This is a genomic window from uncultured Corynebacterium sp. (genome assembly GCF_946998835.1).
Classification (GTDB): Bacteria; Actinomycetota; Actinomycetes; order Mycobacteriales; family Mycobacteriaceae; genus Corynebacterium.
This window is the reverse complement of sequence record NZ_CAMQAZ010000012.1, coordinates 1-57,671: the sequence shown is the minus strand read 5'-3', so window position 1 is coordinate 57,671 and position 57,671 is coordinate 1. Positions and strand designations below refer to the sequence as shown.

The window sequence follows — 57,671 nt, the reverse complement described above, 5'->3', positions numbered from 1 at the left end:
CAATCACCGGCGTCGTCGGCTCGCGGTATTCCAAGGCCAAGGCACGCAGCTCTCGGATCTGCCACCTCCGTGACTTGGACGCTGGGTTGTAGACGGCAAACGCCATGTCCGCACCAGCTACGGCACGCACTCGCTTAACGACGACATCCCAGGGCTTCAACCTGTCGGAGAGGCTGAGCATCGCAAAGTCATGGCCAAGCGGAGCGCCCACACGACTTGCGACAGCCTGAGCAGCAGTCATGCCCGGGACGACTCGCACGGGAATGTCTCGCCACATATCGTCGTCAGCGACTTCCAACACTGCCGCCGCCATAGCGAAGACACCCGGATCGCCAGAACTGACCACAGCGACCCGGCCACCGCGCTTCGCGATATCCAGCGCCATGGTGGCTCGTTCTGCCTCTACACGGTTATCCGAGAGGTGGCGGCGCTGCCCGGCGCGCTCGGGGACTCGGTTGATGTAGGTGGAGTAGCCGACCAAGTCCGTGGCATGCGCCAGTTCCTCAGTGACTTCTGGGGTGGTCCAGCGCTCAGCACCCGGGCCCAGGCCGACAACGACAACTTCACCGACGGATGGAGAAGCCGGCTCGGTTGCCACGTCGGCAGCTGCACAGGTCACCGCGGAATCCCCAGACACACCAGATGCGCCAGAAACACTGCGCTCGGTGCCGTAGACAGCGGAAGGTACAACAGCTACTGCGAAGTAGGGGACCTTCTCCGGGTCGGCATCGGCCAGCGGGTAGCTGGTGTGCTCATCCATGGTGGCTCGCTCGACGACATAAGCACGCTCGAGCATGTCTGCGGCCTGCAGGGCTGCGCGGACCTTCTCAACGTTCTTGCCCAGCTTCATAATGACGACGCAGTCCGACGCGTCCAGAACCGCAGCGATGCGCTCGGAATCAGCGGTGGCGGGGACCACGCTGACGATTTCGGTGGCTTCACCGAGCGGCTGCCCAATCTCCGCTGCAGCCGCAGTAATACTGGCTACACCTGGGACGATTTCGGTAGGGAAGTCCTCGCTGAGGGCATGGTGCAGGTGCTGGTACGAGCTATAGAGCATCGGGTCACCGAGCGAGAGCACCGCAACGCTGCGTCCGGCGGCCAAATGCTCGTGCAGACGGGAGGTGGCCTCTGCATAGAAACCAGCCAGCTGCTCGCGGTAGTCAGCCGGGCGTCCGGTGGTCACCGGGTATTGCAGTTGTTCTTCCACGGCGGCGTCGTCACGCGCGTCAATCAGTTCAGCGGCGATTGCGCGAGCGGTGGAACGCCCGTGAGTTCCGGCGTGGTAGGCGATGACATCGGCGGTGCGGATAAGCTCGGCACCGCGGAGTGTAATGAGACCTGCGTCGCCGGGGCCGAGTCCGACACCGTAGAGATGACCAGGCTGAGCGCTGTAAGAGCCGGACATGGTTTAGAGAATCTCCTTTGCGGTGGCGATGGCATTGAGGGCAGCACAGGTGATGGCCGAGCCGCCACGACGGCCAGTGACGGTGATGTACTTCAGCTCCGGGTTTTCCGCACCCGAGTCGATGGTCGCCTGCTTGGATTCCGCGGCACCGACGAAACCGACCGGCATAGCCAAAATGGCAGCCGGCATGGGGAAGGAGCCCTCATTAATGCGGTTGAGCAGGTGGAAGAGAGCCGTGGGCGCGTTGCCAATGGCGACGACCGCGCCCTCCAGGCGTGGTTTCCACAACTCCACGGCAGCAGCAGTGCGAGTGGTGCCGAGCTGCTGGGCCAGCTCAGGGACGCGCTCATCACGCAGCAGGCAAATGACCTCGTTGTCAGTGGGCAGGCGCTTTCGGGTAATACCCGAGGCAATCATGTTCACATCGGTGAAGATGGGAGCGCCATCCTCGAGAGCCCGGCGGGCTGCACGTACAGCTCCCGGGGAAAAGACAATGTCCTTGGCCAGGTCGGTCTGACCTGCTGCGTGAATCATTCGGACGGCGACGGTTTCCTCATCTGTATCGAAGCGGGAAAGGTCGCTTTCCTCGCGGATGATGGCAAATGAGTTGCGATAAATATCCGCACCGTCGGTGTTGTACTCAAAGCGCTTCATAGGCTTAAAGCCTAGTCCACAGCAGTGACTTCGTATTCTCCGTCCCCGGTAGCGAGGTAGTCGAAGTAGCCACCCTTGGGTTTGCCACAGCGGCGCTCACAACCGGAGAAGTGCACGCGGCCCTCGGGCAGGCGGTCATCGGCAATTGCGTGCGCGGCATCGCCCCGGGTATCAGCCAGCGACTTCTCACAGCCGGGGCGACCAGTGCAGGCGCTGACGCGCAGCCAGGTGGAATTCCGGTCGAAGATTAGGCCATTCGGCGCCAGTACCTTGACGACCTGCTCGGCAACTTCCTCCTCCAAATCGTGGAGAATCAGCGAGTACCACGGCGTTATGTGCACGGGAACCTGCGTGTGCGAAATAGCGCGTGCCAGACGCGCCGGCAGGATGCCAAAGCGCAGGCCAGCAGCCAAACTAACCAAGCCGTCCGGCTGGTCAATCCAACCAATCTGTCGTGATAGACCTGCGGTGGCATCGAAATTCTCAGCCGGGGTCGGCTCCTGGCGGCGGATACGCTCGCCCAATTCCTCGACTACGGCATCGGCAACGCGCCGGGCCGCATCTGCTTCCGCGATACGCCAGGCCGAGCCACGGCTGTCGTTCCACACCTTCGCTGTGGTGATGAGGGTCTCCACGACGTCGTCACGCGAGATGACAAGCCCGGAGGTCACGCCGCCAATGATGAGTTCGAAGATGTCCTCGTCATGGGCAACAACGCCGAAGTCGGGGCGCTCACCGAGGACATCGCCACGGCCGTCGTCGAAAGCCATGAGCGTGCGACCGGGCAGTGTTGCAAGCGACGGCTCCGCGATAAGCGCCGCGTCGAACTCCTGCACAAGCTCGCGGACATCGGCCTTGCCACCGACGCGACCTGACAGCGGCGACTGGAGAATATTGCGCACGCGGTCGTGGCTGGTGGAGGGAACCAGCTTTTCCTCTTCTGCGGCATCGGCGAACGCACCGGTGTTGGTGATGCCACGAATCTGAACATTGCCACGCGAGGTGAAGTGAATATCGCCGTCGCCGAAGTTCTCGGCCAAATCAGCGAGTACGGCAAAGCCCGGCGCGGGGAGGAAGCCTCCGGGGAAGCGCAGGCGCCCGATTGCGCCATCAGCTGCGATATGAACCTTGCGGCTACCAGGGCAGCCGTCTTGACGAGTGCGAGCTCCTTGATCAGATGCAGTCATACTTCCAAGAATACGCAAATAAGAAATATGAAAATGAGCACCGAGCAAAGCTCCGCAAACAGGACAATCTATTCTGATTCAGCAGCTTTACAGTGAGGTTAAATCTGTATCCCCTCGCGGTTCCACATAGGGGCACTCCAGGAAAACTCTAGGCAAAAACACTTCTATAACTATTCAAGACATTATACTTTCCGATAGCAAATCTCTTGTGGGTTTTACAGACGCTTCCACTGGGGACAGTGATTTGGTTTTAAGGAGACTACATGACTCGGAACACCGCTGAAGCTCTCGCAATCAGCAACGTCGACGGCACCGGCCGCACCGCCATGCAAGCACACTCTGCTTTACGACGGAACCGTCGTGCAGCCCGAAGGGGAATCGGGGTAGCACTAGCAGGGCTCATGACCATCGGACTGGCTGCGCCCCTGCATGCACAGCCACTGGATGTAGCAGGACAGCCGGAGCTCGGCCCGTCGTCAAGCTGGGACCGAGAGTTGCCGGGTTATGGACGCGTACCAAACCCGAACGTCGATAGGCTGCTCGGTACCGATAACAACGGCACGCAACCGGGTGGTGCAGGACCGGTCAGGCAGCTCACCCCAGAGCAGGCCCGCGTCGCGGCGGCCTCTCCGCTGAATTCGCTGCCGCTGAATCCACCACGCAGCGCACAGGCCGGCACACTGGTCCGAAGTGAAGATGCCCGGATGATGGTGAACCACGAACTCTGGAATGTCGACGCCAAGCGCATTCACTACAACTCCACGGATTCTCTCGGCAATCCCAGTGTGGACACCGCTATCGTGGTGACTCCGAAGACGAAGTGGCAGGGCAGCGGTCCGCGTCCGGTCGTGGCAATTGCTCCGGGAACCCAGGGCGGGGCAGAAAAGTGCGACCCATCGATCTCCGAGCAGACCGGACTAAAGGTCGAGTTTGCCCCAGTCGATGTCATTGCGCCATACGAGACGATGCCGCTCGTGGCCAACCTGCTGCGGGGTGCAACTGTGGTGATGATTGACCACCATCGCAATGCACAGGGCAACCAGGACTATGTCGATAACATCGCCTCGGCACAGTCGCTGCTCGATGCCGTATCTGCTTCCCATGAGCTCGGCGTAGAGGAAAAGGCTCCAGTTGGCATCTATGGCTACTCCCAGGGAGGTTCTGCAGCCGCTGCTGCCGCTGAGCGCGTTGGCATCTACGCCCCAGAGCTCAACGTCGCTGCCACTGCCGCGGGTGGTCCTCCCTCAGACCTCGCCAATGTTCTCGACCAGATTGACGGCACCACACTAACTGCCGCCATCACGCTGGCAATCAACTCTGTTCTGGACAAGGATCCGGAACTGCGCCGTGTGATGGATGAAGAAATGAATGCTGAGGGCAAGAAGCTCCTGAATACAGTTGGTAGCTACTGCGCGGGTGGGCTGGCCCTCCACCACGGTTTCGAAACCACCGATCAGTACACGACTAGCGGAGAGTCTCTCAGCGAGCTGATTCAGCGCTACGAGCCGCTGCAAAAGGAGCTCGCTCGACAGCGCGTCGGCAACTTCGTACCGAATGCTCCGGTACTTCTGTACTCGGGTGAGCACGATGACATCATTCCTATTAACCAAGTTCGCAAACTGCGTGATGCTTGGCTGGAGCTCGGCTTTACTGACCTGGAATACGTCGAAAACCTCACGCCCCCGCTGATCCCGAAGACTGGCCTAAACCATGTCGTTCCTCTGCTCGCGGAGCTTGACCGGGCCACCAACTACCTCTGGGCGCATTTCCCAGAGCAGCCGGCACCGCAGCCGCTGGGACTCTAACGGGAGCGCTGCAGTAGAGTGATGGAGAAATCCACTGCCATGCTTTTGACGAGAAGCTCGGTGAAAATCCGCACGGTCGCGCCACTGTCACAGTCAGACCTCGTCATGGGCTAGAGGCAGGCTCCCGCCGACCGGGGACGCGTCGCTCCCCAGGAAGTGAATGACTACACCGTGATTCTGCTGTTGTCGACCTCGGATACCGACCTTCTGTCCGCCCGCGCGGCCGCTCAGGCCAACCCGGAGGTGTCCTACCGCTGGGCAAACCCGGCGCGTCTGCTCGACGATGATTTGCCCACGCTTGCCGACGGCGCCGACGCCGTCATCATCCGACTTCTCGGCGGCCGCCGCGCCTGGGAATCCGGCGTCGACTACTTTGTGAACTCCGGCATTCCCACTGTCCTCGTCTCAGGTGAGCAGGCACCGGATGCTGAACTCACTGAGTACTCGACGGTCCCGGCGAATGTCGCCACGCAAACACACATCTACTTGGCTGAAGGTGGCGCGAAGAACCTCGCACAGCTGCACAACTTCCTGTCGGACACACTGCTGCTGACCGGACTCGGCTTTGAGGAGCCCGCACGCATGCCGGCATGGGGTTTCCTGGAGCGCGACTCCAAGGTGTCCAAAGCAGATTCCCGCGGCACCGTCGGCATTATTTACTACCGCGCGCAACACCTAGCTGGAAATACGCACTACATTGAGGCGCTCGCTGATGCGGTCGAGGCTCGCGGCTACGTCGCCAAGCCTATCTTCGCCGCGTCCCTGCGCACCGCCAGCGATGAGCTACTGGCAGAGATGGCCTCCTGCGACGCGCTGATCACCACGGTTCTCGCCGCTGGCGGTAACCGCCCGGCACTCGCGCAGGCCGGTCAGGACGACGATGGCTGGGATGTCGCCGCACTCGCAGACCTCAACATCCCCATCATCCAGGGGTTGGCCCTGACCTCTTCCAAGGCAGCGTGGGAGGATAACGACGAGGGGCTGTCGCCCCTGGATGTCGCAACACAGGTCGCCGTCCCTGAATTCGACGGCCGCATCATCTCGGTCGCGTTCTCGTTTAAGGAAATTGACTCCGACGAGCTCATTTCCTACGTCCCAGACCTTGAGCGCTGCGACCGCCTCGCCGGCATCGCTACCCGCTACGCCGCCCTTCGCCACATCGACAACGCCGACAAGCGCGTCGCCGTCATGCTGTCTGCATACCCGACCAAGCACGCCCGCATCGGCAACGCCGTCGGTCTGGATACACCAGCATCGACCTTGAAGGTGCTGCACGCGCTTGCCGACGCCGGATACAACCTCGGCGACACCACCACAATCCCCGGATATGCCACCGCCGACGATGGCGCCGATGAACCAGATGCGTTCATGCACGCCATCATCGATGCCGGCGGCCAGGACCCGGACTGGCTGACCGAAGAGGTCATGGAGGCAGCCGAGCTTCGCCTACCCGCCGCGACCTACGAGAAATTCTTCGCTACCTTGCCGGAAGAACTTCGCGCCGATATGCAGGACAAGTGGGGTGCCGCGCCGGGCACCCTGTATGTTCACCCGGATACCCAGGACATCTACATTGCGGGCCTGACCTTTGGCAATGTCGTGGTCATGGTTCAGCCACCGCGCGGTTTCGGTGATAACCCGGTGGGTATTTACCACGACCCGGATCTGCCGCCGACACACCACTACCTGGCCTGCTACCGCTTCCTGTCGCTGCCTCAGGCCGAGGGCGGTTTCGGTGCCGACGCGGTGGTCCACATGGGCAAGCACGGCAACCTGGAGTGGCTGCCGGGTAAAACCGTCGGCCTTTCCGCCTCCTGTGGCCCGGATGCAGCTATCGGCGAGCTGCCGATGATTTACCCCTTCCTGGTCAACGACCCGGGCGAGGGCACACAGGCCAAGCGCCGCGCTCACGCCACACTCGTCGATCACCTCATTCCGCCGATGGCCCGCGCCGAGTCATACGGCGACATCACCCGCCTGGAACAGCTTCTCGACGAGCACCAGAACATCTCCGCCATGGACCCGGCCAAGCTGCCGGCTATCCGTCAAGAGATTTGGACGCTGCTGACCGCAGCGAAGATGGACCGCGACCTCGGCTGGGACGAGCGCCCGGACGAGGAAGTCTTCGATGACATGCTCATGCATGTCGACGGCTGGCTCTGTGAGATTAAGGACGTCGCCATCCGCGGTGGCCTCCACGTACTCAGCCAGGCGCCGGAAGACGAATCCCTGATTGGCACCGTGACCACCATGCTGCGCGCCCGACAGCTGTGGGGCGGCAAGCAGACCCTGCCGGGCCTGCGCGAGGCTCTCGGCCTGGCTGAGGATGGCACGGACGAGCGCCACGCTGTGGACTCCATCGACGCGCTGGCCACAGCGCTGGTGACTGCTGTGGTGAAGAATCCTGACCAGCCGGCGGCGCAGATTGCTGCCAGTGTCCTCGGCTCCGAAGAGTTCGCCGATATCGCGGCACCTAATGGTCTGGATCAAGTCGTCGAGCTGCTGCAGTTCACCCGCGACGAAATCCTGCCGCGCCTGGCCGCCACCAGCGAAGAGATCCCGCGTATTCTCTCGGCCCTCAATGGCGAATTCGTTCCGGCTGGCCCCTCCGGCTCGCCACTGCGCGGCCTGGTCAACGTGCTGCCGACTGCCCGCAACTTCTACTCGGTCGACCCCAAGGCTGTGCCGTCCCGCCTAGCTTGGGAAACCGGTGTCAACCTCGCCGATGGTCTGATTGAGCGCTACCGCGCCGACCACGGCGAGTACCCCAAGTCGGTTGGCCTGTCGGTATGGGGCACGTCCGCAATGCGTACCTCGGGCGATGACATCGCCGAGGTGCTCGCGCTGATTGGTGTGCATCCGGTGTGGGATGACGCATCCCGTCGCATTGTCGGCCTTGAGCCGATTCCGCTCGAGGAATTGGGCCGCCCGCGCATTGACGTGACCGTCCGCATTTCCGGCTTCTTCCGTGATGCGTTTCCGCATGTTATTGACCTTTTGGATGACGCGTTTCAGCTCGTCGTCAAGCTTGATGAATCCGACGACGATAACTACGTGCGGGCCCATGCGAAGGCTGACCAGCAGGAGCGTCCGCGCCGTATCTTCGGTTCCAAGCCGGGCACCTATGGAGCGGGTCTGCTGCAGCTGATCGATTCCGGTTCCTGGCGCGATGATGCGGACCTGGCGAAGGTTTACACGACCTGGGGTGGCTACGCCTATGGTCGTGGCGTCGATGGGGAAGAGGCTGCGGACGATATGAAGACGGCCTACCGCCGTATCCAGGTCGCTGCGAAGAATGCCGATACCCGAGAGCACGACATCGCCGACTCCGATGACTACTTCCAGTTCCACGGCGGCATGATTGCCACTGTTCGCGCGCTGACGGGTTCCGCTCCAGAGGCGTATGTAGGCGATTCGACGCGTCCCGACGCCGTACGCACCCGCACCCTGCACGAGGAAACTCGACGTGTCTTCCGTGCCCGCGTGGTCAACCCGCGCTGGATGCAGGCCATGCGTAATCACGGTTACAAAGGCGCCTTTGAAATGGCCGCGACCGTCGATTACCTCTTCGGTTACGACGCCACGGCACAGGTCATGGATGACTGGATGTACGAAACGCTTACCGACGAGTACGTTGCGAACCCGGAAAACCGTGAATTCTTCGAACAGTCTAATCCGTGGGCTCTGCACGACATTTCCGAGCGCCTGATGGAGGCCGCCGAGCGCGGAATGTGGGAGAACCCCGACCAGGAACGAATGGATCTGCTGCGCCAGACCTACCTGGATACTGAGGGCGACTTGGAGGAGCGCGCTGACCGGTAGAGAGTCAATATGGGCTGCGGGAATCGCTAGCCGTCTTCTAGACAGTCTCTAAGAACTGGCTCGAAAACGACATGAAAACCGGCCGACAGCGGTAACGACTTGCTCACCCTAGTGGCGGTTACACTGGAAACTATGAGCAAGTGGTTCACAATTATTTACCTCATCGCTGAGATTGCGGCCTTCATCGCACTCGGTGAATGGATTGGCTACGGCTGGACCATCCTGTTGGTTTTGGGCCTGTTCATTGTGGGGTTGGTCTTCGCCGCCATCGAGTTCAAGCGCATCTACCAGAAGTTGCTGCTGGATACTTCCCGTACTCTCACGGAGTACGGCCAGAAGCATCCGGAGGAGGCAATCAAGCGCTCGGCAAAGGGCGCGGGGCACTTTGTCGCGGACTCGGCAATTCTGTTGGTTGGTTCTTGGCTGATTGCTCTGCCGGGTGTCGTAACCACGATTATTGGTTTCCTGATGGTTCTGCCGCCGGTGCGCTGGCTGATTCGTAAGACCGGGTCGGTGGCGCTGCTCAACGGTCTCCGCAACTTCAGTGACCGCAGCATGATGGTGGTCTCTCAGTACGGCATGGCTCCAGGTGCTAAAGGCGCAGGAGCTGGTGCTGGCGGTTTTTCGGGTTTTCCTGGATTCTCCAGTGGTTTCCCGGGCTCCGATGGCAAGAGCTTCCCAGAAGACAAGATTGTGCCGCCGGCGCCGGACAATGCCTGGGATGATGACCAGGACGGCAGCGACAAGCGCTAACTCGAGCAGCAAGCGCTAACTCAAAAACTCGCGAACACAGAGAGTTCTCCTACCCAAGTGCACACTAACCGCCAAGCGCGCTCCAGCGAGCACGGGGACGTCGCTCAGAAAGACGCTCAGCAAGACGCTCCGAAAGATTCGTATCGCTGGCAGGCGCGCTTTCGCGCGCTTACGCCCCTAAAGCAGCGCCTGATTCTCTCCTTCATTGCAATCCTTGCTGGTGGATTGCAGTTTCTCAGCTATGCCCCCATGTGCTGGTGGTGGTCGGCCTGGCTCGGCCTCTCCCTGCTCATTGCGGCCTTCCTGTGCGCAGCCGATTGGAAGTCCAGCGTAGTGGTGGGCTTCTCCTGGGCAACAGCGACAGCGCTTTTCTCGCTGCCGTGGATTGGCTCCTTCGTCGGCATCGGCCCCTACGTGGCGCTCTCGATTGTGCTGGGCCTTCTCACCATTCCGGCGGCGGTTGCGATGTGGCTCATTGCGCAATCCAGTTTCCCCCTCGTGCTGAAGCTCCCTGGCATGGCCGCTGCGCTCGTGGCAGGGGAGGCGCTGCTCGCTCGCTGGCCTTTCGGCGGCTTTCCCTGGCTCCGCGTGGCCTGGGGGCAGGTCGACGGTCCGCTGGCTCCAGCGGTGACAATCGGCAGCACTGCATTGGTCACTTTCCTCGCCACCTGTGTCGGCGCAGGACTGGTCGCCCTTGCGCTGCGCACCTACGCGACCTCGGCTGCGCTTTTGGTCGGAGCGCTGTTCATTGGCTGGGCTCTTCCTGCCTGGACCCAACCGCTGCCTGAGCCCACGGCAGACAGCAACACCCGCGTCGCAGTTATCCAGGGCAACGTTCCGCGTCTCGGATTGGAGTTCAATGCCCAGCGTCGCGCAGTGCTGCAAAACCACGCCGATGCCACCAATGAACTGGCACGACGTGTCCACAAAGGTGAAGAACCGCAGCCGGACATCGTTATCTGGCCTGAGAACTCCTCCGATGTCAGCCCGTTTACGGATGGGGAAGCGGCACGCATTATTGAAAATGCCGCGATGAATATTGGCGCTCCCATCGTGGTCGGCACCTTTACCTACACCGATGGTGTGCAGAACACCATGGTGGTTTGGGACCCGAGGACCGGCCCCGGCGAGCAACACGAGAAAATCTACCTCCAACCCTTCGGCGAGACCATGCCTTTCCGCGAACTGCTGCGTCACTTCTCCGACATGGTCGATCACGCCGGCGACATGACTCCCGGCGATGGCAATGCCGTGGTCACAACTCCTGGCAACGATGGCTTAAAGCAGGTCAACCTCGGCCTGGCCACCTGCTACGAAGTGGTTTTCGATGGCGCATTCCGCAACGCGGTCAACAATGGCGCAACCATGCTGGCCACGCCCACGAATAACGCCACCTTCGGTTTCACCGACATGACCTACCAACAGCTGGCCATGAGCCGCATGCGGGCCATGGAATTCCAGCGCGCCACAGCCGTCGCCGCAACCAGCGGTGTGAGCGCAATTGTGGATGCACACGGAGACGTCGTAAAGCAGAGCAAAATCTTCGAGCAGAAAGTGCTCACCGAGACCTTGCCCCAGTATTCCCACCTGACTTTCGCCGCACGCTTCGGGACGTGGATTGAGGTTCTACTGACTGTATTCGGTATTCTTTGTGTGGTCGGTGCCGTCCTGCGCCGCCGCGGTGGAGATACCGGGGCAGACGCAGATGAAGTTGATGGCCGCGATACTGAGCAGAACATGCACTAAGGAGAATCACGAGTGACTGCCCTCAATGAGTCGACGCTGGTTGTCATTCCCACTTTCAACGAGCGGGAAAACCTGCCGGGTGTGATTGCACGCCTGCGCGCAGCGGAGCCGAGCGTCGATATTTTGGTTGTCGATGACTCCTCGCCAGACGGTACCGGTGAGCTCGCCGATGAAATCGCTGCCGCTGACAAGGCGGACAACAACGGCGAAGAGCACATCTACGTCCTGCACCGCGAGGGCAAGGGTGGTCTGTGGGCTGCCTACCGCGCTGGCTTCGCCTGGGGGCTCGAGCGCGACTACCAGGTTCTCTGCGAGATGGATGCTGACGGTTCCCACGCGCCAGAGCAGTTCCACCTGCTGCTGGAGAAGCTCGAGGACGGCGCTGATGTTGTCATCGGATCCCGCTACGTTCCGGGCGGCAAGACTGTTAACTGGCCGATGAGCCGTCAGATTCTCTCCCGCGGCGGAAACATCTACATCTCGCTGGCGCTCGGTGCGGGCATCTCCGATATCACCGCTGGCTACCGTGCTTATCGACGGGAAGTTCTCGAAACCCTCGATCTGGAGAACATTGGCAAGGCTGCGTACTTGTTCCAGACAGAGCTTGCCTATGAGGCAGTGCAGGCTGGCTTCCTGGTTGAAGAGGTTCCGATTACCTTTACCGAGCGCGAGTACGGCGAGTCCAAAATGGATGGCAGCTTTGTGAAGCAGTCTCTGCTGCAGGTCACCAAGTGGGGATTCAAGCACCGTTCGCAGCAGGTAAAGGACCTGGGCTCGGAGATTGGCCGCCTGGCTGGTCACGAGATTAAGCAGCGTTTCCGCAAGTAGGACAACCCCAAAAATTGCGGCCTGCCCGTATGAATACGGGCACTATGTTTGAACACGGGCTGCAAATGTGAAACTGTGTGAGTTTATAGCACTTTCAGGCCATTTTTCAGGCCATTTTTGTCATAAACACGGCCAGTAACTCGGATCGGTCCACAACCGCCAGCCATAAACGAAAAACGGGCCCGAATAAGGAGCAAAACCTTATCCGGACCCGAATTGCAGTGTTTGATTAACGGTTATACAGCCGTAGGGCTCAAATCTAACCAGCTCAAAACCCGCAAGCCTCAAACCTTAAGCGTTCTTCTCCGCTTCTTCGGCTTCCTTCTGAGCCTTCAGCAGGCGAGCGGCGTTACGACGACGCTTGCGCAGCAGGTCAATGCGCTCATCGAGCAGCACGTCGAGCTCCTCAATGGAGCGACGCTCACGGAGCATATCCCAGTGGGTCCTCGGCGGCTTGACCGGCTTAGCTTCAGTGCCTTCGCCCTCGACCAGTTCACCAATCTGGCCATTCTTACACAGCCATTCACCTGGAATTTCCGCGTCATCCGCGAACGGGACCTCGAAGATCTCGCCGGATTCGGTGCGGTAGCGGACCATCATTCGCGGCGCGAGGTCATGATCGCGATCGGTCTCATACGAAACGGCGCCCATGCGGCTGCCGCGAAGAACTCGATCTGCCATGTGGAACGTGCCCCCTTTGGTAGAAATACTAGACCACATATTATAACGCCTAATTCGTTATTCATGCCATAATTGACTTCTGTGTCAGATCAAAAGCCGAGCACAACTACCGCCAATTGCCAGTGGTGTGGCCGCGAAATGGAGGTCACCATCCGCGGTCGCCGTCGCAAATTCTGCACCCAAGCCTGCCGGCAGCGCGCCTACGAAAAGCGCGTTGGCGTGGCAAAGGGTGCCTCCAGGCCCATCGCAATTCGCATCAATTCCGATCTCACATCACAGCCCGCCGACGATGTCACGAGTAGGTCGGCGGCGGAGGACGTCGTAAAGCGAATAGGGGACGGGCTCTTTGAAGTGCGCTGTCTCGCCGAGGACTTGCGCACCGCGCTTGACGACGGCATGGAGACCGCTGTTCTACAGGAGATTACGCAGGAATTGATTATGAAAACGCGTGAAGTGGAACGGTTTATCCCATAGCGGATTTAAAGGATAGGATGAGCACTATGAATTCTGGTGTCCGTAAGTCAATTATTACTTTGATAGCTGTTGCAGTTGTTGCGCTCGCAATTGTTATTGTGGGCCCAGTTTTGTATCGCGTTTTCACACACGAAGGGGTGCGCACCGGGGATTTCGAGGCCAACGAGCTACCTGCGGCAACAACTGACGCAAACGGCACCTGGAAGATTATCGGCGGTGATAATTCGCAGAACACATCCGTTGGCTTTACCTTCAACGAGGTCCTGCCGGGCAGCAAGCGTACAACATCCGGTTCGACTCACGATGTCACCGGTGAGCTGAAGGTTGCTGACAACAAGCTTGAGGATGCATCCGTTGTTGTTGATATGGCAACACTGACTAGCGACATCGAGCGTCGCGACATCAACGTCCGCAACAACATTTTCAGTGTCGAGCAGTACCCAGAAGCTAAGTTTGAGCTCTCCGAACCGTTGAACGTTTCCAGTATTCCCGATAACGGCCAGTGGGCGAATATCGAGATTCCAGGGCGTCTAACCATTCGTGGTGTCACCAATGATGTGACAGTCCCGATGAAGGCAGCTCGCACCAAAAACCTGGTTTTGTTGTCAGGTAATCTGCCGATTAACCGCCTGGACTACAACGTGCGCCTGCCACAGTTTGTTGCCGCAGCGATTGATGAGAATGGCGAGCTCAATTTGCGCATTGTCGCGGAAAAGCAGGACGCGTAAGATTTCGGCTGGCAGACACGGGCACCCAAAGAGAATCGCAGCCGAGAATCTGCAGCGCAGTTAACTCATAAAGGCCCCTGGCCAGCGACAACACACCCTGTTTCGTCACTGTGACGTAATATAGCTATTTAGCCGCACACCACATAAGACCCCTAGAAACGATCCTGATGGACCACTTGGGAGATACGACGTTATGAACACCTACGAAGCAATGTTGCTCGCACGAAAGGTGCGAATGGCACTACTGATTATCTTCATTGCATTCGTGGCCTATAAGGGTGTGTGGTGGCTCGTGGCTGTCGGTGCATTGCTAATCGGCATGACATTGTGGCAGAACAAGCGACTGCGCGAAGAGATTGCTGTCCGCAATGCGGATGAGCTTACAGCCGGCGCAAAGACCAATGAGTCCGATGCCACGGACAAGCCAGACAGGTAAGTCGGCCACACACAACGCTACAATAATCAGGCGAACAATCAGACAAGCGCAACACTTGGACAGCCAACACTCGGACACAGTCACCAAGACAGGCAAGCGGCCAACCTGGGAATTCAGAAAACCCCCAGGGCTGACCACTCTTAATATTTGTCCGATAATATACATTATGACATTTTGACTTTAGGGTCCCGCCCTCCCCATTTCCGCGAGATTTAGTAAACTTTTCCGCTATGCCTGAACCCTCAGACACAGCCAGTAGCTCAGACGGTCCCAATACGTCCGAAGATAGATCTGATTCCTCGGACACCCCTGAGCCTCTCGCCAACGTCGACGGACTCTCTGTAGGCGCAGTAAGCACAATCACCGTAGCAACCGCAACAGTCTCAGCAACCGTGGCGCCAAGCTCCAGTCGGTCATGCGACTGATGCAGCGCGCGGGCTCACTTCGCGTTGGTGATATAAGAAAGAGCTCGTCGGCGAAGTCCGCCAGGCAACAGCCTAGCGAGTTTGCCGACGAGCCCCGTCGATTCAAGCTGGTAGCTGACTAGTTCTTCAGCGAATTAGCTGATTACTTCAGTGCAGCCAGTGCGGAGTCGTAGTCCGGCTCCGTAGTGATCTCATCTACCAACTGGTTGTAAATAACCTTGCCCTCTTCATCGGTGACGACTACGGCACGGGCCAGCAGGCCAGCGAGCGGCCCATCCTGCTGGACGACTCCGAAGGCCTCGCCGAAACCGTGGCGGAAGTCGGAGGCAACCTCAACGTTCTCCAGGCCCTCTGCGGCGCAGAAACGGCCAAGAGCGAACGGCAAATCACGCGAAACGTTTACAACGACAGTGTTCTCGAGGCCAGCAGCGTCCTCATTGAAGTGACGCACCGAAGCCGCGCAGACACCGGTGTCTACGGACGGGAAGATGTTGTAAACGACCTTCTTACCAGCGAAGGTCTCGTTGGTGACCTCGCCGAGGTCACCGCCGGTAAGGGTAAACTCCGGAGCCTTGTTACCCAGCTGGGGCAGGTCGCCGGAGAGCTGGACTGGATTGGACTGAAATGCAGTTTGTGTCATAGCGCCCTTTTTACCGCCTTTCGTCACGATCCTCCAGGTTCTCCCATGAAATCAGTAGAATCGTGACAGAAATGAAATTTCTAGCCGCAGTATCTTGAGTATCTTGTGGCCCTGGCCGCGCTATTCAGCGGCTGTTCACGTTTATTCTCCGAGGAAGGCAACAATGAGTTTGATTACCGCAATTGTGTCCATCGATGTCGAGTCCGACAAGATTCCGGAGGCCGCTGAAACCATCGTCGGAATCAACGGTGTGACTGAGGTCTACTCGGTTACCGGCGACTGGGACTTGGTCGTCGTAGTGCGCGTGAGCAACCATGATGATTTGGCGGAAATCATTCCAAACCTCATCAGCAAGGTCGACGGTGTCATCCGCACTCAGACTCAGCTGGCTTTCCGCACCTACTCGCAGCACGACCTGGAAAGTGCATTCTCCATCGGACTGGAGTAGACGCGGGCTGTCCACTTCGTGGCCTGTCTACCGCGCGGGCGAGAACTCGCATATTCTCCCCCGCGGCGTGGGACACGCAAGCTACTTAACAACCTCCGCCATCGCGCGGCCTGCCTGGCGGCCACTGAAGATACAGCCGCCCAGGAAGGTGCCCTCCAGCGCATTGTTTCCATGGACGCCACCGCCGCCGAAGCCAGAGGCCTCACCTGCCGCGTAGAGCCCCTCGAAGGGAGTTCCGTCCGGGTGCAAGCACTGGCCGTCCAGGGTGGTCTCGATACCACCGAGGGTCTTGCGGGTCAGCATGCGCAGACGAATAGCAATCAGCGGTCCATTCTTCGGATCCAGAATCGGTGATGGCGGCACGGAGCGGATGATTTTGTCGCCGAGGAAGTTTCGAGCCACATTGACGTAATTGACCTGGTAGTCCTTTGAGAACGGGTTACCGGTTTGCATGTCGCGCTGGCGAATCTGCTCCTCTAGCTTTGCCAGGTCAATCGTCGGCGCTGTGGCACCGGACGCTGCAGCACCAGGCTCCCCGCCCAGGCTCGCCTCCACAATCTCATTCATCCCCTCGACCAGCTTCGGCAAATTGTCTGCGACTACCCAGTCCTCGCCGTTATCCATGAATGCCTGGATAGGTGCGGCGACACCAGCAGTCACCTTGCCGATTAGCTTTTTGATCTCCTTGTCCGTCAGGTCCGGATTTTGTTCGGAGCCGGAGAAGATAAATTCCTTGGCCACGATGTTCTTATTCAGCACAAACCAGGAATAGGAATGCCCGGTAGAAAGAATATGCTTCATCGTGCCGACCGTATCCGCGCCCGGAATATACGGCGCAGGCAGGCGGTTTCCTTCCGCGTCGAACCACATGGCCGACGGTCCCGGAATAATACGGATACCGTGATTGGGCCACACCGGATCCCAGTTCTTCATGCCCTCGGTGTAATGCCACATACGATCGCGGTTGACCAGATTTGCACCGGCCTGCTCCGCAATCTCAATACCGCGGCCGTCAACATGCTCTGGTACACCGCAGACCATGTCCTTCGGCATTTCGCCCAGTCGCTCGGTCGGCCAGCACTTACGCACGGCTTCTAGGTTGCCGCCAACACCGCCCGTCGCAATGCACACGGCCGACCCGCGGATCTCAAAGTCCTCCCCCGTTTCGGCGCGTGACGACGCCACTCCCCGCTCCAAAGATTCACAGGGAACCAGAACCTTGCCACGCACACCGACGGCGCGGCCATCTTCGACAATCACCTCGTCAACGCGGTGGCGATGGCAGTATTCCACCAGCCCCTTCTTCGCTGCCGTAGCTACCGGCTCTGCGAAAACCCGGACAATCTCGGGGCCTGTGCCCCAGGTCAAGTGGAATCGGGGTACCGAGTTACCGTGGCCGTCGGCACGCCCTTCGCCGCGCTCCGCCCACCCGACGACAGGCAGGAACTTCACGCCGAGATTGCGAAGGTAGTTGCGCTTCTCCCCTGCTGCGAAGTTCAGGTACGCCTTGGCCCACTTGCGCCCCCAATTGTCTTCCTCGCGGTCGAACTGTGCGGAATTAAACCAGTCCGCCTCGGCGAGCTCACGATTGTCCTTGACTCCCAGTCGGCGCTGCTCTGGCGAATCGACAAGGAAGATTCCGCCGAGCGACCAGAAAGCCTGTCCGCCGAGGTTATTGGCATTTTCCTGATCGACGAGGATGACCTTTTTACCAGCCTGCGTGGCCTCATAGGTGGCGACCAAACCGGCGAGTCCGGCGCCGACGACAACGATGTCTGCAGTACGTGTGGTGCTCTGTGCGTTCATAGTTTCGTTTTTAGACCCTAACCACATACGCCGTGGTGGTTTTGCCTAAAAAAACGTCATAAATTTTTGCGAACCTTAATTAACTAGGGATATTTATTTAGAGAAATATCCCTAGTGGGGTCCTCCACCACCCCTAGGACCGACTACTAATGAGGCCTACGCGGCGCGTGCACGAGTTCGACCTGAACGAGCGTGACTTTTTCTGCACGCACAAGCGCTTCAAACAGCGACAGGTAGTAATTCCACAGCCTCCGGAACACTCGGTCGTAGCCAATGCCAGCGGCTTCACGCGCATGAGCTGCGAAGAGATCGCGTTGGAGCTGTAGTGTCGTCGCGAAATGCGTCGGAATGTACTCCTCTGCTGCAATGCGCAAGCCAGTTTCTCGGTCGACCATTTTGCGCAGCTCCTCCATGGTGAAAAGCTGTAACTGCGGCCATACGTAGGCGCGTACGAGGTCCAAGCTCCGCTCGGCAAGCGAATCGAACTTGTCCGTGGCTACAACCATTTGGACGACAATGGTGCCGCGATCGACGAGCAGACGCTCGGCACTCTTCAGCCACCGCAGCGCACCTGCACGGCCGAAGGTCTCCAAGCGCCCGACGTTGATGACCGCCTCGAAGTCGGATTCGAATTCGCGTGGCGACGGAATGTTGCGATCCATCTGGATTACGTCGACCGCACCTCGCAAACCGGACTTTTCTACCCGCTCTGTCACCGTCTCGGTATGGTCATCAGAGACCGTAATGACCTCTGCACCCGCTCCTCTTTCGGCAGCTCGAAGAGCAATTTCTCCGCCAGCCGAGGGCCATTCTGCAACGCGGTCGCCCGCCCGCACGCGAGCAAGGTCGAGCAGGTGCTCGATACTGCGCACCTGCGCATTCAAGAGATCGGCGCGCGTAACTGACTTCGGCGCATCAATATAGGTGACATCAACTGACCAATGAGAAGGTACTCCACCCTTTCCTGCGCCGCGGACATAGTTGGGAATCTGTTCACGCGACGACGTTCGCACCCCGGAAGCGAACAGGCCAGAACCACCCATCAACAGTTCGCCGGCATAGAGCTCCAGCAGTGAGGTCGGCAACTCGCCCGCCATATCCGGCCCATCGAGGCGCGGACGCGAACGCGCAACCTTCATAAGGCTCCGTGCTAGCGGCCCCAACGAGGCAATATCCAACTCCGCACAGAGCAAACGGCTGAGAAGCTCTGGCAAATCATCGCTGGACCACTCACCCGCGAGATAGGCCTCCCCCAATCCGAGCCATTCCGAATCAGCCAGTCGAGAATAAAAAACTGGATCAATGACGCTGAAAACGACTGGACGCAATGAACCAGAATCGTCGGAGGATTCACTGCCACTGCTGGAGCTGATGCCACCGACACCATCGATGGCCAAATCGGCATCACTCGTCGACCGAGTAATGAAAGACTCCCCGACAAACTCACCGGATTCAACCAGTTCAATGCCGTTATTCTGGCAGAGCCGCTCGAAAGAGCGCTCCATCACTTCAGCACGTTTCGTCAAGAAACGCCCCTCTGGAATACGCGCAACCCGAGGCCATCGCTCTGCGTCAATTGCCTGCCGGCTTGCCGAATTCACCCTGCCCGAGCCTCCTAACAATCGCGCCGCGTAAAGGTACGAATAACGAACTGAGTTTGTCCTCGCAGCCTACCGCGCACAGACCCAGAATAGGCGGTGGCGCACCGAGAGGATTACTATTGTGGCTTGCCGGCTAAAAGCCGAATCAAAACTTCGAGAACTTTAAAAGTCTGTGAGGAGAAATTACATGACCGAGACTCCGTACCGCCCGCATTCCGGACGTCCGCACGTGGTCGTCATCGGTTCGGGTTTCGGTGGCTTGTTCGCGGCGAAGAAGTTGCAGGACGCCGAGGTCGACGTCACTCTCATCGACCGCACTAACCACCACCTGTTCCAGCCGCTGCTCTACCAGGTAGCAACGGGCATCCTATCCTCGGGTGAAATTGCTCCGTCTACTCGCACCATCTTCGACGGTGTTCAGAACGTTCGTGTTGTCAAGGGCGATGTCACCGACATCGACGTCGAAAAGCAGATTGTGACTTCGGAACTGAGTCACCAGACTTCCAAGTGGGAATACGACCACCTCCTGGTCGCCGCTGGCGCTGGCCAGTCCTACTTCGGCAATGATCACTTTGCCGAGTTTGCTCCGGGCATGAAGAACATCGACGATGCACTCGAGATTCGCGCTCGTATCATTGGCGCATTCGAGCGCGCCGAGCTGACCGACGATCCGGCTGAGCGCGAGCGTCTGCTGACCTTCGTGGTCGTCGGTGCTGGCCCGACCGGTGTTGAGCTTGCTGGTCAGCTGGCCGAGCTGGCTAACCGCACCCTCGCATCGTCTTACCGCAGCTACAACCCGCACGCTGCACGTGTCGTGTTGCTCGACGGCGCACCGCAGGTTCTGCCGCCGTTCGGCAAGCGTCTGGGCCGTAAGGCTCAGAAGTCCTTGGAGAAGATGGGTGTCATCGTCAAGCTGGGCGCGATGGTGACCGACGTCAACGAAGAGGGCGTCACCTACAAGAATATGAAGGATGAAACCGAAGAGTTCATCCCGTCGTTCTGCAAGATTTGGTCCGCTGGTGTGTCCGCCTCCCCTCTGGGCAAGATGATTGCCGAGCAGACTGGTGCCGAGACTGACCGCGCTGGCCGTGTCATTGTCAACGAGGACATGACAGCTGGTGACTGCAAGAACGTCTACGTCGTGGGCGATATGTCCAACCGCGAGAACCTGCCGGGTGTTGCTCAGGTTGCTATTCAGGGCGGCGAGTATGTCGCTGACAACATTGCTGCCGAGGCAGACGGCCGCGATGTCGCGGAGCGCCAGCCATTCGAGTACTTCGACAAGGGCTCCATGGCCACCGTCTCCCGCTTCTCGGCAGTGGCGAAGATGGGCAAGGTTGAGGTCTCCGGCTTCATCGGCTGGGTCCTGTGGCTGGCTGTCCACCTGATGTTCCTGGTGGGCTTCCGCAACCGTCTCGTCTCCTGCGTCAGCTGGGGTCTGAATGTTCTGGACCGCAACCGTTGGCAGATGGTTTCCACCCGCCAGCAGATGTACGCACGCAACGCTATCGACCGTTTGGCCGAGCTCAATGAAGGCAAGGCTGAGCAGGATTTGCCGCTGGAGGTTCGTGACACCCGTCGCGAGCACCGCGCAAATAAGAACAAGTAGTTAACTTGCAGGTGGCTAGGTTAGAAAACAGCTAACCAAGGTTAACCGCCTGCGAGTTCCCTATCTGGCCCGTTACCGCCTTGAACGACTTGCTACAGCGACCTGCCCTAAAGAGACTTGTCGAGTACCGCAATTCGTAGGTTGGTGCGGGCCAGCAGTTTTTCATCTGCCTTGCGGGTGTGTTCAATGCGCCACAGTTGCATGGTGCGCCCCAAGTATTCTGGCTCGGCCGTGGTAACGATTACCTCGCCAGCGCGAGCTGAGCGGTAAAAATCGGTGTTGTTATTCACACCAACGACCGGCTTCTTCGCACCGCAGGCAACGAAACCGGCAAGTGAGCCAGCAGTCTCACCCAGCGAGCAGTAAATACCTCCGTTTGCCAGCCCCCACGGCTGCAGGTGGCTGGCTCCAACCTCCAGCTCCAGCTGAATTCGCTCCGGCCCAACATGGACAAACTTCGTGCCCAGCAAAGTATCCAGACCACCGATTGCCTTATCGTCTAACGTGCCATTAAAAACAGCTAGCTCTTCGCCGTTCAGCGCTTCCTGACTCGCCTTTGTCACCAGCGCCATGTACTTGCGCAGCCCCTTCATCTTGGCCGCTTCGGCGGCGGAAGCCTCGGAGGCTGTGGAGGCTGTGGAGGCTGTGGAGGCTGTGGAGCTAGAGTCCTGTGAACTGCCATTATTCGCAAAAGTCTCGTTAGTCATGTCACACATTGTGCCAGTTCGCACTATCGTTCGTGGCAGTTTTAGCATGAAAAGCAGCGGCAATTTCTGGCTCTCTGATACACCGAATCCGGACCAGGCTTTAATATGGTGGGCATGACCGATAACAATGAACTCGCACAAATTGGTGTCGTCGGGCTCGCCGTCATGGGCTCGAATATCGCACGCAACTTCGCTCACAAGGGCCACACCGTTGCCGTGTACAACCGCAGCCCGGAGAAAACTCGCGCTCTGATCGCCGATCACGGCGATGAAGGCGCATTCATCCCATCCGAGACCATTGAGGAGTTCGTCGCTTCGCTCGAGCGCCCGCGTCGTGCTCTGATTATGGTTCAGGCAGGTGCCGCAACTGACGCGGTCATCGATCAGCTTGCCGACGCGATGGAGCCCGGCGACATCATCATTGATGGTGGCAACTCCCTCTACACGGACACCATCCGTCGTGAAAAGGCTATCCGCGCCCGTGGCCTGCACTACGTCGGCACTGGCATTTCCGGTGGCGAGGAAGGCGCTCTGACCGGTCCGTCCATCATGCCGGGCGGCACGAAGGAGTCCTACGAGTCCCTCGGCCCGCTGCTGGAGTCCATCTCCGCTCACGTTGACGGCGTTCCGTGCTGTACTCACATTTCTTCCGATGGCGCTGGCCACTTTGTGAAGATGGTCCACAACGGCATCGAGTACGCGGATATGCAGGTTATCGGCGAGGCCTACCACCTCCTGCGCGAGGCCGCAGGCCTCACCCCTGCCGAGATTGCGGACATCTTCCGCGAGTGGAACGAGGGCGACCTGGACTCCTACTTGGTGGAGATTACCGCTGAGGTTCTCTCTCAGGTCGATGAGAAAACCGGCAAGCCGCTGGTGGATGTCATCGTAGATGCCGCTGGTCAGAAGGGCACCGGCCGTTGGACGGTGAAGGCCGCTTTGGACTTGGGTATTCCGGTCACGGGTATTGGCGAAGCCGTGTTCGCTCGCGCACTGTCGTCCTCTCTTGCTCAGCGTGAGGCTGCACGCGACCTGCCGTCGGGAAGCCTGGCCAAGGCCCCGGAGGATCGCGATGCATTTGTGGAGCGTGTGCGTAAGGCTCTCTACGCTTCCAAAATTATTGCGTACTCGCAGGGCTTTGATGAGATTAACGCTGGCGCCAAGGAATACGGCTGGGAGATTGACCGCGGTGCACTGGCAACCATCTGGCGCGGTGGCTGCATCATTCGTGCACAGTTCCTAAACCGCATCAAGGAAGCATACGATCGCAATCCGGAGCTTCCGGCTCTGGTGCTTGATGAGTACTTCCGGGACCAGGTCACTGAGTGCCTCGACGCATGGCGCGATGTTGTTGTCACCGCGGCGCAGATGGGTATTCCGGCTCCGGTGTTCTCGTCTTCGCTGGCGTACTACGACGGCTTGCGTGCGGAGCGTCTGCCGGCGGCCCTGGTTCAAGGGCAGCGTGACTTCTTTGGTGCGCACACCTACCAGCGCGTTGACCGCGAGGGAGCTTTCCACACCCTCTGGTCGGGCGACCGCTCCGAGATTGAGGCGTAAGCCTTAGAAACCTAGGGCCCAAATATTGTCGCTTCTCACTTTTGAAGTTAGAGAGTTCTGAAATGCCGTTTTCAAAGAAAGCACACCTTGATTTTGTGCCACGCGTTCTTTCCATCGCTGGCACGGATCCGACGGGTGGAGCTGGCATACACGCCGATTTGAAGTCCATCGCCGCCGCCGGCGGTTACGGCATGGGCGTGGTCACTGCATTGGTATCTCAGAACACCGTGGGCGTGCGCGCCGTCCACACCCCACCTGTTGACTTCCTCGTTGAGCAGCTGGCTGCAGTAACCGAGGACGTCACCATCGACGCGGTGAAGATTGGCATGTTGGGCTCACGCGCGCTCACACGGGCCGTCACTAACTGGGTTCAGGAGACCGAACCAGCCGTGGTCGTTCTCGATCCGGTTATGGTCGCCACCTCCGGTGACCGTCTGCTCGACGAAGATGCCATGGGCGCGATGCGCGACTTGGTCGCCGAGGCCACCGTCATCACGCCGAACGTTCCCGAACTGGCGCTGCTTGCCGACGTCCCGGAGGCCAGTGACCTCGATGAGCTCATCGAGCAAGCGTTGGATTTCGCGCAGAAGAACGATGTCATCGTGATTGCGAAGACCGGTCACTTGAGCGGCGATGAAGCGGGAAATGCCGTGGCCTTCCCCGATGGCCAGGTTTCTTTCAACTCTTCTCCCCGTATTCACACCGAAAACACCCACGGCACGGGCTGTTCGCTGTCCGCTGCTCTGGCTACACGGATCGGTGGCGGCTCTGCGGTTGATGACGCACTTCACTGGACTACTCGTTGGCTCAGTGAGTCCATCCGCTTTGCCGATGACCTCCATGTCGGCCAGGGCCACGGCCCCATTGATCATGGTCACCGCGCTCGTCGTTTGGAAAGGGTCGCGCTTCGTCGGATGCTGCCGGTCCGGCTGAATTCCAATGTTGCCCAGGGCAGCTTTGATGCCAACGAGATTGAACAGTCGATGGAGGAGGCGAAATCGTTCTTCGGCAACTCACCGGAGCTAGCTCCGGTTGGCCCCTTTACTTCCATGTTGTGGCGTGACCTCGAAGACATCATTGCCGAAATCGGCGACATGTTTAGTGTGCATTCGCTGCTCCGCGGTGATCTTTCTTCTGAAGACACCAGATTTTTTGTGGCTCAAGAAGCCTGGTACCTGCAGCAAATCTTCCCAGTTCTTTCGCATCTGGCCACTAAGGCATCGTGCCCGAAGGAGCAGGTTCTGTGGTCATCAGTCGCACAGGAAGCTCTTGTGCGCGCGTTGGAGTTGAGTAATAACACACTGGAAGAGGCCTCTTCGACACTCGAAGACATCGAGCCGACAACAATTACCCAACTTCTATTGGATATGCACACTTCCTGTAGTGCCTTCAATCCATATCGGATTGCCGTGACAAGTATCGTCGCCGAAATGTGGATCTCGGCCGAGTTGAATGCTCAGGGCAAATCCCTCGTCGACGAGGACTCCAAGATTGCGGATTGGGTTGGGATGTATTCTGACCCGGCTTTTGTCGACAGCGTTAAGCAGGCGCTCGAGGTTCTAGAGGAGAATATGTCGAAGGCTAGCGAGGCGGAACTGAAGACCATCCGCAACATCTTCCGTCGTGCCGCCGTTCTTAAGCGTGAGGCCTATGCCCAGCCTGGACGCGGTTGGTAATTTTCTTCGGCTGGTAATTTTCATGTTCCCCGGACGTGCCTATTACATGGCAATCCGAGGATAGCGGTATCCTAACAAACATGCCCCGTCCTGCTGAGTCCAGTGATTTCAGACAGTTGGGCACGCCGGAAGCGATTGTGAGTATTCTGCGTGCCCAGCACATAACTTCGCCTACCGCCGTACAGGTCGCGACATTGCCAGATGCTTTCGCTGGCAAGGATGTTCTCGCACAGGCGCCCACAGGCTCGGGAAAGACGCTCGCGTTCGGTATTCCGCTGGTCGCGTTGCTCAATGATGCTTCTCCGGCACTTCCTGGTTTTCCGCGTGCACTAATCATCTCGCCGACGCGTGAACTTGCAGACCAGATTGCCGACGTCCTCGCTGACATCGGTGCCGCCGCCGGGCTACGTGTCTTGAGCTTGGTCGGCGGAGACTCCGTGGCCAAGCAGCAGACGCTCCTTGCTGCCCCTGTCGATATCGCCGTGGTCACTCCGGGACGCGCACACGATTTGCGCCGCCGCGGCGTACTCAGCCTTGAGCACGTCCTCACTGTCGTCGTTGATGAAGCGGACATGCTTGCTGACATGGGCTTTCTGCCCGATGTTCTCGGCCTTGTCCGCGCATGCCCCAAGGCGGCACAGCGCATGGTTTTTTCGGCCACGATTAACGACGATGCCGCGAACCTGATTCGCGATCGCCGTACAAGTGACACCGAAATTGCGAAGCACAAGGTCACCGCATCTCGGTTGACCATGCGCAACATGCGCCATCTGCTGCTGCGAGTGGAGGACAACAACGAAGCCGACGAGGTTGTCGCCTGGATTGCATCCCGTAAGAATCAGTGCGTCATCTTCGCCAATTCAAAGGCTCGCGTTGTGCAGCTGGCCAAGTTTTTACAGTTCTACGACATCAACTTTGGTTTCCTCCACGGCGACCGTGGCCAGGCGACGCGCCGGGCGGTCCTCAAGGCGTTTACCGACGGGGAGATTAATGTCCTGATCACCACGGATGTGGCTGCTCGCGGTATCGATATTGATGCTCTTGATTTGGTTGTCCACGCAGATCCGCCGCGGGACTCGGCGACGTATATTCACCGCTCGGGGCGCACTGCTCGTGCGGGCGCTTCCGGCACGGTGGCGATGATTGTGCGCGACCGCCAGATTGATCAGGCCCGTGAATTGCTGGCTGGAGCCGGTGTGGAAGCCGAGGAGCTGCGTGCAGGTCCAGGGCTGCCGCGGTTTGTCAAGGAGCTGGGGGCACGACGTCCCCGCCGAGCCCGTCGGGATCAAAATCAGTCGGCAGGCACCGGCAGTGGTGCCGGTTACCGAGGACGCGGCGGTTCGTCGTCAAGCGGAAAGAATCGTGCTGGCGGTCGCGTGCACCGCCCCAAGCGAGGGAAAAAGAAGAAGAGATAATCAGTGGATATTGTTCTCAATATTGTCGCGGTTGTCGGCTTTATCGCGCTCACCGCTGGCACTGGCCTATTTGTGGCATTTGAATTCGCGCTGACTGGGTTGGAGCGTTCGACGATTGACAGCGATCTCGCGCGTTCTGCAGATGCTCCCGCCGAGGCTGTGCACAAGGCACATAATCGGCTGTCCTTCCACCTCTCTGGCGCACAGCTGGGTATTACGCTGACGACGCTGGCAACCGGTTTCCTCGCGGAGCCTGTGCTGGCTCAGTACTTCACGCCCATGCTGCATTGGATGGGGCTCAGCGAATCTGCGGCTGGCCCGACTGCACTGATCCTTGCGTTGGTCGTGGCCACGATGTTGTCCATGGTCTATGGCGAGTTGGTGCCGAAGAACGTCGCAATTACTGAACCGCTGGCTGTGGCACGTGTCACCGCTCGCCCGGTGATGGCGTTTAACTGGGTGTTCCACTACTTTATTCAGTCGCTAAATGCCTCGGCGAACTGGCTGGTCCGCAAACTCGGCATTGAGCCGGCGGATGAGCTGGCTTCGGCGCGTTCCCCACAGGAGCTAGAGGCACTGGTTCGCAATTCTGCGGAGCAGGGTGCATTGGATGAGTCAAAGGCTGCGGTGCTCGAGTCGTCGTTACGCTTTGGCGAAACCACGGCGGAGGACCTGATGACGCCGCGGTCAACAATTACATCTCTCGATGTCGATGACACAGCGCTGGACTTGCTGGCCGTGGCCATTGATTCGGGGCATTCCCGCTTCCCCATCACCGACGGCGACCTCGACGCCACAGTCGGAGTTGTCCACGTCAAGGACGCGTTCACTGTGCCTGCAGCGAAGCGTTCGACCACCACGATGCGGGAGATAGCGCGCCCAGTGCCGACGCTGCCACAGTCGCTGGACGGCGATGCCGTGCTGGAGGCTGTGCGTTCGGCAGGTTCGCAGATTGCGTTGGTCGCCGATGAGTACGGCGGTATCGCCGGCATTGTCACCATCGAGGATGTCGTGGAGGAGATTCTCGGCGAGGTCTGGGATGAGTACGACGACAAGGAGTCCGAGCAGGAGGTCAAGCGTGCAATTGAGGGCTGGAACTGCTCCGGTCTTGTGCGTACCGACGAGCTGCCGACCAAGGTCGGATACTTTGCCCCGGAGGGCAGCTTCGAAACCCTTGGTGGTCTGATTATGTTTGCACTAGGTCGCATCCCGGAGGTCGGCGATGTCGTCTTGCTGCCAGAGACCGAACGCGATTTCATGGACGAGTTCGAATCGGGCATCGCCGGCCGCTGGTACGCCCGCATTCTGGCGATGGATGACCGTCGCGTGGACCGTGCCATTTTGATTCCTGTGACCAACGAGCGAGCTAAGGAGATGTTCAACCTATGAGTGACTGGTTTGGAATCCTCCTGACCTTCTTCCTGTTGTTGGTCAACGCGTTCTTTGTCGGCGCTGAATTCTCGCTTATCGCCGCTCGCCGCGATCGCCTGGAGGCGCTGCTGGCTCAGGGCAAGAAACGCGCACGCACGGTTATTGATGCTTCCGAGCACCTGTCGATGATGCTCGCCGCGGCGCAGTTGGGTATTACCATTGCGTCGCTGCTGCTGGGTAAGGTCTCCGAACCGGCGCTAGCGCACCTGCTGGAAGCTCCCTTCCAGGCGATGGGAATTCCGGAGTCGCTGCTGCACCCGCTGAGCTTTGCCATCGCCCTGCTTTTGGTATCGGTGCTGCATATCATGCTCGGCGAGATGGTTCCGAAGAACATCGCCCTGGCTGGACCGGAGACAATGGCGATGCTGCTTATCCCGGTTCATATGGTCTTCTACAAGCTGACCAAGCCGCTGTTGCTGCTGTTTAACTGGTTGGCTCGCCATACGCTGAGACTATTCGGCATTGAACAGCGCGATGAGCTCGATACCACTGTCGACTCTACGGAGTTGGCATCGATGATTGCGGAGTCTCGTCAAGAGGGGCTCCTTGACAGCGAGGAACACGTTCGTCTTCGTCGCACGCTGGCATCAGCTACGCGCACCATCGAAGAGGTGCTCATTCCGCATGAGCAGATTCGCTGTGTGCCTACCGCACCTACTGTGGGCGACCTAGAGATGGCAGTCACCGAAACGGGATTCTCCCGGTTCCCGGTTGCTGCGGCCAACAATGAGCCCAACGAATACCGTGGCTATGTTCACGTCAAGGATGTCCTCGACCGGGTCATGGACCCAGCTTCCGGCCCGGAGACTGCGATTCCCGATGACGAGATTCGTCCGATGATTGAGATTCCCGTCGATGCCACGCTGGATGAGGGCCTGCGCATCATGCGCCGCTACAGCGCTCATATGGCAGTGGCTGTACGCGCTCGGATGCCGAAGGCTCACCTGCGCGCAAATGCGCCCGCAAGTATCACTCCGAAGACCAGCGTATTCTCCGGTGCCGAGCAGATTGGCATCGTGGCGCTGGAGGACCTCATTGAGGAGCAGGTCGGCGTCGTGCGCGACTGGACCCACGAGGTCTCCCCGCGTCGTAGCGGTGCTGCTAAGAGCGCGAAGACTGGCACCGGCAAGGCTGGAGCCGCGAAGACTGGCAGCGCGAAGGCGCCACAACAGCACCCGACAGTGCAGCCAACCTCGACCTCTCCCCGAACCCGACCGGGCAACTCTCAGGGACCTCAGCAGTGACCTCGGCCGGGACCTCCACAAGCGATTCGTTTTTCAATTGGCGCGAGGCAAAAGCGCAGCACATCGCCCGCGTTGACGCTCTGACCCGCGACCATCTGGCGCGTCGCAGTCGCGGCCAGCGCCACCCGGTCTGGGACTTCATCTTCGAGTACTACCCCGTCAAGCCCGGCCAACTCCGCCGCTGGTCGCCGGGGATTGGCGTGGACCTTCCAGGTGCCACAGCCAAGGACATCAGTCACCTGAAGTTCTTCACTCTCGATGCGGACGAGGCTCCCGACGGTTCCGCCACAGGTGAGCCCACCGATACCGACTCCGGGACGGCGCGCATGGATGTTGCGGCGTACGTCGATAAGCGAGGCACAACGGTGGCGTATATCGGCAACCTGTTGCGTGCGACGCGCGCGAATCCGGCGCACTTTGACTGCTTTGGCCTGCACGAATGGGCGATGGTGTACCATCAGCCCGAGCATCGTCATCCGGAGCCGTTGCGGCTTGGGCAGGCGGGCACGGACGAGGTCGTCGAGGCCCATACGGTGCGGTGTACGCACTTCGATGCCTTCCGATTCTTCACTCCCGACGCCGTACCGCTCAACGAGTTTGCACCCACACGTAAGACGCAGCCGCACTGTGAGCAGGTGGGTTGTCTGCACGCGAATATGGACTTGTATAAATGGGCGACCAAGCTCGGCGAGGCTGTCCCCGGCGACTTGTGGCTGGATACTTTCGAGCTCGCGTGCAGTGCCCGTGAGCTGGATATGCGCGCCGCTCCCTACGACCTGCGCGATTGGGGCTTTACTCCGATTCGCATCGAGACCCCTGAAGGCAAGGCCGAGTACGTCCGCCGTCAACGTGGGCTCAGCGCGCGCGCCGATGTTCTGCGTGGCCGCCTTCTCGAAGTGGTAGATGTGGCTCTATCCACACAGTAGAGTTGGCAGGAGATACATGCACGTTTGTGCTTTACGACGAGCTCCGCTGCTGCGTGGACAGTGCCGAGCACACTCGGCATAGAAAGGGCTAGAACGATATGGGACGACATGCCTCTGGTGAGAACAACTATCGGGTGGCTAAGGGGCCTTTTATCGCTGTCTTGGCCGTGATTGTTGTGGTGGCTGCTGTTATTGCCTGGGTAAACCTGCGCGACACCAACGATTCGGCTATCGATGCCGACCGCGCGCGGTGCACGAAGGGTGACCTGACGCTGGTGGTGACCTCCGACCCTGCGGCAGTGGGCTCCGCGCAGAAGCTGGTGCAGAACTATGGCGAGTCCAACCCCGTGGTGAGGGACTTCTGCGTGCGCCCGCAGATTACTGTCGCGGGCTCGCAGGAGGTTGTAAACGCTTTGTCTGCGGCCGATGGCGCTGAAGCTGGCGAGGGCCCTGGCGGCGCTGAAGAGCCTGCTGCGGAAGATCCAGCTGCGCCCGGGGCCGCTCCCGACCTGATGACTCCGGGTGTCTGGATTCCGGCCGACATCTCCTTCGTGGACCAGGCGAAGAACTCAGACAAGGTAAAGGTCAACGACCCCAAGGTATGGCTGCCCCCGATCACCAGCGGTGTGGCTTTTACAACTAACCGTGCTGACCAGCTGAGTAACGCTACTTGGGAAGAACTGGCCGGGTTGCATGTGGCGACCCCCGGTGGCTCCGATGCCGCACTGTCAGCTGTGGTCAACGGACGGCTGGGCGGAGGCCCGGATGTCGCTCACGAACGCGCTGACCTGGGCGAGGTCTACACCTCCAATACCCTGCTGACCATGCTCAGCCAGAATGTCGCCGAGTTCGACGGCGTGGCCGCGACCCAACCTATGCTGCAGATGGCTGGCGAGGGCCTGAAGCTGGTCTCCCCTGCGGATGCACCGCAGTTGCACGCACCGGTAGTCACCTTCGGCTCCGGCGGTCAGATTGATGAGAATACTGCTCGCGCGGCAGAGGACTTCCGTAAGTTTGCGGCTGAGCACGGTGCCAACGGTGAGGCCGCCGAGAGCAGCTTCAGCCCTGAAGTGGCTGAGAACTTTGGAGTGCTCTCGCAGATCCAGACGGACTCCTTTGCGCTGCCGCCAGCACTTGAGAACCCGGACGCGCAACAGCCCGCAACGGTGGTGGGCTCTGCTCTCCTGCTCGCCGACACCTCCGAGGGCATCGATGCCGGAGCGCTGTCCGCTGCTCTGACCGGCGCTATTGATGCGGCGCCTGGTGGCCGCTACGGCCTGTGGGCACTCGCACCGGAGGTGAACCGTCTCGTGGAGTTGCCTGCCTCCGATGATGAGGCCAACAATGGTGCGGACGCTGTGAAGGGTGCTCTGGCTGAGCTTCCGGTCGGTGGCGAGCCACAGTTCTGGCCGGCACTTATCGACGCCTACCAGGCCGCCCGCGACGCATACTCGTCCGACAAGCCCAACCGTCTTGTCGTGCTCGCCTCGGGCCGAGATGCTTCGGGCGCAGATGCCGCCGAGTCTGTTGAGAAGATCAAGGAACTGATTAGCCCGGACCGCCCGGTAACGATTGAGGTCATTGTGCTTCCCGACGGTGACAGCTCCAGCCCCGAGCTGCAGGAATTAGCCAATATTACCAATGGCTCCCTGCGTATCGCCGCTGATTACGGCGATGGTCTTTCCTCGCAGCTGGCTGCGGCAATCGGCACGGAGTAAGTCGAGGTTAGGTAGCGAAAAACCGCCTTCCATCTGGTTCCACCTCGGGAGAGAGAATCGGAACCTGCGCTGGAAGGCGGTTTTTCGCTACCTAACCGTTTTAATAGCTGTCAGGAGCTGTTAGGAGATGCGGCGGCGGCGACGCTCAGCCAGCTCGTCGATACCAGTGCCGGCGTTCTCCTGAGTGCCGTCAACGCGCTCGGAGGGGAAGGAAGCGATGGTACCAGTTAGCTCCTTCATGATGCCCGGGACAGCGATGCCGAACACACCCTGGCCACCGTTGAGCAGGTCGATGACTTCTTCGTTGGAGCGGCACTGGTAGACGGTACGGCCATCGGAAACCAGCGTGATCGTGGCCAAGTCGTCGACACCGAGGTCGCGTAGACGGTCGACAGCCAGGCGGATGTTCTGCAGGGAAATGCCAGTGTCCAGCAGGCCGCGGACAATCTTCAAAACGAGGATGTCGCGGAAGGAGTACAGGCGCTGGGTACCCGACCCCTTCGCGGTGCGAATGGAAGGCTCGACCAGCTTGGTACGTGCCCAGTAGTCCAGCTGACGGTAAGAGATGCCGGCTACCTGACATGCGATAGGTACGCGATAGCCAACCTGCTCATCCGGCCCCATGTCGAACAGGGATTCCTGGACCGCGCGTGGCTCATGCGAGTCCGACGCACGGAGCTCATTGTCGCCAAAGAGCGAACCGCTGTTGCTGTCGACCATATAAATTCTCCCGAGGTAGTTTCACTGCCGTTATTTATCTTTCGCCAAGGTTAATCGGGTGTCAATACAACATAAGACGACACGCCGAATCCCTAAACTTAAAGTTGAGGTTTAGAGTTTGGCCACATAGTTTCCCCAGGTCAAGCACAACCTGGAGGCAAAACCGCAGGACGCGATGAAACTATAACTTACGGAAAATCACCCCTTTTATGGGGCTATTTGGCGACACGCAAGTGAAAATAAGCGCCACAACTTCCCCAAAAGTTGCCAGGAGATCACTTAAGTCACATCTTTAACTGTCGTTATCGGAGTCCGAATCCGGGCCATTCTCCTCCGCATCACCATGTGGTTCCGCAAAGTAGTCAGCGTCAATGCTGTCGAGGAATTCCGCGAACTCCTCCACCGATGCCTCGACCGAGTCGGTCTCAGCGTCGTCGGCAAGCGAACCGCCATTGGTAGCGACAAGGCGCGCCGATACCGACGTGGCGTCGAGCACATCGCGCGCAACATACAGCGGGACTTCTAGCTCACTGGCGATAAGAATGAGGTCGGAGGGGCGCATATCAATCTCTGTACCGCCTTCAAGGACCAGACTGGCGATGAAAACACCCTCGTGCACGCCCGTAATCTGACCGCGCAGGGCGCTCTGCCCCACCATATCCAGCGTATCGACGAAGACCTCATGCATCCCCGGGCGGCGCTGCGTAGCACCGGTCTCACGGGCGGAGTACTCCGTCGCCGTCGCCAGATCAATCCAAATCGGGATAATCCGATTGGTCTCTTCGGCGTGCAGGAGGAGTACCGGGTCATCCTCAGGAGGATGCGCCATCCAGTCTAGAAACTTGACTTCTACGAGTTTTTCGTCCATAACAGCGTCAATTGTAGCGAGCCGCGACTACAGTCGAGGCTACTTCCCCAGGTCCTTATTCACCTGACGCTTGACCAGAGTGCCGTGCAGCGTGACCATCAGCGCGGTCATCTCACGACCCATCTCTACAGCCTTCTGCTTGCCGCTAGCTGCCCGTGACTTACTCAGTGGGCTAGCCGCCAACGACACCAGATCCGCCTCACGAGCCGCAGCAGTGCGCACGGTCTTGAGGTGACGGGCATCCAGCCCAAACTCCGAAAGCTTGACCGCCGTTTCCGTAATCAGCAGGTCATCACCATCGAACATGTTCAGCGTGTCGGGAGTAATCAGACCGACGCGAACCAATTCAGTGATGAACTTCTCGCTGGCACCCGTGCGCTCAGCCAGCTCGGCCTGCGTCAGCGACACCACCGCGGCTTCGCGGAACTGATCTGCTGTGACCAGCGGGGTGACCGAAGCCAGACCGTCGCCGCCCGCATTGCCCGCATCGATTTCGTCGAGCTGTTCCTTGATGACCTTCAGCGGCAAGTAATTATCGCGCTGGACAGTCAGAATGTAGCGCAGGCGGTCGATGTCCGCCTGGCTGTAGCGGCGATAGCCCGAGGAGCTACGCGACGGGCACAGCAGCCCCTCCGACTCGAGGAAACGAATCTTAGACAGCGTCACATCAGGAAACTCAACCTTGACTTCCTTCAGCACAGCACCGATGGTCTTTTTCTTACCCGTCGAGCGTGCCTGCTTCGCACCGCTTCCCGACGAAGCCGGCTGCGAAACCGCTGATTTGTGTACTGCTGCCACTGGTCTTTTCCGAGCCTTTACAAAAATAAGGGGGTTAATGCCGACAGGTGCCGACAGTAACCGATGCCGAATTAGTTACCGATAAGGAAGACGAGGCGGAACTTACCAACCTGGACCTCGTCGCCATTAGCCAGAACCGCGGAGTTCTTCGGCTCGCGGTTAACGTAGGTGCCGTTCAGCGATCCCACGTCGACAACCTCGTAGGAGTCACCGTTCTTGCGGAACTCTGCGTGACGACGAGAGACAGTCACATCATCGAGGAAGATGTCGCTGTCCGGGTGACGACCAGCGGTGGTAACTGCCTGATCGAGCAAGAAACGCGAACCTGCGTTTGGTCCCCGCTTGACGACCAGGAGTGCCGAGCCTGCCGGAAGTCCTTCAACACCGGAGACCGTGGAGTCGGTGTTAGAGCTGGACTCCATTTCCTTCAGCAAATCTGCACGGAAGACCGAGGTGGTCTCGACCGATGCCTCTGGCTGGCCGCTATTGCTAGTCATATCTTTCCCTCCGGATAACCTTGGGCGATTTACTCGTTACTTTTTAGATAATAGCGCCCCGACCGCTTCCGTGTTGCTATCCAATCCCAACTCTGTCGTGACGCAACTCACCAGCGGGGTGTGTACAACATGATTGATATGCGTAAATACCGACCTTTGGGGCCTTTCTCCGTGGGTGTACCTAAGCCAATCACCTGAAAAATATTTTCAGATTGTTACTAACGGATGGTTGTCGTTTACTTAAACCGTTTACTTAAACATCGCCGCGATCGAGCCGACGACGGAGCCGCCACCATTGCTCAACGGGTTGTCGTTAACCATGTAAGTCCACGTCGAGCTCGGGCGAGCAAGTCCCGTGTCCTCCAAGTGCGCACCGTCACTGTCAATTTCGACCTCCTGGAAGGTCTGTACCGACTCGGTAACCGCATTGTTCACCAGATTCTTGAAGGCACCGATGGCGGCGCGGTGGAATTCATCAATCGGGCTTTCCTTAGCCAGCGCGCGCAGGTGAATCGACTCTCGCAGGTCATCCAGATCCGCCAGGTGGTCCGACCACCCGCGGTCCAAGTGGCTCAGCATAATTTCTCGGGCAGCCTCCTCGGCGACCTCGCGCCCGACTGCGGCTTCGACTTCCTTCGCCCGCGCTGATGCCTGCTTGGAAAGTTCTTCCCAGGCAGCGGCGGTAGTCAGCAGCTTCTCGCGGCGCTCATCCAGAATCTCGCGCTGGTCGCCGATCAGCTTGTTGTACTTCCAGGTCGTCGCATGAATCGACAGCATGGTCGCCTCAGTTACTCGCTGCGCGCGATCGATGAACTGGTAGGCCCTCTTATCGCGCACCCGGCCATCCTCCTCGGGCATCACGCTCAGCGTCTCGCCGGCAGCGCCCTCGGAAATCACCGGATCATCCAGGGAGACAAAGAACACCGAGGAGCCCGGATCGCCCTGGCGCCCGGCGCGGCCACGCAGCTGGTTGTCCAGCCTGTCAGTGCGATGCTTGCCCAGGCCAATGACGCAGAGTCCACCACGCTCAACCACGGCATCGCGGTTGGATTCATCTGCTCCGCCGAGGCGGATGTCGGTACCGCGTCCGGCCATCTGGGTAGACACAGTAACGCAGCCAATATCGCCGGCATCGGCAATTACTTCGGCCTCCAGCTCGTCGTTCTTCGCATTGAGCACCGAGGATTCGATGCCGCGCAGAACCAGCGCATCGGCCAAACGTTCCGATTCGGCCACGTCACGGGTGCCTACGAGTATTGGTCGACCTGTGCCATTGAGTTCCACGACCTCGTCGACAAGCGCGGCGAATGCGTCGTCGGAGGTGGCATAGATGCGGTCGGGCTCGTCGTCGCGGATGCACGGGACGTTGGGCTCGATGACGGAGACGTGGAGCCCGTAGAACTCGCGGAACTGGTCACCTGCGGAGGTAGCGGTGCCGGTCATGCCGCAGGTGATGTCGTAGCGGCCGATGAGTTGCTGGATGGTCATGGAGTCCAGGATGCGGCCGCCCTCGGAGACTTGCAGGCCCTCCTTGGCTTCCACCGCCGCCTGCAGACCGTCCGGCCAGCGCTGCAGTTCCGCCACTCGCCCACGTGAGGCATCAATCAGCTGTACCTTGCCGTCGCGCACGATGTAGTCGACATCGCGCTGCAGCAGTTCGTGGGCGTGCAGTGCGACATTGACTTGCACCAGGGTGGTGCCGACGTGTTCGGCGTCGTACAGCGAGGGGATGCCGAGCAGCCTTTCGACGCGTGCGGCACCAGTGTCGGTGAGGAAGACATTGCGGCGGCCTTCGTCCACGGTGTAGTCGTCGCCGAGTTGCAGGCGGCGCACCACGTCGGTGATCTGTCCGGTCGGTGCGGCGCCAGGCTCATTGCCGGCGAGCACGAGTGGGACCAGCGCTTCATCGACCAACACGGAGTCGGCCTCGTCAATGATGGCGACGTCAGCTGGCGACTGCACGCGCTCTTCGATGGTCGGTGCACAGCGGTCGCGCAGGACATCGAAGCCGAGCTCGTTGACAGCGGCGTAGACGATGTCCGCCGCATATGCTTTACGACGCTCCCCCGGACCATCCTGCGGAGAAATAGCCGCTACCGAGAGTCCAAGGAACCCGAACAGCGGTTGCATCCACTGCGCGTCGCGGCCTGCGAGGTAGTCATTGACGGTCACGGAGTGCACGCGGTGGTCGCGCAGGGCGAACCCGGCTGCGGCCAGGGCACCTGAGAGAGTCTTGCCCTCACCGGTGGCCATCTGGATGACGTCACCCTCCATGAGCGCCAGTGCGCCTTGGAGCTGCACATCGAAAGGGCGCATGGACAGGGTGCGCTGGGAGACTTCGCGGAGCGCGGCTAAAAGCTCCGGGGCATCAGTTGCGTGTTGGCGGGCGAAGTCGGCGAGGTCGGCGTCGGAAAGCGCTTGTACCTGCGGTTCCAGCTCAGCGGCGCGTGCCACCAGCCCTACGCTGCGTTTTTGGTTGCGCCCCTGCTTGCCGCCGAGAGCCTTCCAAAACCAATTAAACCCAGCCATCTTCTCCCCTTTCCTGCGCACGTGTGGTTGTCGGCGCGTTCTGACTCACCAGAGTAATCAATCTGGACCGGCCTGCGGAGCACCAATCGCTGCCAGCGAATTTGCACCATATGTCTTTAGTCACATCTTGAGTTTGAAACAATGGTGTTAACACTTGTTGTGAGCATTTTCTTTTGAGAACCTTCGGAAGGATTTAAATCCCTATGGCAATCGAATTCATCCCCACTGCTGACTTGGTAGACGAAATCGGCCCGGACGTGCGTTCCTGCGATACGCAGATGCGCAACCTCGGCGGTCGCCTGGAGTTCTGCGGCACGATCTCCACGGTCAAGTGCTTCCAGGACAACGCACTGCTGAAGAAGGTTCTCTCCGAGCCGTCTGAGGGCGGCGTGCTCGTCATCGATGGTGACGCTTCCGTCCACACTGCGCTGGTCGGTGACGTTATTGCGGGGCTCGGCAAGGACAATGGCTGGGCTGGCGTGGTCGTCAACGGCGCGATCCGCGACTCCAAGCTGATTGGAGAGATGGACTTCGGCTGCAAGGCTCTGGGTACCAACCCGCGCAAGTCCACCAAGACCGGTGAGGGCGAGCGCGATGTCGTTGTCTCCTTCGGTGGCATTGACTTCGTGCCAGGCGAGACCCTCTACGCTGACTCCGACGGCATCGTCGTGCGCTAACGGCAAAATACACCGTAGACACAACCGCCGCCTCCCGGGAATTCCCAGAAGACGGCGGCTACTTTTGTTGTCGGGCTGACCGGATTTGAACCGACGACCCCCTCACCCCCAGTGAGGTGCGCTACCAAGCTGCGCTACAGCCCGCGTGCACCAAAGTGCAACGAGCTATAGGTTACACCATTGGTGTTTGAAGGCGGAAATCGCCCCAGGCCTCCGCCCCGCCTGCCGCGTTACTGCAGGTAGATAGTCACAGGAGTGGAGGTATCAGCCTCTTGTCCCTCCGGCGGGTCAATCGAGGCGACCTTGCCCAACAGCGCGGCCACTGAGCTGGTCTGGTTACCCTCAGCATCGACGACGGTGATGTTCTGGTAGCCGCTCGTGCGCAGCTCAATTTCAACGGCAGCCGGGCTCTTGCCCACAACATTGTCCGGGATAGTTGGCGTATCGCCACCCTGGCCTGGTCCCGGAATCGGCGGTGGCGTTTGGCGCAGGTTTTCCAGTTCCTTCTCCAGACGCTGCCGCGCATCATCGACCGTGCCGGACGGATCAATGCTCTCCAACGGACTGGTCGTCGTCTCGTCCGTCGTAGTCGTCGGGCTTGACGACGTCTCCTGCGTCTGTTCCCCCGCATCGTCCTTGGTGCCCGAGTTGAAGGAAAGGACCAGGGCTACCAGCGCGACGACGGCAACAATCGCAGCGATGGCCACAATGGCCACGGACTTGCCCCAGCCCTTCTTAGAGTCATCAGTGTTGCGGTTGTCGCTGCTTCGGTTGTCAAAGTTGTTCGGGTCGTCGTAACCGCCTGCGCCGTAACCACCTGCGCCGGCAGCGTACTGCTGACCTTGGTATGGTTGCTGGCCGGCCTGACCATAGCCTCGCTCTTCCTCCGAAAGCGGTGCCCAGTACTGGCCACTTCCCTGCGCGCCACTGCCCTGGCCAGATCCATAGCCATAGCCGGAGCCATAGCCAAGCCCATAAGCAGTCTCGTTACCCGGGCCAGCACCTGTACCACGCGAGTCATCGAATCGTGTTTGGTTGTCGCGCTGTAGGTACTGCGTCTCGGAGGCATCGTTGCCGAAGTACTCGGTCGGCTGCTCACCCGCGAAGTCGCTATCTGGGTTGTAGCCACGGCCGTCACGTCGCCCGCCATCGCGTGGAATGTAGTGAGTAGCGGAGTCGTCACCATAAGGGCTAAAAGGTTCGCGCCCATAGCTATTGTCCCGACCGTCGTGCTGAGCACCGTCCCGGTTATCGCCGCGCCTGACCATAGTCAGTTCTCCTTATCGCTAATTTCTTAAGACTCCAAATTGCCAACGAAAAGCCCAAAATGCAATCTGCTAAATCACATTTTGGGCTTTTCTCGGCTTTTCTCGGCTCAACTTGCGCAACTAGCGCAGCTAGGAGTGTCTAGCGACGCTTCTTCTTCTCGCGGACACGCACCGCGATGCGCACCGGCGAGCCCTCGAAACCGAATTCTTCACGCAGCTTGCGCTCCAGGAAGCGACGGTAGCCGTGCTCCAGGAAGCCGGTCGTGAACAGCACAATCACCGGCGGGCGCGAGGATGCCTGGGTGGCGAACAGCACGCGCGGCTGGCGACCACCACGCAGTGGTGGTGGGTTCTGCTGCATGATCGCGCGCAGCCAGGTGTTCAGGCGACCGGTGGAGATGCGCTTATCCCACGACTCCACAGCCTCCAGCATTGCCGGCTCCAGCTTCTGCACAGCACGGCCGGTCTTAGCGGAGATGTTCACACGACGGGCCCACGGCACGTGCGAAAGCTGTTCTTCAATCTCGCGTTCGAGAAGATCGCGGCGGTCCTCATCCATGAGGTCCCACTTGTTGTAGGCCACCACGAGTGCACGACCGGAGTCGAGAATCATGCGCAGCACGCGCTGATCCTGCTCTGTAATCTGCTCGGAGGCATCAACCAGGAAAATCACGACTTCGGCGTTATCGATGGTTGAACGGGTACGCAGCGAAGCGTAGAACTCGTGGCCCTTGGCGGTCTTGGTCTTCTTGCGGATACCTGCGGTATCCACGAAACGCCACAGCGCCTCGTCCATCTGCACCAGCGAGTCCACCGGGTCAACCGTGGTACCAGCCACGTCGCTGACCACTGCGCGGTCTTCACCGGAGAGCTTGTTCAGCAGCGAGGACTTGCCCACATTCGGCTTGCCCACCAGCGCCACGCGACGCGGCCCGGTCGGCAGCGACTTCGCACGCGGCACCTCCGGGAAGGCGGCCACGACTTCGTCCATCACATCGGCATTGCCTCGGCCGTGGAGGGCCGAGGTTGGGTGCGGCTCGCCGAGCCCGAGGGCCCAGAACTCCGCGACGTCGCCAAGCTGCGAATCCGACTCAAACTTGTTGGCGGCGAGAATAACCGGCTGCTCTGCGCGCTGCAGGCGGCGGGCCATGACCTCTTCCGTGGCGGTGATTCCGACGGTGGTGTCGACGACCATGACAATCACATCGGCGGTCTCCATGGCGGTCTCCGCCTGACGAGCAATCGCCGCGTGCATACCCTTCGCATCCGGATCCCAGCCGCCGGTGTCCTGCACCCAGAAGCGACGTCCGCCCCATTCTCCCAGGTAGGAGATGCGGTCACGGGTCACGCCCGGGAAGTCTTCGACAACTGCTTCACGACGGCCAATGAACCTGTTAACCATGGTGGACTTACCTACATTCGGTCGTCCCACAATGGCCACGGTCGGAAGGGCTTCTTCCTCTTCGTCGTTTACACCAAGTGCTGCGAAGGCGTTTTCCAGCTCTTCCCAGTCGGCATCATCGTCAATCTGGCCGGTTTCGGCGCGCTCGATGGCCTCGGAGATGATCGTCTCGTGGTCGGCAATCGTGCGGTCGATGAACTCGTCTGCGCTGGTGTGGCTGCTGGCTGTGCCCGGCGCGTTTTTGGTCTCCACGTTTGCGACCAGGTGTCCGGCGGTGTCGTCCTCGGAGTCTTCGGCGCCGTCAGCGTCTTCGTAGTCTTTGGAGTTCTCGTAGGAGCCCTCGAACTCTTCGTTGTCGACCTCGTCCCAGTCCATGGTGGACCCCGGGTAGCCGGCCTCCACGACATCGAGGACGTTTTCCACGACCTCGTCGATGTCCATCTCGGAGGTGTCCAGAATGAACGCATCCTCGGCTGGCTTCAGCGGAGAGGTCGCACGGTTGCTGTCGAGTTCGTCGCGGCGGATGACGTCGGCAAGCACAGTGTCGTAGTCAGCCTCACGACCAGCAGCAATGTCCTGATCGTAGCGGCGGCGGGCGCGCACCTCAGCGGAGGCGGTCATGAAAATCTTCGCCGGGACATCCGGGAGCACCACCGTGCCGATGTCGCGGCCCTCCACCACGCAGCGCACCGCCGATGCGGCCAGCGAGCGCTGGAGCGCGACCAGGTTGGTACGCACGGCCGGAATCGCGGAGACAGCCGACACGTTGCGGGTCACCTCCGGGCCGCGGATCTCGCCAGAGACATCCTCGCCGTCGAGGAGGACCGCAGTGGAATTCGGGTCATCGGAGACTTCCAGCGGCAGCGCGGCCGTCGCCTTGGCCACGGCTTCCTCATCGGTCGGGTCGATGCCCTGGCGCAGCACCCACAGGGTGGCCACGCGGTACATTGCGCCGGTGTCCAGGTACTTTGCACCCAGCTCGGTTGCGACCATCCGGGAGACAGTCGACTTGCCAGTGCCGGAGGGGCCATCAATGGCAACCAACAGCATGTCGTCAGTGTTCTGCTCGCTCATGTGGGCTCCTTCAGCTCCGTGTTGTTCGGCTGCGCGGTTTTCTTCGTTCTTTTTCACTAGTGCCATTTACAGCCCCACCGCGTTGTAGAGGGAGGTCAGCTCAGCGCGGTTGAGTGCGCGCAGCGCTCCCGGGGTCTGCTCGCCCAGTTGGACAGTGTGAATCTTAGTGCGCACCAGGCGCTCGACGGGGAAGCCGGCGGTCTTGAGCATTCGGCGCACGATGTGCTTGCGGCCCTCGTGCAGCTCAATACGGACGATAGAGCGGCCCTGCCAGACATCAATGACCTGCGCCATGTCCGCCTTGGCGATGCCGTCATCGAGCTCAATGCCCTTTTCCAGCTCGCGCATGACCTTGGCGTCGACCTCGCCGACGACGGTGGCCATGTAGGTCTTGGTGACCTCGTAGCTCGGGTGCATCAGTCGGTTGGCCAGCTCACCGTCGTTGGTCAGCAGCAGCAGCCCCTCGGTGGCCGCATCCAGACGACCAACGTGGAAGAGACGCTGACCAGCGCTGATTTTCTCACCGATGATGTCGCCCACACACGGGCGGCCCATGTCATCATGCATGGTCGACTGCACACCACGCGGCTTGTTCAGGACGAAGTACTGCATGTCCTCATTGACGATGACGCGGGAACCATCGACGCGAATCACAGACGTGTTCGGGTCCACCCGCACGCCCTGTCGCGTCACGATTTTGCCGTCGACCTCGACGCGGCCTTCGTCGATAAGCTTTTCTGCCATACGACGCGACGCCACGCCTGCCTGTGCCAGCACCTTCTGCAGTCGCACGCCCTCGCCTGCCTGGCTGTGAGCACGCTTGCCCGCACCGCGGCGGTCTGTGTCGACGTGCTGGTGGCGCGCCGGGCGGGCATTGGATACGTAGATGTCCTTCGCGTGGACGTTGGAGGTTTCCATCTTCGCACCGCTGTCACGACGGCTGCGATTGCGCTGGGCATTAGTCGAGCCGTGTGCGCGGTTGGAGTGATTCTTACGGTTCTTGTGTGCCGGTGTGCCTTCTCGGCGAGCGGGTTTAGCCACTTGACCTACATCCTTTTCAAGCGTTGGAGATTGTTCTGTTTGCTAGAACTTCAGCGCCAGGCGACGCTGTTCTCTCCCCCGTGGGCCCAAAACGGCCGGTGGAAGCAGGTTACTAAAGAGAATTACAGAGAAAGCCTCGCGCCTTGTCGACTAGCCACCTTAGCACGTTTTTCGCAAAACACCAGCTTAACGACGTCCCGCGCGGCCTCTCCGCCGGAGCTGCCTTAAAGCCGGAGCTGCCTTAAAGCCGGAGCTGCCTTAAAGCCCGGCGGCCCACTCACGCACGCCCGGCAGCCACTGCGAAGCTTTCGCCACAAACTCCTGCCGACCCAACCTGCCCGCTCCCGCCTGCACCGAACCCAGCAGCGGCACCCCGGTGATGCGCGGCAATTCTTCCAGGTTGGTCTCGATAATTGGATCGTTCTCTGTCGGCAGCGAACCACCGACCAACGCCGTGACATTGACCCCACGGCCACGCGCCACCTCCACAGTGAGCTCCGCCTCGTTCAGGCACCCCAGATCCAACCGCGTCACGACCACCATCTGACTTCCCTGCAGCAATCCCGCCAGCTCCGGCAGCGCCCAGTCCTCGCCGAGCCTCACTAGCAGCCCGCCCGCGCCCTCCACGAGGACAACGCGGTTCGGCCCGTCAATAAGCTTGATCTTCTCCGCTATCTCCGTGGCCTCCGGCAGGCGCATACCCGCACGCTGCGCCGCCGCCACCGGTGCCATCGGCTCGGGGTATCGCTCGAAACCATGCAGGTTGTCAATCCCCGTCAGTTCGGCGACAGTGTCCAGATCGCCGCCGTTTGGTCCCGGAAAACCGGTCTGAATCGGCTTGACGACGTGCACCTCCTTACCCGCCTCGCGAAGTGCCGCCGCCAGGGCTGCTGTGCCGATGGTCTTTCCAATATCGGTGCCGGTGCCGGTGACAAGGACGATGCTCATGGTGGTTGGTGCTCCTTTTGGTCGTTGTGGTGGTGTGTGGGCTGTGGTGGTGTGCTTGTTGTGTTGCTCTGCTCCGCAGCGTTGCTCTGCTCCGCAGCGTTACCTACGTTTTTCCTCCGCCGCAACGACGGCAGCGATGGCCTCGCAGATGCGGTCGACCTCGTAATCGGTGCTGATGTACGGAGGCATCGTGTAGACCAACTTGCCGAATGGCCGCAGCCACACCCCGGCATCAACAGCCGCTGTGGTGGCCAGCCCCATGTCCACCGGGCGCTGCATCTCCACGACACCGATAGCGCCGAGAACACGAACATCGGCTACGGCATCGCTGCTGGCTAGGGGCTGGAGCTGGTTGCGGAGTCGGGACTCGATGCGCGGGACATCCTCACGCCACTGCTCTTCTGCAATCAGGTCGAGCTGCGCACACGCCACCGCACAGGCCAAGGGGTTGCCCATGAAGGTGGGGCCGTGCATGATGCCTCCGCCTGCGCCACTGGAAATGGTGCGGGCCACGTCGGCGGTCGTGAGGGTGGCTGCGAAGCTCATAAAGCCACCGGTCAGCGCCTTACCGACACACATAATGTCCGGCACAATCCCGGCCGCCTGCGTCGTGAAGAGGTCCCCAGCACGGCCGAAGCCGGTGGCAATCTCATCCGCGATGAGAAGAATCCCATGCTTGTCACACAGCTTCCGGAGTCCCACAAGCAGCTCGTGGTCATGGAACCGCATGCCACCAGCGCCTTGGACTACCGGTTCAATGATGATGCCGGCGACGGAGTCGTCGATAAGCGAATCGAAGTGCGCGAGATAGCGTGCGCGTTCCTCTTCGGTTGCGCCGCGGACGGGTGGTTTGTCGGCAAAGACCTGCGGAGTCCACTGCCCCGTCCACAGCGAATGCATGCCGCCCTCGGGGTCGCAGACGGTCATGGGCGCGCGGGTGTCGCCGTGATAGCCACCGCGCCAGGTGGCCAGGCGGGTGCGCTCGGGATGGCCTTTGGCCTGCTGATACTGCAACGCCATTTTGATGGCGACCTCCACGGAGACCGAGCCCGAGTCCGAGTAGAAGATGGCATCGAAGCCGGGGCCCGCGAGCTTCAAGAGCTTCTCCGTCAGTTCAATGGCCGGGCGGTGTGTGAGGCCGCCGAACATGACGTGCGACATCGTGGTGGCCTGCTTCTTCGCAGCTGCGACCAGCTTCGGGTGCGAGTGGCCGTGGCAGGCGGCCCACCAGCTGCTCATGCCGTCGATGAGGGTGCGGCCGTCAGCCAGGTGGAGGTAGACGCCCTCTGCGGATTCGACCAGTTTGGGCGCGACCGGTGACGGGATGGGGCCGTATGGGTGCCAGATGTGGTCGGCGTCGAAGCCTGCGAGGTCGGCGGCAGATGCTGGTGCAGGCGGCTGTGTGGGCGACTGGGTTGCCGCTTGTGAAGGTGGCTGGGCGTGCTGCTGGGTTTGCGGCGGGGTGGTTTCCGAGGCTGTCATGATACTCAAGCATAGTACCTGTACAGCGCCAGACTTGAACACCGTTCGGGGTTGGTGTTTGGGACTGAGTCGGTGCTTGGCTAGGACTTCCTAGGGGCTTCCAGCGAGCCCGGCGAGCCTCGGCGCCCCTCAGCGAGCCCGGCGAGCCTCGGCGCCCCTCAGCGAGCTTCGGCGACTTTACGACAGCTACGTCACCTCGTGGCAGCTGTGGAGGTGGCATGAGGTGACATGGGTGTCGTGAAGTGGAGAATTGGCCTGCGGATGACAGCGGGCGCGGGGAGCGAGAGCGGAAGCAGGAAGCGGGAGGGGCCGGCAGCGGCAGCGTCAGCGTCAGCGCCAGCGGCAAGCGGGACAGGAGCTAGTACAGCCGCCCCGCTTGGCTCCACACTCGCCGGCGACGCATAGCCAGCTCGGCCGCCTTTCCTGTAATCGTGATGGGCGGCCGAGCGAAGGCGTAGTTACCTCGATAGCAACTGCCTCCATTTGCTAGATGACGCCGGATTTCCGCGGCCACTTGCCGCAAAGTGGCTACGGCGGAGCCGTCGAAAAGCTGTGACCAAACGATTCGGATGACATTCAGCCCGAGATTCTTCAGGCGCTTTTCGCGCTCCAGCTCCTTTGCGATTGCCACCTGCGTGTCCGCAACCCCGCCGTCGGTGTATTTCATACGGCCATCAAACTCGACGACCAGACCAAGTTCGGGGAGGTAGAAGTCCACACGCGCGATGAAGCCACGCTCATCCCGAAAGGACACCTGCTGAAGCAACGGGGCCCGAGAATCATCGACGGCGGCTATGCCCGCCTGAACGATTGCCCCTTTAGTAAGCGATTCACCAATACTCTCCGACAACGCTGTCGCTTGCCTCAACAACCTTCTGGCCTGGGCATTTCCCGGAGAACGGGGATACGCGTTCAACGTGGCCAACAGTTCCTCGGTATCGGTGTGGCGCAGGAGGGCGGCGTCGGCAAGCACTAGTGCATTGTGCGGGGTGCGGGAACGGCAGACGTCGATGACAGACTTTGGGATATCGGTGATAAGGCGGCCATCGACTTCGACAATGTCCTCGGGGAGAATCCGGCCGGAGACGCGGAGGAGGCGTTTGTGCGGCTGGTACGGGCCATTCGGTGTGCTTCGCGATTGCCCGCGCGTGCGACCGGAGTTGGCTATTGCGATGGGAGTGCCATTGGTGAGTAGAGGTAAACCGTGGAGAGCGGCGGCGGCATCACGGGTGATTACGGTGGCGGTGCCGCGATGGATGAGCGCTTTGATTTCCAGGACGTAACGTTCGGTGCTGTTTAGGCTGAGCCACCTGTCGACTGGCACGTACGCGCCGTGTGCGAGCCGCAAGAGGCTGCCGGGTTTGACCCGCTGGTGGAGATCTCGGTCGGAGTGCTGGCCGATTCGGGAAATTGCGAATGTGCTGGGGCGGGCACACTCGCGCTGCTGGCCGGTTCGGATGATGTCGTCGGCGTCGTAGATCCACTGCGGCATCGGATTGCGCTCCTGAGGTCCATGAAATTGCTGGTTGGTGGGTGTGCGGCGTTGTTTGCGCTGCGGTTGCGTGAGTGTTTGTGAGAGCTACGTTCTCATTTTTGGGCTCACACGGAGGCTCAGGAGGCGTCGATTTGGCGCTGGCTGTGGATAGTTTGCAGTTTTCGGGAGTTATCCACAGGGCGTGCGGTGAGCGCAGCAGGGGTGCAAAGACCCGCAGTGCGCAGCGAGCGGCAGTGAGCAGCCCCTAAACGCGACTTCACGACACCTATGGCACCTCGTGCCAGCTGTGGAGGTGGCATGAAGTGACACCCATGTCGTGAAGTGAATCAATAACCGTGAAGTGAATCCACAATACCGGAGTAAGGCCCGCTATACCCCACCACGCCCGCCACGCCACGCCTATCCCCCCCCGCTAAGGCCCCACCTAGTCCAGCGGCTCGTCGATCAAGTCGACCTCAGGCAGCAGCGGAGCCAAGTCAGGCAGCTGGTCCAGCGAATCTATCCCCAAAAGCTCCAGGAACAGCGTCGTCGTAACGTACAAATGCGCACCGGTTGCCGGGTCCTCTCCCGACTCGGCAATCAGCCCGCGCGCGACCAGCGTGCGCATCACACCATCGACATTGACACCGCGCACACCGGAGACCTGGGCACGCGTGGCCGGCTGTCGGTAAGCCACCACTGCCAGTGTCTCCATAGCTGCACGTGAGAGCTTCGACTGCGAGCCATCCAGCAAAAATCGCTCCACCGCGCTAGCGTGCGCGGGAGCCGTGTAGAAGCGCCAGCCCTCATCCGTCTCCCGCAGCTCAATGCCGCTGCGACGTGCACGGTATTCGTACTCAATCTCGCGAAGCACGTCACGGACATCACTTGCGGAAACATCCAGCGCACGCGCCATATCCTCTGCCGCCACCGGCGTATCGACCACGAGCAGGATTGACTCCACGCCCGCTCGCAACGGGTCAATGGGCGGCAACTGCGCCGAAGAAGCAGGCGCGGACTCCGTAGCGTGCTCGGATGGTGCGGAACTGGTTTCGCTCATGCGCGTCAGATTACGCAACCTCCCGCGCCGGGCGCTAATCGACCGGGCGCTAATTGGCACGCCCGCCCGAGCCCAACAGCCAGCACAGACCACCAGCCATCTACTCCCAGTTCGCCGCCGCCACGACGGCCGGGTCCACGTCCAGCCCGGTCCACGCCACGTGGATTTCCTCCAGCGCCTCTTCCTGCTCCACACCGATCGCCTGGGCGCGGTAGAGCTCCAGCAGCGCCAGGAACCGCCCGACGACTTCCATCGACACGCGACACTCCGATGTCAGCTGCGTAAAGGTCAGCCAGGTCCCCTCACCTGCCAACCGCAGCGAGTCCAGAATCTTGCCCGCCTGTTCCGGCACGGACACGGGCACGCCGTGGATGTGCCCCACACCGACTTCCTCTGGTGGCTTCGGCCGCATCACGACGGCCGCAAACTCGGCAAACTCCCCGAGCGTCATGCCCAGGCGCACGGGCGGCAGTAGTTCCTCGAATTGCTTATCGGGCCCCACGGCCCGCGGATAGCGCCGCGGCGCGGTCTTTTGCCACTCTTCGAATTGGTCGGCCACCTTGCCGTAGGCCTGGTACTGCAGCAGTCGGGCGAACAGCAGGTCGCGCGCTTCTAGCAGTTCGAGGTCTTCTTCGCTGTCGACGTCGCCACGCGGCAGAAGCCGTGCGGTTTTGAGGTCGAGCAGCGTCGCTGCCACGACGAGGAATTCAGTAATCTCGTCGAGGTCGCTAACCGCATCAAGGCTGCGCGTGTACGAAATAAACTCGTCTGTGACCGCCGCCAGCGCGACCTCGGTGACGTCCATTTTTTTGCTGCTAATCAGCTGCAACAGCAGGTCGAAGGGCCCGTTGAAGTTCGCGAGCGCGACGCGGAAGCCCGTAATCTCTTCCTGCACGCCCTCGCTTGACGACGGTTCGGGAGTGTAACTATCCGGGGAAGTCACCTATTATTTGCGGCCTTTGCGCTCGATGACCTCGCGGGCCAGGTTGCGGTACTGTGCCGCAGCTGGGGTGTTTGGCGCCCAGGTGGTGATGGGCTCACCGGCGACGGAGGTTTCCGGAAAGCGGACGGTACGGGTGATGACCGTGTCGAAGACCTTGTCACCGAAGACCTCGATGAGGCGTTCCATGACTTCCTTGGCGTGGCGAGTCCGGCGGTCGAACATGGTGACCAGGATGCCGGAGACTTCCAGGTTGAAGTTCAGGCGGTCGCGAACCTTGGCCACCGTGTCGGTAAGCAGCGCCAGACCGCGCAGGGAGAAGTATTCGGCCACCATTGGGATGATGACGCCCTCGGCGATGGTCAGCGCATTGACGGTCAGCAGGCCCAGCGACGGCTGGCAGTCAATGATGATGAAGTCGTAGTCATTCATCACTGGGCGCAGCGCGCGGCCGAGGGCCTGTTCGCGGCCGACTTCGTTGACAAGCTGAATCTCTGCCGCCGACAGATCGATGTTGGCCGGGACGAGGTCCAGGCCGGAGACCTTGGTATGGTGGATGGCATCGCGGACATCGGTGGTGTCGTCGACGATGAGGTTGTAGACGGTCAGGTCCAATTCCTCGTGCGGGACACCGAGACCAGCAGATAGTGCACCTTGTGGATCTAAGTCAACGAGCAGGACTTTACGTCCGAACTCCGCCAGTGCCGCACCCAGGTTAATGGTCGAGGTGGTCTTGCCCACGCCGCCCTTCTGGTTACACATTGCCAGGATGACCGCGGGGCCGTGACTGGTCAGGGGTGCGGGTTCCGGCAGCTCGCGCACCGGACGACCGGTGAGACCGAGTTCAACTCGATCGGCCTCAAACAACCCTTCTTCAGCCACAGTCAATCCCTCTTCCTTGAAGATTTCTCATCAATTCTACTGCGCCATAATATTACCGCCACGGCCTAATGCCACGTATTACCGCTACATATTACCGCCGCCTACTAGCACCGCGTATTACCGCCGCATATTACCGCGAGTATTCCGCCCGCGGGTGAGCCCCTGCCCAGACTCGTCGCATATTCTCCGCGGTGATCATGGTGTAGATCTGGGTCGTCGTCACGGAGGCGTGCCCGAGCAGCTCTTGGACCACGCGCACATCGGCACCACCTTCAATGAGGTGTGTGCCGAAACTGTGGCGCAGGGTGTGCGGGGAAATTTTCACGCTCAGCCCGGCGCGCTCCCCCAGCTCCGCCAGCGTATTTCCGGCCGACTGTCGCGACAGCCTGCGTCCCAGCGAGTTGATAAACAGCGCCGGTCCGGAGTTTGACCGCACCCAGCTCGGCCGCCCGCGTGTCAGCCACGCATCGAGCGCAACCATGGCCGGCGAGCCCACTGGCACAATGCGCTCCTTGCCGCCCTTGCCTCGCAGCAGCACGAGGTTCTTTTCGCGGTCCACGTCATCGATATCCAGGCCGGTGACCTCGGACACTCGCGCACCTGTCGAGTACAGAAACTCCACCAGTGCACGGTTGCGCAGATCGGTCACGTCTGCGGTGTCGTCGTCGGGGATGGACTCGATCAGCCGGGTGACCTCATCAATGCTGAGTGCCTTCGGATACCGCGAAGGCTGCTTCGGCGGCGCCACCCGCTTGGCGACATCCACCTCCAACGCCCCCTCACCCACCGCAAACTTGTGGAAGGTCCGCACCGCCGAGAGCGCCCGCGTCACCGAGGTTGGGGCCAGCGCCGGCCTGCCCGCCGACTTATCTCCCCGCGCCAGATACGCCAGGAATTCTGTCACATCCTGCTCAGTGACCTGCGCCAATTCCTTGCGCCCAATGCCCCGCAGATAGGTGCGGTACTTCTCCAAGTCGCGCCGATAACTGGCGAGGGTATTAGCCGACAGGCCCTTTTCCACCGCGAGGTAGGTCACGAAGGCGTCGACAAGCGGATCAATTGAACTCATCGGATGCGTTTCAGGTCCGCTCCGACGCCGAGCTGCTGCGTCCGGCGTTTTGCCAGAGCTGTCGGCCGAATCGTAAACGGCTCCGCGACCGCGCGCGGCGTGGCACCATGCAGCAGCACCTGCCCCGCCAACAGCACACCCGACAGCGCGATGCCGTTGGAAATCTCGCCGCCCATCGCCATCGCCACCGCATCCTCGACCGGAACCCACGACGCAGTCATGTCTGCTTCCTCATCGTGGGCTTCCGGCTTATCGACGGCACGGAGCCCCCTGGCCAGGTAGATCCGCACCGCTTCCTCTGCGAAACCGGGCGAGCTGAACATATCGGTAAGCAGGGACCAGGACTCGGCCTCCAGCCCGGCTTCCTCAACCAGCTCGCGCTTAGCGGCCTCCAGCGGGTCTTCGTCCGCGACATCGAGAAGCCCAGCGGGGAGTTCCACCAGGCGCCGCCCCGCCGCCTGCCGCCACTGATTCAGCAGGTAGAGACGGTTATTCTCATCTGCGGCAACAATCGCGACAGCGCCAAAATGCTCCACGATCTCGCGGGCGGACACCTTCCCGCCCGGCATTCGCACCTGGTCGCGGCGAACCGCGAGGATAGGTGCCTCGAGAACAATCTCGGAATCAACAACGTCAAATTGGTGCGCCATGAGATTTACTCTAATAGGTAGGCCGGATTCGACCTCGCGGAGCCAAGGTTAGTTGCGCTTGAGGGCTGCGGCGATGAGGCCGTCGAAAAGCGGATGGGCGTTGGTGGGGCGTGACTTCAGCTCCGGGTGCGCCTGCGTGGCCACGAGGTATGGGTGCACGTCCGTGGGGTATTCGACGAATTCGACGAGTTTGCCGTCCGGCGAGGTACCCGAGATGACCAGGCCTGCCTCTTCGAGCTGGGCGCGGTAGGCGTTATTGACCTCGTAGCGGTGGCGGTGGCGCTCGGTAACCTCGGCGCTGCCGTAGAGACCGGCGACTACGGAGTCTTCGGCGAGCTTCGCCGGATAGGACCCCAGGCGCATGGATCCGCCCAGGTCAGCCTCACCGGAGACGGCCTGGAGCTGCTCCTCCATCGTGGCGATTACAGGCTCGGTCGTGTTTTCGTCGAACTCGGTCGACGACGCCCCCTCGACACCTGCGGTGCGCGCCGCCTCGATGACGACACACTGCATGCCCAGGCAGATTCCCAGTAGCGGCGTGCCGGTTTCCTTGGCATATCGGATGGCCGCGATCTTGCCTTCGATTCCGCGCCCGCCGAAGCCACCGGGGATGACGATCGCGTCCACGCCGGCCATGTTTTCTTTCAGCCCCTCGGGGGTTTCGCAGTCGTCGGAAGCGACCCAGCGGATGTTCGCTTTCACGCGGTGAGCAAAACCGGCGGCGCGCACGGCTTCCGCGACGGAGAGGTAGGCGTCCGGCAGGTCGATGTATTTGCCGACCAGAGCCACCGTGACCTCGCCCTTCGGGTTGTGGACGCGCTCGAGCAGGTCGCCCCACACGGCCCAGTCCATGTCGCGGAACGGCAGGTTGAGGCGGCGGATGATGAAGGTGTCCAGGTGCTCGTCGTAGAGGACCTTCGGGATGTCGTAGATACTCGGCGCATCCGGGCAGGACACCACGCCCTCGCGGTCGATGTCGCACATCAGCGCAATCTTGTTTTTGAGGGAGTCGGGGACGTCGCGGTCGCATCGCAAAACGACGGCATCGGGAACCAGACCAATCGAGCGAAGTTCGGCCACCGAGTGCTGGGTGGGCTTGGTCTTCAGCTCCTTGGAGGGGCCGAGGTACGGAACCAGTGACACGTGCAGGTAGAAGACGTTTTCGCGGCCGACGTCGTGACGCACTTGCCGCGCGGCTTCCAGGAAGGGCTGCGATTCGATATCGCCTACAGTGCCGCCGATTTCGGTGATGACCACGTCGGGCCTTTCGCCGTTTGCGTCGGCATTCCCCATAGCCACGATGCGGGATTTGATCTCGTCGGTGATGTGCGGGATGACCTGGACGGTCTGGCCGAGGAATTCGCCGCGGCGTTCCTTAGCGATGACCGAAGAATAGACCTTGCCGGTGGTGACGTTGCCGCCGGCGGAGAGGTTGCGGTCGAGGAAGCGCTCGTAATGCCCGAGGTCCAAATCGGTTTCGGCACCGTCTTCGGTGACGAAGACCTCGCCGTGCTGGAAGGGGTTCATGGTGCCCGGATCCACGTTGAGGTAGGGATCGAGCTTTTGCATAGTCACTTTCAGACCACGCGAGGTAAGCAAGCGGCCGAGCGACGCCGCGGTTAAGCCTTTGCCAAGGGAGGAGGCAACGCCTCCCGTAACGATGATGTATTTCGTAACCACGGGACTTCAGATTATCGCCTGCGCGGGTATGAGCGCAAGCGATTTTTCACAATGGCGGATATTTGTTTCATATTTGGGTAACTTTATCGGGTTTTCCACAAGGCTTGACGACGGCCGTAGCTGCAGCCACGGTTGCGGTCGCCTGAATGCATAAACGCGACTGTGCCGTTACCCTCGGGGCTATGACTGATTTAACGAATAAGACCATTGCAGTATTGGCCACCAACGGTTTCGAGGATTCCGAGCTGACGAGCCCGGCTGAGGCCGTGAAGGATGCCGGCGCCACCGTGCATGTGGTTTCCACGGAGGAAGGCTCCATTGAGGGCAAGAATGGTACAAAGGTGGACGTCGATAAGCTCACTAGCAGCGTTTCCGCCGACGATTACGATGCCCTAATCCTGCCGGGTGGCACCGTGAATGCTGACCAGATTCGCATCGATAAGGATGCCGTGACACTGGTGAAGGGATTCGCCGCAGCCGACAAGCCGATCGGCGTGATTTGCCACGGCGGTTGGATTCTCACCGACGCGGATGCGCTGAAGGGCCGCACGATTACTTCCTACATCAGCGTCAAGACTGACCTGATTAACGCTGGTGCCAACTGGGTCGATGAGGAAGTTGTTGTTGACGGCAACCTGATTTCCTCGCGTACTCCGGCTGACCTCGAGGCCTTCAACAAGGCACTCGTAGAGAACTTCTAATCCACTCGGCTTTTAGCACCACCAAAGGACGGCTGTTGCCATGAGTTCATATTGGGATAACCCAGAGTCGCTGTGGGATCAGATTCCACAGAACGGGCGTTACCGGGGATTGCTCTCGCACAACACCGTTGTTATCCAGCAGATTCGAAACTTCATGGCAGATGATTTCGACATCCTGGACACCGAGGGCAATTGCATCGGAAAGATTGAAACTACTGGCAGCACGCTGAGCCGAATGTTTATGGGCTCTCGTCGCCTGACGGTGTCCGAGCCAAACGGCACTCCGCTATTCGTCATTACTGATCCGACCGATCTCACCCTGGACCGCTATGAGGTCTACTACCCCGACCCGCAGGCGACGGATTCCGCAGGCAAGAATCAAGGGCCAGTTGGGCAGGGTTCACCGCGTCTACTGGCGACTATTCAGCAACAATTTGCCTTCTTCAAGCGTCGCTTGGAAATCTCCGTTCCAGGATTCGCCAATTGCAGTGTCGACGGGAACCTCTGGCACTACGACGCCACCTTCACCATCAACGACATTGACGTTGCACAGATGTCACGCAAGTGGTCGGGTTTTGCGAACCTACTTACTGGCCATGAGCGCTACGTGCTGCAGCTCAAAGACGACCTGCCGCCACAATTGCGCGCCGCAATTATTAGCGCTGCGATTGCGCTGGATTTGATGGCGAAAAAGGAGCGCTCTGACTAGTTAATTGAGAGTGCCTAACTTTTTGACTCTGCGTATGGCACGCTGTCGCATCTGGGGAGACAAGAACAGGCGTTCTAAAAGACCTCAATCCCAATCCGGCCTTCTTACTAGTGTTCAGTGCATGACCACGTTTGATTCGCCAATTATTAGGGCGTTCTTCACTGAAGATGACGTTAAGGCGGCGCAGAAGCTTTCAGTGCAATCCCCGTTGGTCGAGGTTGCAGCTGGCACCTACCGCATTACCGTCGATGGCTTCGAGGTCCAGGTTGATGGGTTCACTTTTCCTGGCTGTACTTCATGTCAGTGCGATGACTTCGGCACAAGGAAGTCGTGTGCACACGTGTGCTTCGGTGTCGCAACAATGTTGGCCGAACACCCCCGCATCGAAGAGGTCCTGTGGCCAGATCCTGATGCGGCTATGAACCCGAATCTGTTGGAACCGGATTGCTACTACGAGCTCAAAATGCTCCCCATGACATACTCCCCTTCGTGCCAGGGAGGCCGCACATTGGCGGAGTCAATATTGGATAAGGCGAACCAATGCCACGGGGTTGTTGACGATGCTCAAATCGCCGATGAGGTAAAGCGCCTGTTCCACGATTATTTCGAACAATCAGGGACGTGGGATCTCGATATTTGCAGTGAGGAAATTGAGGCGCTAATCGCCAAACTTCACGGCCTTGGTGTAGACGACAGCGAGATTCGAACTCTCATATCGGACTACCCAGAGTATTCAGACGTAATTCCTCGCCGCTGGTGGCCACGGAGTTGGTGGATAACTCAGTTCTTGCCATCTAATTGGCCTAATTGGCGACTGTCTAATTGGCAGCCATAAACATAGAGGCCGCGCAGGTTGCGAATCCGAGATAGATCGCGCCGACCTCGCGTTACAGAAAAACCCCTTTCCACCTGCTCTTACATTAAGGTAGTTCACATGCACAAACGCCACGTTTTCGCTCTCGCACTGACTATTCCAGCACTGTGCCTTTCGGCTTGCGCCAACGGAGAACCAGAAAAAGCACCGGAGCCGACTACAGTTACCAAAACTGTCACCCGCCCAGAAAGCAGTACAGAATCGACGACGCAATCCACCACCAAATCTCCTACCCCGTCGGCGTCCCCGACCCGAACGACGGAAAGCTCCAAACCCACTGGTTACACCGGCGCGCCCAATGGCGAGCCAACAGCTATAAACAAGACGATTTCACATTGCGCGAAATCCTCGCAGGGCCTATACGAGCAAGGCACCACCTGGTTTACCGACGGCACCTCCGGATGGACGCAATATTGCGCCAACAATTTCTATGATGGGCCTTCCACAAACACTGCCCCAGAACCTCAGAACAACGAGCCATCCCCGTGGGTTCAGGGACAAATTGACTGGTCTAATTGCTTAAACTCTGGATATTCAGAAGAAGAATGCCGCACGATGTTGAATTAGATGATGCCAGTTGAAAAGCAACAGTAGAAGGCACGTCAAGGCTAACCACTCTTAACCCTGCAATCGACCAGTAACTCAAGAGAGAATACAATTTTCCTTGATCCCAGCACAGTAAGCAGTTTTCCAACGCTAGACATACTGGAGAAATATAGACATGGCTCAAAGCATGAATTCAAAGTACACAGACATGACATCTGCCGTTCGGCACAACACAGCTGTCCAAGAAGAAGCAGCAAGAACGGCGAAACAGCAGCTCCACGCAACCTATGCGGGAAACATCATTATGGCTGCGGGCTTTGCCTCAGCCCACCGAGATGCTAAAAGAACTCACGGACTTCAGCAAGAAACTATTAACAAGCTCGACCAGCAAATGCGCCAGTCCGAGCGCCACCATACCGAAACGCTATCTGCAATTCAGGGTATACAAAGCGAACTAACTCAATTCCGGGTGCAGAACCATGAAGACATGACGCATATGAAAAATATTTCATTTGCGCAATGGCGAGATGGAGTAGGTAGTAAATATTATTATGAATACCGGCCAAAAGCTCTTGAACACATTCAAAAGCACAAAAACCTAAGCGCAATATGGCAAAATGTAGTCGCAGACCGCGCTGATGAAATTGTTAGCCAATTCCCGAGCTGGAAAAACCCAGAATGGAATAATGATGCCCTTGTCAGCGGAATTTTTCTACCAGCGCCACAATACCCACCAAAGCCAGAAATTACCTTAAACTCATCGCATAGGGAAGTTCCAGAGAAATATAGCTTTGGTGCATTGGTTGGCATGGCGTTAGCAGCTCTCTTCATCGTAGCTGTCCTAGCAGTCCTCGTAGAGGTTCTGCCCGGCCCCCTAAGCGCGCTTTTTGGCCTACTTCTTATACCGCTCATGTTGATTGGGCCAATTGTAGCCCCATTCTATTTCCGGTCGAAGAGAAATGCCGAGATTGAGGAAGCCCTCAAAAATAACGAATACCATTCCTTTAATGTGGGATCTGCCCGAGCAGTACAAGCAGAATGGGAAAATAACGTGAAAAATATCAGCCAAAAATATATTGCAGATAATTCACGTGCAGCTCAGGAAGCCTCTGAAGTTTTCAGCAAGATGATGGGGATTCCACTGGACAAACGCTTGGCTAGCTACTGGGCAAGCAACTCCACTAATACCGAAATTAAGGCTCTCCAAACAATTATTCAAAATGAGTTTACAAATCCGCCCGCTTACGACGAACTTGTCGCGATAACCCCTTTTTCCATACGACAGTCGTTGCCAGTAAACCTGCGGAACGCATTTGAAAGCAAGCTGCGTGCTAGCTAGTTTTTGATGCCTTTGGGGCTAAGGGCGGGGTGGCGGTGAAAAACGCGCGCGTTGAACCTGCTGGTTTTAGGCATCGGAACATTCATAAGGAGCACTACTGGTCCTCTTCGAAAAAGTCTTCATCCAGTTCGTAAAGAGTAATCTCATGTGCTTTTTGGACCGCGACGCCATAGTCAATCATGAGTGCGGATAGTTTCACGCCATCAATCAGGACGATTGTTCCGTGCCGATAGTTCGCTGCAGCTTCTACTGCCCCGCTGGTAAAGCGGGAAGTTGTGATGAATACGCCTTTATTCGCGCCACGAGAATCTAGCGCCCCAATGAAGTTTCTTATTTCTCCATTCCCAACGGAATTTGAGTCAGCATAGCGTTTGGCTTGCACATAAACTTTCCCTAGTCCCAGGGCATCTTCACGAATTACTCCATCGACGCCACCATCATTCGACCGTCCCAGATGCTTTTTCTGTCCGTGGACACCGCCGTATCCCATTGCCCACAACAGTTCAATAACTGCGCGTTCAAAGAATTCTGGGGTCGAGTCCTGCAGACGCTGCCGTAGATCAGTGGAAACCTTCGCGTTCCAATCAGCTTGGGCATCTTCCACTATTTCTAATGGAGACATTGCAGGACTTATAGAAGCCTCTGCCGACTCGCATAGAGTTCCTCGGTTGTGCGCAGGAGATGCTCGATCATCGTGCTCTTTGTTTCGCGAATCATG

48 protein-coding genes and 1 tRNA gene (1 of these 49 running past the window's edge) are annotated in these 57,671 nt (G+C 59.6%); 22 read left to right on the top strand and 27 right to left on the bottom strand.

Features of this window, described 5'->3' with window-relative positions; genetic code table 11:
* The 3 genes in view from cobJ to cobG are tightly spaced (at most 11 nt apart) and all read right to left on the bottom strand, a layout consistent with a single transcriptional unit that may run on beyond the window.
* A protein-coding gene (gene cobJ, locus Q0U90_RS05850) for a precorrin-3B C(17)-methyltransferase (protein WP_297452512.1) crosses the window boundary here: on the bottom strand, window positions 1-1,408 show its 5' portion. The gene continues 206 nt to the left of window position 1, outside the view; only the first 1,408 of its 1,614 coding nucleotides appear in the window; its start codon is at window positions 1,406-1,408; the stop codon falls past the left edge of the window.
* Between the two features lie 3 nt (window positions 1,409-1,411).
* Window positions 1,412-2,062, bottom strand: a complete 651-nt coding sequence (locus Q0U90_RS05845; RefSeq protein ID WP_297452511.1) for a precorrin-8X methylmutase — start codon at window positions 2,060-2,062, stop codon at window positions 1,412-1,414.
* A gap of 11 nt (window positions 2,063-2,073) precedes the next feature.
* Window positions 2,074-3,249 carry a precorrin-3B synthase gene (cobG, locus tag Q0U90_RS05840; protein WP_297452510.1) on the bottom strand — a complete coding sequence of 392 codons (1,176 nt, stop codon included), beginning with the start codon at window positions 3,247-3,249 and terminating at the stop codon, window positions 2,074-2,076.
* Window positions 3,250-3,512: 263 nt separating this feature from the next.
* On the opposite strand from cobG, the gene Q0U90_RS05835 reads away from it, so the two are divergent.
* From Q0U90_RS05835 to Q0U90_RS05815, 5 genes are all read left to right on the top strand, one after another.
* Window positions 3,513-5,054 (top strand): lipase family protein, encoded by a 1,542-nt coding sequence (locus Q0U90_RS05835; RefSeq protein ID WP_297452509.1) that lies wholly within the window; start codon window positions 3,513-3,515, stop codon window positions 5,052-5,054.
* A 171-nt stretch (window positions 5,055-5,225) separates the two neighbouring features.
* Window positions 5,226-8,876 carry a cobaltochelatase subunit CobN gene (cobN, locus tag Q0U90_RS05830; RefSeq protein WP_297452524.1) on the top strand — a complete coding sequence of 1,217 codons (3,651 nt, stop codon included), beginning with the start codon at window positions 5,226-5,228 and terminating at the stop codon, window positions 8,874-8,876.
* A gap of 132 nt (window positions 8,877-9,008) precedes the next feature.
* Window positions 9,009-9,629, top strand: coding sequence for an FxsA family protein (locus tag Q0U90_RS05825; protein WP_297452508.1), 621 nt, complete (start codon window positions 9,009-9,011; stop codon window positions 9,627-9,629).
* Window positions 9,630-9,686: 57 nt separating this feature from the next.
* Window positions 9,687-11,375: an apolipoprotein N-acyltransferase gene (gene lnt, locus Q0U90_RS05820; protein WP_297452507.1), complete on the top strand. Its 1,689-nt coding sequence runs from the start codon at window positions 9,687-9,689 to the stop codon at window positions 11,373-11,375.
* Window positions 11,376-11,387: 12 nt separating this feature from the next.
* Entirely contained in the window at window positions 11,388-12,203 is an 816-nt protein-coding gene (locus Q0U90_RS05815; RefSeq protein ID WP_297452506.1) for a polyprenol monophosphomannose synthase, read from the top strand.
* 291 nt (window positions 12,204-12,494) lie between these two features.
* Here Q0U90_RS05815 and Q0U90_RS05810 read toward each other — a convergent pair whose 3' ends face one another.
* Entirely contained in the window at window positions 12,495-12,884 is a 390-nt protein-coding gene (locus tag Q0U90_RS05810) for an RNA polymerase-binding protein RbpA (protein WP_048758436.1), read from the bottom strand.
* Window positions 12,885-12,965: 81 nt separating this feature from the next.
* Here Q0U90_RS05810 and Q0U90_RS05805 point away from each other — a divergent pair, with 81 nt between their 5' ends.
* The 3 genes from Q0U90_RS05805 to Q0U90_RS05795 all read left to right on the top strand — a co-directional run bounded on the left by Q0U90_RS05805 (window position 12,966) and on the right by Q0U90_RS05795 (window position 14,522).
* Complete coding sequence (locus Q0U90_RS05805) at window positions 12,966-13,358, top strand: hypothetical protein (RefSeq protein ID WP_297452505.1); 393 nt, start codon at window positions 12,966-12,968, stop codon at window positions 13,356-13,358.
* A 17-nt stretch (window positions 13,359-13,375) separates the two neighbouring features.
* Window positions 13,376-14,086 (top strand): YceI family protein, encoded by a 711-nt coding sequence (locus Q0U90_RS05800; protein ID WP_297452504.1) that lies wholly within the window; start codon window positions 13,376-13,378, stop codon window positions 14,084-14,086.
* Window positions 14,087-14,279: 193 nt separating this feature from the next.
* Window positions 14,280-14,522, top strand: coding sequence for a hypothetical protein (locus Q0U90_RS05795; RefSeq protein ID WP_297452503.1), 243 nt, complete (start codon window positions 14,280-14,282; stop codon window positions 14,520-14,522).
* 567 nt (window positions 14,523-15,089) lie between these two features.
* Here the strand turns inward: Q0U90_RS05795 and tpx are convergent.
* Window positions 15,090-15,587 carry a thiol peroxidase gene (gene tpx, locus Q0U90_RS05790; protein WP_297452502.1) on the bottom strand — a complete coding sequence of 166 codons (498 nt, stop codon included), beginning with the start codon at window positions 15,585-15,587 and terminating at the stop codon, window positions 15,090-15,092.
* A gap of 163 nt (window positions 15,588-15,750) precedes the next feature.
* Here tpx and Q0U90_RS05785 point away from each other — a divergent pair, with 163 nt between their 5' ends.
* Window positions 15,751-16,035 carry an Lrp/AsnC ligand binding domain-containing protein gene (locus tag Q0U90_RS05785; RefSeq protein WP_297452501.1) on the top strand — a complete coding sequence of 95 codons (285 nt, stop codon included), beginning with the start codon at window positions 15,751-15,753 and terminating at the stop codon, window positions 16,033-16,035.
* A gap of 81 nt (window positions 16,036-16,116) precedes the next feature.
* On the opposite strand, the gene Q0U90_RS05780 is transcribed toward Q0U90_RS05785, so the two are convergent.
* Window positions 16,117-17,841, bottom strand: coding sequence for an FAD-binding dehydrogenase (locus Q0U90_RS05780; RefSeq protein WP_297452500.1), 1,725 nt, complete (start codon window positions 17,839-17,841; stop codon window positions 16,117-16,119).
* 146 nt (window positions 17,842-17,987) lie between these two features.
* Window positions 17,988-19,442 (bottom strand): class I SAM-dependent methyltransferase, encoded by a 1,455-nt coding sequence (locus Q0U90_RS05775; RefSeq protein ID WP_297452499.1) that lies wholly within the window; start codon window positions 19,440-19,442, stop codon window positions 17,988-17,990.
* Between the two features lie 187 nt (window positions 19,443-19,629).
* On the opposite strand from Q0U90_RS05775, the gene Q0U90_RS05770 reads away from it, so the two are divergent.
* Window positions 19,630-21,051: an NAD(P)/FAD-dependent oxidoreductase gene (locus Q0U90_RS05770; RefSeq protein ID WP_297452498.1), complete on the top strand. Its 1,422-nt coding sequence runs from the start codon at window positions 19,630-19,632 to the stop codon at window positions 21,049-21,051.
* Window positions 21,052-21,158: 107 nt separating this feature from the next.
* On the opposite strand, the gene Q0U90_RS05765 is transcribed toward Q0U90_RS05770, so the two are convergent.
* Entirely contained in the window at window positions 21,159-21,758 is a 600-nt protein-coding gene (locus Q0U90_RS05765) for a PaaI family thioesterase (protein WP_297452497.1), read from the bottom strand.
* A gap of 114 nt (window positions 21,759-21,872) precedes the next feature.
* Here Q0U90_RS05765 and gndA point away from each other — a divergent pair, with 114 nt between their 5' ends.
* The 7 genes from gndA to Q0U90_RS05730 all read left to right on the top strand — a co-directional run bounded on the left by gndA (window position 21,873) and on the right by Q0U90_RS05730 (window position 31,725).
* Window positions 21,873-23,315 (top strand): NADP-dependent phosphogluconate dehydrogenase, encoded by a 1,443-nt coding sequence (gndA, locus tag Q0U90_RS05760; protein ID WP_297452496.1) that lies wholly within the window; start codon window positions 21,873-21,875, stop codon window positions 23,313-23,315.
* A gap of 62 nt (window positions 23,316-23,377) precedes the next feature.
* Window positions 23,378-24,991, top strand: a complete 1,614-nt coding sequence (locus Q0U90_RS05755) for a bifunctional hydroxymethylpyrimidine kinase/phosphomethylpyrimidine kinase (protein WP_297452495.1) — start codon at window positions 23,378-23,380, stop codon at window positions 24,989-24,991.
* An 80-nt stretch (window positions 24,992-25,071) separates the two neighbouring features.
* On the top strand, window positions 25,072-26,406 hold the full coding sequence (locus tag Q0U90_RS05750; protein ID WP_297452494.1) for a DEAD/DEAH box helicase: 1,335 nt from the start codon (window positions 25,072-25,074) through the stop codon (window positions 26,404-26,406).
* A 3-nt stretch (window positions 26,407-26,409) separates the two neighbouring features.
* Complete coding sequence (locus Q0U90_RS05745; RefSeq protein ID WP_297452493.1) at window positions 26,410-27,795, top strand: hemolysin family protein; 1,386 nt, start codon at window positions 26,410-26,412, stop codon at window positions 27,793-27,795.
* Entirely contained in the window at window positions 27,792-29,081 is a 1,290-nt protein-coding gene (locus tag Q0U90_RS05740; protein ID WP_297452492.1) for a hemolysin family protein, read from the top strand. Before Q0U90_RS05745 ends, Q0U90_RS05740 begins: the two co-directional genes overlap by 4 nt.
* Window positions 29,078-30,007, top strand: a complete 930-nt coding sequence (locus tag Q0U90_RS05735; protein ID WP_297452491.1) for a 3-methyladenine DNA glycosylase — start codon at window positions 29,078-29,080, stop codon at window positions 30,005-30,007. Before Q0U90_RS05740 ends, Q0U90_RS05735 begins: the two co-directional genes overlap by 4 nt.
* 98 nt (window positions 30,008-30,105) lie before the next feature.
* Entirely contained in the window at window positions 30,106-31,725 is a 1,620-nt protein-coding gene (locus tag Q0U90_RS05730) for a hypothetical protein (RefSeq protein WP_297452490.1), read from the top strand.
* 120 nt (window positions 31,726-31,845) lie between these two features.
* Here Q0U90_RS05730 and Q0U90_RS05725 read toward each other — a convergent pair whose 3' ends face one another.
* The 5 genes from Q0U90_RS05725 to secA2 all read right to left on the bottom strand — a co-directional run bounded on the left by Q0U90_RS05725 (window position 31,846) and on the right by secA2 (window position 37,137).
* The gene (locus tag Q0U90_RS05725; protein ID WP_297452523.1) at window positions 31,846-32,349 is read right to left on the bottom strand and encodes a MerR family transcriptional regulator; all 504 of its coding nucleotides are present in this window, start codon (window positions 32,347-32,349) and stop codon (window positions 31,846-31,848) included.
* A 388-nt stretch (window positions 32,350-32,737) separates the two neighbouring features.
* On the bottom strand, window positions 32,738-33,313 hold the full coding sequence (locus Q0U90_RS05720) for a bifunctional nuclease family protein (protein ID WP_297452489.1): 576 nt from the start codon (window positions 33,311-33,313) through the stop codon (window positions 32,738-32,740).
* A 39-nt stretch (window positions 33,314-33,352) separates the two neighbouring features.
* Window positions 33,353-34,111: a MerR family transcriptional regulator gene (locus Q0U90_RS05715; protein ID WP_297452488.1), complete on the bottom strand. Its 759-nt coding sequence runs from the start codon at window positions 34,109-34,111 to the stop codon at window positions 33,353-33,355.
* A 71-nt stretch (window positions 34,112-34,182) separates the two neighbouring features.
* Window positions 34,183-34,608, bottom strand: a complete 426-nt coding sequence (gene odhI, locus Q0U90_RS05710; protein ID WP_005511304.1) for an oxoglutarate dehydrogenase inhibitor Odhl — start codon at window positions 34,606-34,608, stop codon at window positions 34,183-34,185.
* A 249-nt stretch (window positions 34,609-34,857) separates the two neighbouring features.
* Complete coding sequence (gene secA2, locus Q0U90_RS05705; RefSeq protein ID WP_297452487.1) at window positions 34,858-37,137, bottom strand: accessory Sec system translocase SecA2; 2,280 nt, start codon at window positions 37,135-37,137, stop codon at window positions 34,858-34,860.
* A gap of 203 nt (window positions 37,138-37,340) precedes the next feature.
* Here secA2 and rraA point away from each other — a divergent pair, with 203 nt between their 5' ends.
* Window positions 37,341-37,814 carry a ribonuclease E activity regulator RraA gene (gene rraA / locus Q0U90_RS05700; protein WP_297452486.1) on the top strand — a complete coding sequence of 158 codons (474 nt, stop codon included), beginning with the start codon at window positions 37,341-37,343 and terminating at the stop codon, window positions 37,812-37,814.
* A 70-nt stretch (window positions 37,815-37,884) separates the two neighbouring features.
* Here the strand turns inward: rraA and Q0U90_RS05695 are convergent.
* The 13 genes from Q0U90_RS05695 to Q0U90_RS05635 all read right to left on the bottom strand — a co-directional run bounded on the left by Q0U90_RS05695 (window position 37,885) and on the right by Q0U90_RS05635 (window position 52,784).
* Window positions 37,885-37,958 (bottom strand) — tRNA-Pro (locus Q0U90_RS05695).
* Between the two features lie 86 nt (window positions 37,959-38,044).
* Window positions 38,045-39,082, bottom strand: coding sequence for a PASTA domain-containing protein (locus tag Q0U90_RS05690; protein ID WP_297452485.1), 1,038 nt, complete (start codon window positions 39,080-39,082; stop codon window positions 38,045-38,047).
* A 139-nt stretch (window positions 39,083-39,221) separates the two neighbouring features.
* On the bottom strand, window positions 39,222-41,558 hold the full coding sequence (gene der / locus Q0U90_RS05685; protein ID WP_297452484.1) for a bifunctional cytidylate kinase/GTPase Der: 2,337 nt from the start codon (window positions 41,556-41,558) through the stop codon (window positions 39,222-39,224).
* Window positions 41,559-41,624: 66 nt separating this feature from the next.
* A complete protein-coding gene (locus Q0U90_RS05680; protein ID WP_297452522.1) occupies window positions 41,625-42,476 on the bottom strand; it encodes a pseudouridine synthase in 852 nt (283 codons plus the stop codon).
* Window positions 42,477-42,857: 381 nt separating this feature from the next.
* Entirely contained in the window at window positions 42,858-43,547 is a 690-nt protein-coding gene (bioD, locus tag Q0U90_RS05675; RefSeq protein WP_297452483.1) for a dethiobiotin synthase, read from the bottom strand.
* 99 nt (window positions 43,548-43,646) lie between these two features.
* The gene (locus tag Q0U90_RS05670; RefSeq protein ID WP_297452482.1) at window positions 43,647-45,029 is read right to left on the bottom strand and encodes an adenosylmethionine--8-amino-7-oxononanoate transaminase; all 1,383 of its coding nucleotides are present in this window, start codon (window positions 45,027-45,029) and stop codon (window positions 43,647-43,649) included.
* 358 nt (window positions 45,030-45,387) lie between these two features.
* Window positions 45,388-46,521, bottom strand: coding sequence for a hypothetical protein (locus Q0U90_RS05665; RefSeq protein WP_297452481.1), 1,134 nt, complete (start codon window positions 46,519-46,521; stop codon window positions 45,388-45,390).
* Window positions 46,522-46,948: 427 nt separating this feature from the next.
* Complete coding sequence (gene scpB, locus Q0U90_RS05660; RefSeq protein WP_297452480.1) at window positions 46,949-47,563, bottom strand: SMC-Scp complex subunit ScpB; 615 nt, start codon at window positions 47,561-47,563, stop codon at window positions 46,949-46,951.
* 100 nt (window positions 47,564-47,663) lie between these two features.
* Window positions 47,664-48,506: a ScpA family protein gene (locus Q0U90_RS05655; protein WP_297452479.1), complete on the bottom strand. Its 843-nt coding sequence runs from the start codon at window positions 48,504-48,506 to the stop codon at window positions 47,664-47,666.
* A 3-nt stretch (window positions 48,507-48,509) separates the two neighbouring features.
* Window positions 48,510-49,385, bottom strand: a complete 876-nt coding sequence (locus tag Q0U90_RS05650) for a ParA family protein (RefSeq protein WP_038625574.1) — start codon at window positions 49,383-49,385, stop codon at window positions 48,510-48,512.
* Window positions 49,386-49,515: 130 nt separating this feature from the next.
* Entirely contained in the window at window positions 49,516-50,454 is a 939-nt protein-coding gene (locus Q0U90_RS05645) for a site-specific tyrosine recombinase XerD (protein ID WP_297452478.1), read from the bottom strand.
* On the bottom strand, window positions 50,451-51,104 hold the full coding sequence (locus Q0U90_RS05640) for an NUDIX hydrolase (RefSeq protein ID WP_297452477.1): 654 nt from the start codon (window positions 51,102-51,104) through the stop codon (window positions 50,451-50,453). Before Q0U90_RS05640 ends, Q0U90_RS05645 begins: the two co-directional genes overlap by 4 nt.
* 48 nt (window positions 51,105-51,152) lie before the next feature.
* Window positions 51,153-52,784, bottom strand: a complete 1,632-nt coding sequence (locus Q0U90_RS05635; RefSeq protein WP_297452476.1) for a CTP synthase — start codon at window positions 52,782-52,784, stop codon at window positions 51,153-51,155.
* A gap of 182 nt (window positions 52,785-52,966) precedes the next feature.
* On the opposite strand from Q0U90_RS05635, the gene Q0U90_RS05630 reads away from it, so the two are divergent.
* The 4 genes from Q0U90_RS05630 (at window position 52,967) to Q0U90_RS05615 (ending at window position 56,953) form a co-directional block, all read left to right on the top strand.
* Complete coding sequence (locus tag Q0U90_RS05630) at window positions 52,967-53,485, top strand: type 1 glutamine amidotransferase domain-containing protein (RefSeq protein WP_297452475.1); 519 nt, start codon at window positions 52,967-52,969, stop codon at window positions 53,483-53,485.
* Between the two features lie 40 nt (window positions 53,486-53,525).
* On the top strand, window positions 53,526-54,194 hold the full coding sequence (locus tag Q0U90_RS05625) for an LURP-one-related family protein (protein WP_297452474.1): 669 nt from the start codon (window positions 53,526-53,528) through the stop codon (window positions 54,192-54,194).
* A gap of 121 nt (window positions 54,195-54,315) precedes the next feature.
* Window positions 54,316-55,029, top strand: coding sequence for a hypothetical protein (locus Q0U90_RS05620; RefSeq protein ID WP_297452473.1), 714 nt, complete (start codon window positions 54,316-54,318; stop codon window positions 55,027-55,029).
* Between the two features lie 793 nt (window positions 55,030-55,822).
* Entirely contained in the window at window positions 55,823-56,953 is a 1,131-nt protein-coding gene (locus Q0U90_RS05615) for a hypothetical protein (RefSeq protein WP_297452472.1), read from the top strand.
* 94 nt (window positions 56,954-57,047) lie between these two features.
* Here the strand turns inward: Q0U90_RS05615 and Q0U90_RS05610 are convergent.
* Window positions 57,048-57,671 (bottom strand): restriction endonuclease (locus tag Q0U90_RS05610; protein WP_297452471.1); only part of this gene is annotated, 624 nt, incomplete at its 5' end.

Bases quoted from the DNA above. Each gene is read 5' to 3' on its own strand.
- scpB (WP_297452480.1), bottom strand. From the start codon at position 47,563: ATGAGCGAAACCAGTTCCGCACCATCCGAGCACGCTACGGAGTCCGCG.
- Q0U90_RS05725 (WP_297452523.1), bottom strand. From the start codon at position 32,349: ATGGGGCCGGATGAGCAGGTTGGCTATCGCGTACCTATCGCATGTCAG.
- Q0U90_RS05645 (WP_297452478.1), bottom strand. From the start codon at position 50,454: ATGAGTTCAATTGATCCGCTTGTCGACGCCTTCGTGACCTACCTCGCG.
- Q0U90_RS05730 (WP_297452490.1), top strand. From the start codon at position 30,106: ATGGGACGACATGCCTCTGGTGAGAACAACTATCGGGTGGCTAAGGGG.
- Q0U90_RS05750 (WP_297452494.1), top strand. From the start codon at position 25,072: ATGCCCCGTCCTGCTGAGTCCAGTGATTTCAGACAGTTGGGCACGCCG.
- bioD (WP_297452483.1), bottom strand. From the start codon at position 43,547: ATGAGCATCGTCCTTGTCACCGGCACCGGCACCGATATTGGAAAGACC.
- Q0U90_RS05770 (WP_297452498.1), top strand. From the start codon at position 19,630: ATGACCGAGACTCCGTACCGCCCGCATTCCGGACGTCCGCACGTGGTC.
- Q0U90_RS05845 (WP_297452511.1), bottom strand. From the start codon at position 2,062: ATGAAGCGCTTTGAGTACAACACCGACGGTGCGGATATTTATCGCAAC.
- Q0U90_RS05800 (WP_297452504.1), top strand. From the start codon at position 13,376: ATGAGCACTATGAATTCTGGTGTCCGTAAGTCAATTATTACTTTGATA.
- Q0U90_RS05740 (WP_297452492.1), top strand. From the start codon at position 27,792: ATGAGTGACTGGTTTGGAATCCTCCTGACCTTCTTCCTGTTGTTGGTC.
- Q0U90_RS05620 (WP_297452473.1), top strand. From the start codon at position 54,316: ATGACCACGTTTGATTCGCCAATTATTAGGGCGTTCTTCACTGAAGAT.
- Q0U90_RS05765 (WP_297452497.1), bottom strand. From the start codon at position 21,758: ATGACTAACGAGACTTTTGCGAATAATGGCAGTTCACAGGACTCTAGC.
- odhI (WP_005511304.1), bottom strand. From the start codon at position 34,608: ATGACTAGCAATAGCGGCCAGCCAGAGGCATCGGTCGAGACCACCTCG.
- Q0U90_RS05810 (WP_048758436.1), bottom strand. From the start codon at position 12,884: ATGGCAGATCGAGTTCTTCGCGGCAGCCGCATGGGCGCCGTTTCGTAT.
- Q0U90_RS05625 (WP_297452474.1), top strand. From the start codon at position 53,526: ATGAGTTCATATTGGGATAACCCAGAGTCGCTGTGGGATCAGATTCCA.
- Q0U90_RS05690 (WP_297452485.1), bottom strand. From the start codon at position 39,082: ATGGTCAGGCGCGGCGATAACCGGGACGGTGCTCAGCACGACGGTCGG.
- secA2 (WP_297452487.1), bottom strand. From the start codon at position 37,137: ATGGCTGGGTTTAATTGGTTTTGGAAGGCTCTCGGCGGCAAGCAGGGG.
- Q0U90_RS05780 (WP_297452500.1), bottom strand. From the start codon at position 17,841: ATGAACGCACAGAGCACCACACGTACTGCAGACATCGTTGTCGTCGGC.
- rraA (WP_297452486.1), top strand. From the start codon at position 37,341: ATGGCAATCGAATTCATCCCCACTGCTGACTTGGTAGACGAAATCGGC.
- Q0U90_RS05680 (WP_297452522.1), bottom strand. From the start codon at position 42,476: ATGGAAACCTCCAACGTCCACGCGAAGGACATCTACGTATCCAATGCC.
- Q0U90_RS05825 (WP_297452508.1), top strand. From the start codon at position 9,009: ATGAGCAAGTGGTTCACAATTATTTACCTCATCGCTGAGATTGCGGCC.
- gndA (WP_297452496.1), top strand. From the start codon at position 21,873: ATGACCGATAACAATGAACTCGCACAAATTGGTGTCGTCGGGCTCGCC.
- Q0U90_RS05630 (WP_297452475.1), top strand. From the start codon at position 52,967: ATGACTGATTTAACGAATAAGACCATTGCAGTATTGGCCACCAACGGT.
- Q0U90_RS05785 (WP_297452501.1), top strand. From the start codon at position 15,751: ATGAGTTTGATTACCGCAATTGTGTCCATCGATGTCGAGTCCGACAAG.
- Q0U90_RS05665 (WP_297452481.1), bottom strand. From the start codon at position 46,521: ATGCCGCAGTGGATCTACGACGCCGACGACATCATCCGAACCGGCCAG.
- der (WP_297452484.1), bottom strand. From the start codon at position 41,558: ATGAGCGAGCAGAACACTGACGACATGCTGTTGGTTGCCATTGATGGC.
- Q0U90_RS05670 (WP_297452482.1), bottom strand. From the start codon at position 45,029: ATGACAGCCTCGGAAACCACCCCGCCGCAAACCCAGCAGCACGCCCAG.
- tpx (WP_297452502.1), bottom strand. From the start codon at position 15,587: ATGACACAAACTGCATTTCAGTCCAATCCAGTCCAGCTCTCCGGCGAC.
- Q0U90_RS05720 (WP_297452489.1), bottom strand. From the start codon at position 33,313: ATGGACGAAAAACTCGTAGAAGTCAAGTTTCTAGACTGGATGGCGCAT.
- Q0U90_RS05755 (WP_297452495.1), top strand. From the start codon at position 23,378: ATGCCGTTTTCAAAGAAAGCACACCTTGATTTTGTGCCACGCGTTCTT.
- Q0U90_RS05835 (WP_297452509.1), top strand. From the start codon at position 3,513: ATGACTCGGAACACCGCTGAAGCTCTCGCAATCAGCAACGTCGACGGC.
- Q0U90_RS05640 (WP_297452477.1), bottom strand. From the start codon at position 51,104: ATGGCGCACCAATTTGACGTTGTTGATTCCGAGATTGTTCTCGAGGCA.
- cobG (WP_297452510.1), bottom strand. From the start codon at position 3,249: ATGACTGCATCTGATCAAGGAGCTCGCACTCGTCAAGACGGCTGCCCT.
- Q0U90_RS05615 (WP_297452472.1), top strand. From the start codon at position 55,823: ATGACATCTGCCGTTCGGCACAACACAGCTGTCCAAGAAGAAGCAGCA.
- Q0U90_RS05795 (WP_297452503.1), top strand. From the start codon at position 14,280: ATGAACACCTACGAAGCAATGTTGCTCGCACGAAAGGTGCGAATGGCA.